Annotated in this window: 60 protein-coding genes, 1 pseudogene and 1 riboswitch (2 of these 62 only partly in view); of the genes and pseudogenes, 58 read left to right on the top strand and 3 right to left on the bottom strand. The window is 53.1% G+C overall.

Annotation, left to right across the window (positions count from 1 at the left end):
• From carB to EVJ21_RS02655, 7 genes are all read left to right on the top strand, one after another.
• Positions 1-682: the 3' portion of a carbamoyl-phosphate synthase large subunit gene (carB, locus tag EVJ21_RS02685; RefSeq protein ID WP_131489852.1), read on the top strand. The gene continues 2522 nt to the left of window position 1, outside the view; the window shows 682 of its 3204 coding nt (coding positions 2523-3204); the start codon falls outside the window, past its left edge; the stop codon is at positions 680-682.
• The gene (locus EVJ21_RS02680; protein WP_131489851.1) at positions 679-1398 is read left to right on the top strand and encodes a dihydroorotate dehydrogenase electron transfer subunit; all 720 of its coding nucleotides are present in this window, start codon (positions 679-681) and stop codon (positions 1396-1398) included. Before carB ends, EVJ21_RS02680 begins: the two co-directional genes overlap by 4 nt.
• The gene (locus tag EVJ21_RS02675; protein WP_131489850.1) at positions 1395-2321 is read left to right on the top strand and encodes a dihydroorotate dehydrogenase; all 927 of its coding nucleotides are present in this window, start codon (positions 1395-1397) and stop codon (positions 2319-2321) included. The genes EVJ21_RS02680 and EVJ21_RS02675 overlap by 4 nt, the downstream gene beginning before the upstream one ends.
• A complete protein-coding gene (gene pyrF, locus EVJ21_RS02670; RefSeq protein WP_131489849.1) occupies positions 2296-3000 on the top strand; it encodes an orotidine-5'-phosphate decarboxylase in 705 nt (234 codons plus the stop codon). The genes EVJ21_RS02675 and pyrF overlap by 26 nt, the downstream gene beginning before the upstream one ends.
• A complete protein-coding gene (pyrE, locus tag EVJ21_RS02665; RefSeq protein WP_131489848.1) occupies positions 2984-3610 on the top strand; it encodes an orotate phosphoribosyltransferase in 627 nt (208 codons plus the stop codon). The genes pyrF and pyrE overlap by 17 nt, the downstream gene beginning before the upstream one ends.
• A 104-nt stretch (positions 3611-3714) precedes the next feature.
• Complete coding sequence (locus EVJ21_RS02660) at positions 3715-4545, top strand: DUF4097 family beta strand repeat-containing protein (RefSeq protein ID WP_131489847.1); 831 nt, start codon at positions 3715-3717, stop codon at positions 4543-4545.
• A complete protein-coding gene (locus EVJ21_RS02655; protein ID WP_070327536.1) occupies positions 4542-5477 on the top strand; it encodes an FUSC family protein in 936 nt (311 codons plus the stop codon). The genes EVJ21_RS02660 and EVJ21_RS02655 overlap by 4 nt, the downstream gene beginning before the upstream one ends.
• Positions 5478-5509: 32 nt before the next feature.
• Here the strand turns inward: EVJ21_RS02655 and EVJ21_RS02650 are convergent, their stop codons facing one another.
• A complete protein-coding gene (locus EVJ21_RS02650) occupies positions 5510-7198 on the bottom strand; it encodes an Rqc2 family fibronectin-binding protein (protein WP_131465312.1) in 1689 nt (562 codons plus the stop codon).
• A 131-nt stretch (positions 7199-7329) separates the two neighbouring features.
• Between EVJ21_RS02650 and gmk the strand changes: the two genes are divergently transcribed.
• From gmk to EVJ21_RS02585, 14 genes and pseudogenes are all read left to right on the top strand, one after another.
• On the top strand, positions 7330-7977 hold the full coding sequence (gene gmk / locus EVJ21_RS02645; RefSeq protein WP_070327534.1) for a guanylate kinase: 648 nt from the start codon (positions 7330-7332) through the stop codon (positions 7975-7977).
• Entirely contained in the window at positions 7977-8186 is a 210-nt protein-coding gene (gene rpoZ / locus EVJ21_RS02640; protein WP_070327533.1) for a DNA-directed RNA polymerase subunit omega, read from the top strand. The genes gmk and rpoZ overlap by 1 nt, the downstream gene beginning before the upstream one ends.
• Positions 8187-8245: 59 nt before the next feature.
• Positions 8246-9436 carry a bifunctional phosphopantothenoylcysteine decarboxylase/phosphopantothenate--cysteine ligase CoaBC gene (coaBC, locus tag EVJ21_RS02635; RefSeq protein ID WP_131487818.1) on the top strand — a complete coding sequence of 397 codons (1191 nt, stop codon included), beginning with the start codon at positions 8246-8248 and terminating at the stop codon, positions 9434-9436.
• Positions 9433-11757, top strand: coding sequence for a primosomal protein N' (priA, locus tag EVJ21_RS02630; protein ID WP_131489846.1), 2325 nt, complete (start codon positions 9433-9435; stop codon positions 11755-11757). The genes coaBC and priA overlap by 4 nt, the downstream gene beginning before the upstream one ends.
• An 11-nt stretch (positions 11758-11768) precedes the next feature.
• Positions 11769-12197: pseudogene (gene def / locus EVJ21_RS15490) on the top strand (peptide deformylase); the annotation flags it as partial.
• Entirely contained in the window at positions 12183-13154 is a 972-nt protein-coding gene (gene fmt, locus EVJ21_RS02625) for a methionyl-tRNA formyltransferase (RefSeq protein ID WP_255417542.1), read from the top strand. The pseudogene def and the gene fmt, both read left to right, overlap by 15 nt.
• Before the next feature lies 1 nt (position 13155).
• The gene (gene rsmB / locus EVJ21_RS02620; protein ID WP_131489845.1) at positions 13156-14484 is read left to right on the top strand and encodes a 16S rRNA (cytosine(967)-C(5))-methyltransferase RsmB; all 1329 of its coding nucleotides are present in this window, start codon (positions 13156-13158) and stop codon (positions 14482-14484) included.
• A 2-nt stretch (positions 14485-14486) separates the two neighbouring features.
• Positions 14487-15572, top strand: coding sequence for a dual-specificity RNA methyltransferase RlmN (gene rlmN, locus EVJ21_RS02615; RefSeq protein WP_070327529.1), 1086 nt, complete (start codon positions 14487-14489; stop codon positions 15570-15572).
• A gap of 8 nt (positions 15573-15580) precedes the next feature.
• Positions 15581-16315 (top strand): Stp1/IreP family PP2C-type Ser/Thr phosphatase, encoded by a 735-nt coding sequence (locus EVJ21_RS02610; RefSeq protein ID WP_070327528.1) that lies wholly within the window; start codon positions 15581-15583, stop codon positions 16313-16315.
• Between the two features lie 5 nt (positions 16316-16320).
• Positions 16321-18258 carry a Stk1 family PASTA domain-containing Ser/Thr kinase gene (gene pknB / locus EVJ21_RS02605; protein WP_070327527.1) on the top strand — a complete coding sequence of 646 codons (1938 nt, stop codon included), beginning with the start codon at positions 16321-16323 and terminating at the stop codon, positions 18256-18258.
• A gap of 43 nt (positions 18259-18301) precedes the next feature.
• Positions 18302-19186, top strand: coding sequence for a ribosome small subunit-dependent GTPase A (gene rsgA, locus EVJ21_RS02600; protein WP_131489844.1), 885 nt, complete (start codon positions 18302-18304; stop codon positions 19184-19186).
• Between the two features lies 1 nt (position 19187).
• Positions 19188-19844, top strand: coding sequence for a ribulose-phosphate 3-epimerase (gene rpe, locus EVJ21_RS02595; protein WP_070327525.1), 657 nt, complete (start codon positions 19188-19190; stop codon positions 19842-19844).
• Between the two features lie 19 nt (positions 19845-19863).
• Positions 19864-19963: riboswitch (TPP riboswitch) on the top strand.
• A gap of 74 nt (positions 19964-20037) precedes the next feature.
• Positions 20038-20610 carry an energy-coupled thiamine transporter ThiT gene (gene thiT / locus EVJ21_RS02590; RefSeq protein WP_070327524.1) on the top strand — a complete coding sequence of 191 codons (573 nt, stop codon included), beginning with the start codon at positions 20038-20040 and terminating at the stop codon, positions 20608-20610.
• Positions 20610-21197 (top strand): thiamine diphosphokinase, encoded by a 588-nt coding sequence (locus tag EVJ21_RS02585; RefSeq protein WP_070327523.1) that lies wholly within the window; start codon positions 20610-20612, stop codon positions 21195-21197. Before thiT ends, EVJ21_RS02585 begins: the two co-directional genes overlap by 1 nt.
• 57 nt (positions 21198-21254) lie before the next feature.
• Here the strand turns inward: EVJ21_RS02585 and rpmB are convergent, their stop codons facing one another.
• Entirely contained in the window at positions 21255-21443 is a 189-nt protein-coding gene (gene rpmB / locus EVJ21_RS02580) for a 50S ribosomal protein L28 (RefSeq protein WP_015881349.1), read from the bottom strand.
• A 252-nt stretch (positions 21444-21695) separates the two neighbouring features.
• Here rpmB and EVJ21_RS02575 point away from each other — a divergent pair, with 252 nt between their 5' ends.
• The 11 genes from EVJ21_RS02575 (at position 21696) to rnc (ending at position 31847) form a co-directional block, all read left to right on the top strand.
• Positions 21696-22058 (top strand): Asp23/Gls24 family envelope stress response protein, encoded by a 363-nt coding sequence (locus tag EVJ21_RS02575; RefSeq protein ID WP_016509701.1) that lies wholly within the window; start codon positions 21696-21698, stop codon positions 22056-22058.
• A 22-nt stretch (positions 22059-22080) separates the two neighbouring features.
• Positions 22081-23757 carry a DAK2 domain-containing protein gene (locus tag EVJ21_RS02570; protein ID WP_201739973.1) on the top strand — a complete coding sequence of 559 codons (1677 nt, stop codon included), beginning with the start codon at positions 22081-22083 and terminating at the stop codon, positions 23755-23757.
• 63 nt (positions 23758-23820) lie between these two features.
• Positions 23821-24483: an L-serine ammonia-lyase, iron-sulfur-dependent subunit beta gene (gene sdaAB / locus EVJ21_RS02565; protein WP_035386362.1), complete on the top strand. Its 663-nt coding sequence runs from the start codon at positions 23821-23823 to the stop codon at positions 24481-24483.
• Positions 24484-24495: 12 nt separating this feature from the next.
• Positions 24496-25383 carry an L-serine ammonia-lyase, iron-sulfur-dependent, subunit alpha gene (gene sdaAA, locus EVJ21_RS02560; protein ID WP_070327520.1) on the top strand — a complete coding sequence of 296 codons (888 nt, stop codon included), beginning with the start codon at positions 24496-24498 and terminating at the stop codon, positions 25381-25383.
• Positions 25370-27400 (top strand): ATP-dependent DNA helicase RecG, encoded by a 2031-nt coding sequence (gene recG, locus EVJ21_RS02555; RefSeq protein ID WP_131489843.1) that lies wholly within the window; start codon positions 25370-25372, stop codon positions 27398-27400. Before sdaAA ends, recG begins: the two co-directional genes overlap by 14 nt.
• An 85-nt stretch (positions 27401-27485) precedes the next feature.
• Positions 27486-28055 carry a transcription factor FapR gene (gene fapR / locus EVJ21_RS02550; protein ID WP_016509712.1) on the top strand — a complete coding sequence of 190 codons (570 nt, stop codon included), beginning with the start codon at positions 27486-27488 and terminating at the stop codon, positions 28053-28055.
• On the top strand, positions 28052-29041 hold the full coding sequence (gene plsX, locus EVJ21_RS02545; protein WP_070327518.1) for a phosphate acyltransferase PlsX: 990 nt from the start codon (positions 28052-28054) through the stop codon (positions 29039-29041). The genes fapR and plsX overlap by 4 nt, the downstream gene beginning before the upstream one ends.
• An 18-nt stretch (positions 29042-29059) precedes the next feature.
• A complete protein-coding gene (fabD, locus tag EVJ21_RS02540) occupies positions 29060-29977 on the top strand; it encodes an ACP S-malonyltransferase (protein WP_070327517.1) in 918 nt (305 codons plus the stop codon).
• The gene (gene fabG, locus EVJ21_RS02535) at positions 29970-30710 is read left to right on the top strand and encodes a 3-oxoacyl-[acyl-carrier-protein] reductase (protein ID WP_070327516.1); all 741 of its coding nucleotides are present in this window, start codon (positions 29970-29972) and stop codon (positions 30708-30710) included. The genes fabD and fabG overlap by 8 nt, the downstream gene beginning before the upstream one ends.
• 59 nt (positions 30711-30769) lie before the next feature.
• Positions 30770-31009 carry an acyl carrier protein gene (acpP, locus tag EVJ21_RS02530; protein WP_016509693.1) on the top strand — a complete coding sequence of 80 codons (240 nt, stop codon included), beginning with the start codon at positions 30770-30772 and terminating at the stop codon, positions 31007-31009.
• A 121-nt stretch (positions 31010-31130) separates the two neighbouring features.
• Positions 31131-31847 carry a ribonuclease III gene (gene rnc, locus EVJ21_RS02525; RefSeq protein ID WP_070327951.1) on the top strand — a complete coding sequence of 239 codons (717 nt, stop codon included), beginning with the start codon at positions 31131-31133 and terminating at the stop codon, positions 31845-31847.
• A 37-nt stretch (positions 31848-31884) separates the two neighbouring features.
• On the opposite strand, the gene EVJ21_RS02520 is transcribed toward rnc, so the two are convergent.
• Positions 31885-32079: a DUF1128 family protein gene (locus tag EVJ21_RS02520; RefSeq protein WP_016509709.1), complete on the bottom strand. Its 195-nt coding sequence runs from the start codon at positions 32077-32079 to the stop codon at positions 31885-31887.
• Between the two features lie 115 nt (positions 32080-32194).
• On the opposite strand from EVJ21_RS02520, the gene smc reads away from it, so the two are divergent.
• From smc to fliF, 26 genes are all read left to right on the top strand, one after another.
• Entirely contained in the window at positions 32195-35752 is a 3558-nt protein-coding gene (gene smc, locus EVJ21_RS02515) for a chromosome segregation protein SMC (protein WP_236636549.1), read from the top strand.
• Complete coding sequence (ftsY, locus tag EVJ21_RS02510) at positions 35749-36750, top strand: signal recognition particle-docking protein FtsY (RefSeq protein WP_131465298.1); 1002 nt, start codon at positions 35749-35751, stop codon at positions 36748-36750. Before smc ends, ftsY begins: the two co-directional genes overlap by 4 nt.
• Positions 36751-36846: 96 nt before the next feature.
• A complete protein-coding gene (locus EVJ21_RS02505; RefSeq protein WP_070327513.1) occupies positions 36847-37170 on the top strand; it encodes a putative DNA-binding protein in 324 nt (107 codons plus the stop codon).
• Between the two features lie 11 nt (positions 37171-37181).
• On the top strand, positions 37182-38522 hold the full coding sequence (gene ffh, locus EVJ21_RS02500) for a signal recognition particle protein (protein WP_070327512.1): 1341 nt from the start codon (positions 37182-37184) through the stop codon (positions 38520-38522).
• 81 nt (positions 38523-38603) lie between these two features.
• Positions 38604-38879 carry a 30S ribosomal protein S16 gene (gene rpsP / locus EVJ21_RS02495; protein ID WP_021067098.1) on the top strand — a complete coding sequence of 92 codons (276 nt, stop codon included), beginning with the start codon at positions 38604-38606 and terminating at the stop codon, positions 38877-38879.
• A 53-nt stretch (positions 38880-38932) separates the two neighbouring features.
• Complete coding sequence (rimM, locus tag EVJ21_RS02490; protein ID WP_070327511.1) at positions 38933-39451, top strand: ribosome maturation factor RimM; 519 nt, start codon at positions 38933-38935, stop codon at positions 39449-39451.
• Positions 39441-40160, top strand: a complete 720-nt coding sequence (gene trmD, locus EVJ21_RS02485) for a tRNA (guanosine(37)-N1)-methyltransferase TrmD (RefSeq protein ID WP_131465296.1) — start codon at positions 39441-39443, stop codon at positions 40158-40160. Before rimM ends, trmD begins: the two co-directional genes overlap by 11 nt.
• Positions 40161-40270: 110 nt before the next feature.
• Complete coding sequence (rplS, locus tag EVJ21_RS02480) at positions 40271-40624, top strand: 50S ribosomal protein L19 (protein WP_070327950.1); 354 nt, start codon at positions 40271-40273, stop codon at positions 40622-40624.
• 80 nt (positions 40625-40704) lie between these two features.
• On the top strand, positions 40705-41247 hold the full coding sequence (gene lepB / locus EVJ21_RS02475) for a signal peptidase I (RefSeq protein ID WP_016508241.1): 543 nt from the start codon (positions 40705-40707) through the stop codon (positions 41245-41247).
• 12 nt (positions 41248-41259) lie between these two features.
• The gene (gene ylqF / locus EVJ21_RS02470; protein WP_131440287.1) at positions 41260-42120 is read left to right on the top strand and encodes a ribosome biogenesis GTPase YlqF; all 861 of its coding nucleotides are present in this window, start codon (positions 41260-41262) and stop codon (positions 42118-42120) included.
• A gap of 41 nt (positions 42121-42161) precedes the next feature.
• Positions 42162-42917, top strand: a complete 756-nt coding sequence (locus EVJ21_RS02465) for a ribonuclease HII (RefSeq protein WP_236633996.1) — start codon at positions 42162-42164, stop codon at positions 42915-42917.
• A 13-nt stretch (positions 42918-42930) separates the two neighbouring features.
• Positions 42931-43776: a hypothetical protein gene (locus EVJ21_RS02460; RefSeq protein WP_071399590.1), complete on the top strand. Its 846-nt coding sequence runs from the start codon at positions 42931-42933 to the stop codon at positions 43774-43776.
• Positions 43776-44042, top strand: a complete 267-nt coding sequence (locus EVJ21_RS02455; RefSeq protein WP_016508266.1) for an EscU/YscU/HrcU family type III secretion system export apparatus switch protein — start codon at positions 43776-43778, stop codon at positions 44040-44042. The genes EVJ21_RS02460 and EVJ21_RS02455 overlap by 1 nt, the downstream gene beginning before the upstream one ends.
• Before the next feature lie 111 nt (positions 44043-44153).
• Positions 44154-45314, top strand: a complete 1161-nt coding sequence (gene sucC / locus EVJ21_RS02450; protein WP_070327507.1) for an ADP-forming succinate--CoA ligase subunit beta — start codon at positions 44154-44156, stop codon at positions 45312-45314.
• Positions 45315-45326: 12 nt separating this feature from the next.
• Entirely contained in the window at positions 45327-46244 is a 918-nt protein-coding gene (gene sucD, locus EVJ21_RS02445) for a succinate--CoA ligase subunit alpha (protein ID WP_070327506.1), read from the top strand.
• Positions 46245-46298: 54 nt separating this feature from the next.
• Positions 46299-47093: a DNA-processing protein DprA gene (dprA, locus tag EVJ21_RS02440; RefSeq protein ID WP_236633395.1), complete on the top strand. Its 795-nt coding sequence runs from the start codon at positions 46299-46301 to the stop codon at positions 47091-47093.
• 65 nt (positions 47094-47158) lie between these two features.
• Entirely contained in the window at positions 47159-49255 is a 2097-nt protein-coding gene (gene topA, locus EVJ21_RS02435) for a type I DNA topoisomerase (protein WP_131469609.1), read from the top strand.
• Between the two features lie 2 nt (positions 49256-49257).
• Complete coding sequence (trmFO, locus tag EVJ21_RS02430; protein WP_370259112.1) at positions 49258-50565, top strand: FADH(2)-oxidizing methylenetetrahydrofolate--tRNA-(uracil(54)-C(5))-methyltransferase TrmFO; 1308 nt, start codon at positions 49258-49260, stop codon at positions 50563-50565.
• A 187-nt stretch (positions 50566-50752) separates the two neighbouring features.
• Positions 50753-51634, top strand: a complete 882-nt coding sequence (locus EVJ21_RS02425) for a tyrosine-type recombinase/integrase (RefSeq protein ID WP_070327502.1) — start codon at positions 50753-50755, stop codon at positions 51632-51634.
• An 11-nt stretch (positions 51635-51645) separates the two neighbouring features.
• Positions 51646-52194 (top strand): ATP-dependent protease subunit HslV, encoded by a 549-nt coding sequence (gene hslV / locus EVJ21_RS02420; RefSeq protein ID WP_071399595.1) that lies wholly within the window; start codon positions 51646-51648, stop codon positions 52192-52194.
• Positions 52191-53561, top strand: coding sequence for an ATP-dependent protease ATPase subunit HslU (gene hslU / locus EVJ21_RS02415; protein ID WP_070327500.1), 1371 nt, complete (start codon positions 52191-52193; stop codon positions 53559-53561). The genes hslV and hslU overlap by 4 nt, the downstream gene beginning before the upstream one ends.
• A gap of 38 nt (positions 53562-53599) precedes the next feature.
• Positions 53600-54379: a GTP-sensing pleiotropic transcriptional regulator CodY gene (gene codY / locus EVJ21_RS02410; RefSeq protein ID WP_016508279.1), complete on the top strand. Its 780-nt coding sequence runs from the start codon at positions 53600-53602 to the stop codon at positions 54377-54379.
• A 275-nt stretch (positions 54380-54654) separates the two neighbouring features.
• Positions 54655-55026, top strand: coding sequence for a flagellar basal body rod protein FlgB (gene flgB, locus EVJ21_RS02405; protein WP_131465289.1), 372 nt, complete (start codon positions 54655-54657; stop codon positions 55024-55026).
• A gap of 2 nt (positions 55027-55028) precedes the next feature.
• The gene (gene flgC, locus EVJ21_RS02400) at positions 55029-55457 is read left to right on the top strand and encodes a flagellar basal body rod protein FlgC (protein ID WP_070327498.1); all 429 of its coding nucleotides are present in this window, start codon (positions 55029-55031) and stop codon (positions 55455-55457) included.
• Between the two features lie 13 nt (positions 55458-55470).
• Positions 55471-55755 (top strand): flagellar hook-basal body complex protein FliE, encoded by a 285-nt coding sequence (gene fliE / locus EVJ21_RS02395; RefSeq protein ID WP_016508240.1) that lies wholly within the window; start codon positions 55471-55473, stop codon positions 55753-55755.
• A 21-nt stretch (positions 55756-55776) separates the two neighbouring features.
• A protein-coding gene (gene fliF / locus EVJ21_RS02390) for a flagellar basal-body MS-ring/collar protein FliF (protein ID WP_131465287.1) crosses the window boundary here: on the top strand, positions 55777-57324 show its 5' portion. 21 nt of this gene lie beyond the right edge of the window; the window shows 1548 of its 1569 coding nt (coding positions 1-1548); it begins with the start codon at positions 55777-55779; the stop codon falls past the right edge of the window.

Below are 57324 nucleotides of genomic sequence, written 5' to 3'. Positions count from 1 at the left end.
GTTCATCTCGAAAGTGACGGGACTGCCGGTCGCACGCATCGCGACGCAGACGATTCTCGGGACGACGTTGAAACAGCTCGGCCTCGGAACGGGCTTGCACCCAGAATCTGACGCCATCTCGGTCAAAGTGCCGGTGTTCAGTTTTGCGAAACTAAAAGAAGTCGACCCGTCACTCGGGCCAGAGATGAAATCGACGGGGGAAGTCATGGCGACGGACCGAACGCTTGAAAAAGCGCTCTATAAAGGACTCGTCGCTGCCGGGATGACGATCGCCTTGAAAGGAAACGTCTTGTTGACGGTCGCCGATCAAGACAAAGACGAAGCGCTCGACATCGCCCGTCGCTTCAACCGGCTCGGCTTCCGCCTGATGGCGACGTCAGGCACGGCGACGGCACTTACGGCAGCCGAGTTGCCGGTCCGACAAGTCGGGAAGATCCATGAAGCGGGTGAGACGATGCTGAGCGTCATCGAGCGGGGCGATGTCGACATCGTCTTGAATACGACGACACGCGACGCCTTAGCGACAAAAGACGGATTCATTATCCGCCGGGCCGCGGCCGAGCAAGGTGTGCTCTGCTTGACGTCGCTCGACACGGTGAAGGCGCTCTTGCAAGTCATCGAGAGCCTATCGTTCCAGACGACGAGCCTGCCGGCGTTCACCGAATTCGGGGTGACTGTATGAGACAACGGGCGACCATCTTATCGAACTTGGAGATCGCGAAAGCGACAATGGAAATGAAAGTGCGAATCGGTGATGGAACAATCGCACCGGGGACGTTTTTCCATGTGAAGACGTCCGAACTGTTGCGCCGGCCACTGTCGGTCGCAAACGTCGAAGCAGACGTCGTCACGTTTCTGTACAAAGTGGTCGGGACCGGGACGGCCGAACTCGCGACGAGACGAGCCGGGGACGAACTTGACGTCCTCGGTCCGCTCGGTAACGGGTTCCCGCTCGCAAAAGACGGCAAGCGCGTCGTACTCGTCGGCGGGGGAATCGGGGTGCCGCCGCTCTACTACACGCGCCGGATGCTCGCCGCACGCGGGATCGAAACGGTGGCGATTCTCGGGTTTGATTCAGAAGCGAGTGTGTTTTATGAAGACGAGTTCCGCGAACTCGGCGAGACGATCATCACGACGGTCGACGGTTCATATGGGGAGATGGGCTTCGTGACCGGACCGCTCGCTAGAATCGACGCCGACGTCTTGTTCAGCTGTGGTCCGGAGCCGATGTTAAAAGCGGTCGCCGCGTCGCATATTAATGAACGCTACATCTCGATCGAGAACCGGATGGGTTGCGGCATCGGGGCGTGCTTCGCCTGTGTGTGCAAAGCGCCGGACGGTTACGTGAAAGTGTGCAGTGACGGACCGGTATTTCGGGCAGAAGAGGTGACGTTATGAGATTACACATCGAACTACCCGGCTTATCGTTAAAAAATCCGATCATGCCGGCGTCCGGTTGTTTTGGATTCGGCGAAGAGTTCGCCAAGCTGTATGACTTGTCGATCCTCGGGGGCATCATGATCAAAGCGGCGACCGGGGAGGCGCGGTTCGGGAACGAGACACCGCGTGTCGCCGAGACGGCGCAAGGGATGTTGAATGCGATCGGACTACAAAATCCGGGTGTCGACGCGATTGTTGAAGCCAAGTTGGCATTCCTCGCCAAGTTTGACACTGAAATTATTGCCAACGTGGCGGGTTCGACCCCAGAAGAATACATCCACGTCGCGCGGAAAATGAGCGCCGACCCGTGCGTGAAAGCACTCGAACTGAACATCTCGTGTCCGAACGTGAAGTGTGGCGGCATGCAGTTCGGGACCGATCCTTTGATGGCGGCCGAACTGACGCGCCTCGTCAAGGCGGCGTCGACGAAACCGGTATACGTCAAACTATCCCCGAACGTCACGTCGATCACGGAGATGGCACGTGCGGTCGAAGCGGCCGGCGCCGACGGCATCACGATGATCAATACGCTCGTCGGCATGAGGATTGACATTGCGACCGGTCAACCGATCTTAGCGAACCGAATCGGCGGATTATCCGGTCCGGCCATCAAGCCGGTCGCCATCCGGATGGTGTACGAAGTCGCCCAAGCGGTCAATATCCCGATTATCGGCATGGGCGGTGTGCGGACGGTCGACGACGTGCTCGAATTTATCTATGCGGGTGCATCGGCGGTCGCGGTCGGGACTGCCAATTTTGAAAACCCATACGTATGCCAGGAAATCATCGAGGCGTTGCCAGGCCGGCTCGATGAACTCGGCATCGATCATATTTTAGACGTTAGGGGGAAGGCGTATGAACAGGTTGTATCTCGCGCTTGATGTCGAAACACGTGACGAAGCGTTTTCACTCTTAAAAAAAATTGACCAACGCCCGGCCGTCAAAGTCGGCATGGAACTGTTCTACCGTGAAGGTGGACGGTTCGTCGAAGAACTCGTCGCGAGCGGCTATCCTGTCTTTCTAGACGTCAAAGTTCATGACATCCCGGAGACGGCAAGGCGGACGCTCCGCCAAATCGGCCGGCTCGGCGTTGAAATGACGAACGTTCATACGCTCGGCGGTGAGACGATGATGCGCTACGCATTGGATGGGTTGCGTGATGTGAACGACACGACCACATTGATCGGGGTGACCCAACTGACATCGACCGACGAGCGGATGCTGTCAGAACAACTCGGAATTGACGGAAGTCTCGAGCAGGCCGTATTGCGACAAGCGGGACTTGCCAAACGGGCAGGACTCGATGGGGTCGTCGCGTCCGTTCACGAAGCCCGCGCGATTCGACAAGCGCTCGGTTCACAGTTTTTGACGGTGACGCCCGGCATCCGAATCAACGAAACGACAGACGATCAAGTCCGGGTCGCGACACCGCAAGCCGCTTTTGACGCCGGTGTATCAGCGATCGTCGTCGGGCGCCCGATCACCCGGGCAGCCGATCCGAACGCAGCTTACGAATACTTTATGAAGGAATGGAGCAAAACGTATGAGACAAATCGCTGAGGCATTATTATCGATTGAAGCCGTCACCTTATCACCGAATGAACCGTACACATGGTCGAGCGGGTTAAGAAGCCCGATTTATTGTGATAACCGACTGACGCTCAGTTATCCAGAAGTGCGTTCACAGATTATCGATGCACTTGTCGACGCCGTCCGTCCGCTCGACGCCGACGTCATCGCGGGAACGGCGACGGCCGGGATTCCCCATGCGACGCTCTTAGCCGACCGACTCGGTCTACCACTCATCTACGTCCGGTCGGGTGCGAAAAAACATGGGAAAGGCAACCAGATTGAAGGTCAATTCGACAAAGGAGCGCGTGTCGTCGTCATCGAAGACCTGCTCTCGACTGGAAAATCGAGCATGGAGGCGGCGCGAGCAATTCAAGCGGCGGGCGGAGAGGTCGTCAAGATTCAAGCAATTTTCTCTTATAACCTCCCAGTTCTGGCAATCAATTCACTCGAATATGAGCTGCACTATTCGGCGTTGACGACGATCAACGAGTTGATTAAAGTCGCTGTCAAAAAACGGATGATCACTAAACAAGAAGCTACTTCGTTGGAGGAATGGCGAACTAATCCGCATGGTTGGAGTGAGCAAGTTTCTTCATAAAATATTTTTTGAAGAATCCACCTCCGGGCGGATTCTTTTTCATTTGGCAACATGTGATACTGAACGTGTTAGAATAGGGAAAGCAGTCGAAAAAGGAGAGAACTATGGCGTATTCTAGAATTAAAGGACAGTCATTGAAAGCACGGTTTCAAAACATCCCTAAACATCGCAAAATCGCATTCGGTCTCGTCCTCACGGTGTTACCTTTATTATTTTTCGTGAATTTATTCGTATTCAGCCACATGTTGGCGCTAGGGGACAAGTATGAGGACCGTTATCAGATGAAAAAGCTTCGGCTTGAGACGGCGCATGGGAATGTTGAATTTATCCGGAGCACGAATGAAAAAGTTCAGATCGAAGTACTGCAGACGAATTCGAAAGAACGTCGCATTAAAGTGAAGTCGGTCGGGGACACGATTTCCGTCGTCGAACGGTATGGACCGATGAGCCAGTTCGGGAGTCGGGCAAGCGCGGAGCCGTCCCGTTATAAAATCCGGGTCGCGTTGCCAAGTTCGATGACATCGATCGAAGTGACGGCTGAGCAAGTGACCGGACAAGGCCTGGTCGCGAAAACCATCGTTCTCGATGCCAACGCGGTCAATCTGAAGAAACTTGAAAGCGACCGGCTTCGAGTCGAGACGAGAAGCGATGCCACGTTTGAGACGGTTCGTGTCGTCACGGGTGACATCCGGTCGTATCGGGACGCGACAATCCGTGACGTCGTCGTCAACCAAGCGCTGACCGTCCAGACAGAGGCCGGGGCGCTCATGTATGAGCCGCGAAACGCGACCGGACAAGTGACGGTCACGACAACAGGAAACATCGCGGCGGCTGAGCGCTTTAAAGAAATCAGCAACGGTGTGTACCATCTTTCGAACTCGAATCGTCCGAACGTGGAACTGATTTCTGAGACAGGGAAGGTCGAATTGAAATGATCAACAAACGCTACATTCCTAAAGTCGGACTGCGAACGTTTAAGACCGGGATCGCTGTCGCCATCACGATCGCCTTGTCATGGTACGTCTTCGGCATTTATTCGGGGATGGGTGCCATCGCCGCCGTCGTCGCGATGCAACCGACCGTCAAACGGTCGTCGAAAATCGTCTTTAGCCGTATATTCGGCACGATCGTCGGCCTCATGTGCGGCTTGTTGATCGTCTATGCGTTCGGAGTGAACCCGATTTCGATCGGTCTTGCCGTCATCGTCGCGCTCACGCTCAACACGACGTTCGATAAGACGCACATGTCGACGTATGCGGCGTTCGCGATTGTGCTCATGCTTGAAAACCCGACGACCGACTTTTTCCACTACGCGTGGACGCGTTCGCTATTGACAGCGGTCGGTGTGTTCGTCTCGCTCGGCGTCAACTATGCGTTCATGCCACCGCGTTATGAAGAGCGTCTGCTTGGCGAGATTCGGAAGACGTCGGCGTATATGTTCCATCATTGGCGCGAACTGATCGGCTCCCCGGCAGAACTGCTCGAGACGCGCGCCCGTATCCTCGGCCATCAAGAGCTCCATATGATGTTGCAAGAGGATATGCAAGTGACGAAGGTTAAGTTGAAGCATTTGACGATCAAGCAATATCGGTTATTGATTCATTTAGAGGATAAATTGGTCTTGCTGCTCGAGAGTCTCGCTGAGCACCGGGAAGCGTTACTCATGATGACCGAGGACGAACGCCACGCGTTCGAGTCCGAGTTTTTATTCCTGCTCGCCCACCATCACGACATTCTCTACACGTGTGACAAACCGTACTCGCTCTTCCAATTGAAGCATGAAGACTTATCTGTTTCTGAAATTTTACACGGACATCTGCTCGACTATCATGAACAGCTCGAGGCGTTCAAACATAATCCGAAATGAACAAAGGCCACGTCGCATGACGTGGCCTTTGTTCATTGTTTAAGCGATTTGACTAGCTGCTCGTCCGGAGTCACGTATACCGTCTGCTGATCGGTGTAGATGACGAATCCCGGCTTGGCGCCGCTCGGTTTTTTCACGTAACGGGCTTTCGTATAGTCGACCGGCACCCCGCTCGAGGCACGTGCCTTCGAGAAGTAGGCGGCGACGGTCGCTGCTTCGAGGAGCGTCGTCTCGTCCGGTTCGGTTGACCGGATGATGACGTGTGAACCGGGGATATCTTTCACGTGAAGCCAAACTTCGTCGCGACGCGCGAACTTGAACGTCAAGTAGTCGTTTTGCGTATTGTTTTTGCCGACGTAAAACTCGACACCGGTCGAAGATGTGTAGCCTTCGAGCGCGACTTTGGCCGTTTGTTTCTTCTTCTGACGTTTTTGTCGGATGTACCCGCCTTCGGCCAGCTCTTCGCGAATCTCGACGATATCGCGCGGCGCGGCGACGTCGAGTTGGGCAACGAGCGTCTCTAAATAGCTGATTTCGGTCTCGTTCAGTTCAATTTGCTTTTGAACCTCGATTTTGGCAACTTTTAGTTTGTTGTATTTCTTATAGTAACGTTGCGCATTCTCGTTCGGTGTTTTGAGCGGATCGAGCGGGATATCGATCATGGCGCCGTCCTCATCATAATAGTCGACGACGTGAGCGACTTTCATCCCTTTCTCAAGCTGGAACAAATACGTCGTCAACAGCTCACCGTATTTTTGGAGCTCGTCCGATCGTTCCGTCGCTTTCATATCCTCGAGCAGGCGTTTCCGTTTTAATTGGTTGCGCTCGAGCTCTGACTTGAGCAGACGCTCGACGTCATGGGCTTGCTGCTTGACCCGGTCACGGTTCGCCTTCTCATAGTAAAAGCGGTCGAGCACTTCCCGGCTCGAGTCGTAGCGTTCTTCAGAAACGATATCGCCTGACGTGAGCGCGATCGGACTGAACCGTTCCTTCCCGGAGGCGAGCTGTTGGAATACATAAGCGCCGTCAAGATCCGCCATCACGCTGTCAAACGCCGCCTCTAAGTTCGTACGGTTCGGCGTCTTGGCCCGATACATAATCTCTTGGGCGATCTGCGGGCTCATCCCGGAAAAGTGAGCGACGAGCTGCTTGTCGAGCATACCTGCGTTCCAATCGATTCGTTTCAATCCCGCTTCCCGTTCCGTCAACGGATCGGACTTTTGTTGCGCCGGCGGCAAGATGTACTCGCTGCCTGGCATGATCGTCCGATACGTGTTTTGAGACGGGGGAAGGTGTTTGATCGCGTCTAAAATCTTGCCGTCCTCGTTCGTCAAGACGACGTTCGAGTGACGTCCCATCAGTTCGACATAGACGCGTTTGTTTTCTTCATCACCGAGCTCGTTACGCGATCTGACCGAGAAGACGATGACGCGGTCGCGGCCGACTTGTTCGATCGCTGTGATAAAGCCGCCCTCGATATGCTTCCGCAGCATCATACAAAACATCGGAGGCTCTTGCGGGTTCTTGATCGGGGTGTCCGTCAATTGAAGTCGCGCATACATCGCGTTCGCTGAAACGAGCAACGAGACGCTTTGTCGGTTCGATCTGACTTGAATCATCAAGTCGAGCGCATACGGTTGATGCACTTTATTGATTCGACCGCCAACGAGCGGTTGTAGTTCTTTTACGACACGATATGTCATTAATCCATCATATGCCATTAGTCTCATCACCTTTGTCCTTTTTCTGTCTCTACGTTATCAGATTCACAGAAAATATGGTACGATGAAGTAGGAAATCCGAACTTCTTCTTGCCGTAACAATTAAAGGACTGCTATTATAATGTAATGTGATGTTAGAAGATGGAGGGCTTGCATTGAATTTTAAAGAACGAGGATTATTAATCGTCTTGTCTGGTCCAAGCGGTGTCGGCAAAGGTACTGTTTGCCGAGTGCTCCGTGAAGAGGCGGACAACAACCTTCAGTATTCGGTGTCGGCAACGACTCGAAAACCACGTGAAGGCGAAGTTGAGGGAGTGCATTACTTCTTTAAGACGAGAGAGCAATTTGAAGACATGATTGAACACGATCAACTGCTTGAGCATGCAGAATTCGTCGGCAACTATTATGGGACACCGGTCGAATGGGTGCGCGAGACGCTTGAAAGTGGCAAGGACGTCATTTTAGAGATTGAAGTCCAAGGAGCTTTCCAAGTAAAGGAACGCTTCCCAGAAGCCGTCTTTTTATTCCTCGCACCGCCGAGCCTGCAAGAACTTCGAAACCGTTTAGTCGGTCGAGGCACTGAATCGGAAGAAGTCATCAAGCAACGCTTGCTCGTCGCCCGTGAAGAAATCGAGTTGATGGATGCTTACGATTACGTCGTCACAAACGACGAAGTCGATAAAGCGATCGACCGGATCAAAGCGATCGTGACGGCCGAGCATTGTAAACGTGAACGTGTCGCGTCTCTCTATAAAAAAGCTATGATGGAGGTCATTTAATGTTATACCCTTCGATTGATGCCTTACAACGTATCATCCCGTCGAAATACACAATCGTGACGGTGGCCGCCAAGCGTGCCCGTCAGATCCAAGACGGAAAAGCACCAAAAATCGCTGCGCCAAAATCGTATAAACCGGTCGGTCAAGCGCTAGAAGAAATATTCTCGGGTGACACGACAATCATCGTGAACGAAAAGAACAACGGATGAAGTGTGACCCAAGTCGGATACGACTTGGGTCTCATTGTCTATAAAGGGGAGAAATGTGAATGGTGAACGACCGGAACATCTTGCTTTGTGTGAGCGGCGGTATCGCTGCATATAAGGCGTGCGCACTCACGTCAAAACTCGTTCAAGCAGGCGCGAACGTCCGCGTGGCGATGACAGCATCAGCTGAGCAGTTCGTCGGAAAGGCGACGTTTCAAGCACTCAGTCGCAATCCGATCTATTCGGACGTGTTCGAAGAGCACGACCCGACGAAGATCGCCCACATCGATGTCGTTGATACGAGTGATTTAATCGTCGTCGCCCCGGCGACGGCGAATATCATCGCTAAACTTGCTAACGGAATCGCCGACGACTTCATCACGACCTCGATCTTAGCAGCGAAATGTCCCGTCATCGTATCTCCGGCGATGAACGTCAATATGCTCGAACATCCGGCGACCCGCCGAAATATCGAGACGCTCAAATCATACGGCTATCAAATCATCGAGCCGGGTGTCGGCAATCTGGCCTGCGGCTGGATTGGCGGCGGACGTCTGCCCGAACCGGAAGATCTCGTCCGCATCATCGCGAGCCAGTTCGTCCCGAAACACTTGCTTGAAAAGCACGTCTTGATCACGGCTGGTCCGACGGTCGAACGTATCGACCCGGTCCGGTTTTTATCCAACGATTCATCCGGGAAGATGGGAGTCGCCCTTGCTGAGGCGGCGCGAGATATGGGCGCGAATGTGACACTCGTCCACGGCCCGCTCCAAGTCCCGGTCCCAGACGGGGTGACCGCGATCGCGGTCGAGTCGGGACAACAGATGCTCGAGACCGTGCTCGAGCGATTTGCGACGCAAGACATCGTCATCAAGTCGGCGGCGGTCGCTGACTATCGTCCGAAGACGGTCCACACCGAGAAACATAAAAAAGTCCACGGCCCGTTGACGATCGAGCTCGAGGAGACGACCGATATTTTAAAAGAGCTCGGAACGAAGAAGACGCATCAGCTCCTCGTCGGATTCGCTGCCGAGACAGAGCAGCTTGAAGACCATGCCCGGGCAAAACTCGAGCGTAAAAACGTCGACTTCTTGGTCGCGAATGACGTGTCGAAGCGAGACATCGGTTTCCGGTCTGACGACAACGAAGTCGTCTTATTCCGAGCGGATGGCTCATCTGTCCGTCTGCCGCGGCAGAGTAAACAACGTCTCGCCCACGAGTTGCTCGCCTACTTTAAGGAAGGTTTACGATGATTGCCCACGTCCACGTCGATGCTCCGGTCATCACGATCGACCGACCGTTTGACTATGAGGTACCGGTCCAGTTCGAGTCGTTGATCGAGCCAGGTATGCGCGTATCGGTACCGTTCGGATCGAGACGGTTACTCGGCATCGTGACAGGGGTATCGGACGGAACACGGGAAGGGTTAAAACCGCTCGAAGCACTTCTTGACGAAGAGTCGTCTTTGACCGAAGAGTTGCTCGAACTGTCGACGCACGTGAAACAGACGACGCTTTGCTTCCGCTCGTCGGCACTGCTCGCCATGTTGCCGGCGGCGCTGAAAGTCAGTTACGATAAAGCGATCAAAGGGGAGTCACTTCCTGAGGGTGTTCGGGCCGGCACACACTTGTCCGAGTACCCAAAAGAAGTTCAGTCGTTGATTTTGGCCATGGCCAAAAAAGGGGACTTGTCGCTTTCACCGGTGCTAAAAGAGAAACGAACGGTCAAAACCGACTTGTTGATCGAGTTGAAGGATGCGAGCGTCGTCCCGGCGCGTGCCAAAAAACAGCTCGAGGCGGTCCGTCTACTTGAAGACGTGCCTCGTATGTACTGGTCGTCGCTCCGTCAAATCGGATTGACGCGGCCCCAGCTGCAAAAGCTCGAGACGCTCGGTGCCGTCAAAGTGACCGAAGTCGAATTGAATCGAGACCCGTACGCTTCGATCGAACAAGTGATCGATGATGTCCAACTGAATGACAGTCAAACGGAAGCGGTGCGCGCGATTCGCGAGGCCGAAGCCGGTGAGACGTTGTTGCTCCACGGCGTGACCGGAAGCGGAAAGACCGAAGTGTATCTCGAGTCGATCGGCCAAGTCGTCGATGACGGGAAGCAAGCCGTCTTACTCGTCCCAGAGATCAGCTTGACACCGATGATGGTCAAACGGTTCAAACGTCGTTTTGGCGACCGCGTCGCCGTACTCCATAGCGCCTTGTCGCAAGGCGAGAAGTACGATGAGTGGCGGAAAATCAAGCGACGAGAAGTCGACGTCGTCGTCGGTGCCCGATCGGCCATCTTTGCTCCGCTCGAACACATCGGCCTGCTCATCCTAGACGAAGAGCATGAGACGACGTATAAACAAGAAGAGAACCCGCGCTATCATGCGCGCGACGTCGCAATTTGGCGCGCCCGTTATCACGGCTGTCCGGTCGTGCTCGGAAGCGCGACACCGTCGCTCGAGTCATTCGCCCGCGCCCAAAAAGGCGTCTATCGCTATTTGCATTTGAGTGAACGCTACGGTGGCAAGATGCCGCCCGTCCATATTGTCGATATGCGTCGCGAACTCGCGAAAGGGAACACGACGATGTTCTCGGAAGATTTATTTCTGGCCATCAATGACCGGATTGCGAAAAAAGAACAATGTGTCATCTTGCTCAATCGCCGCGGGTTCACAACGTTCGTCATGTGCCGTGATTGTGGGGAAGGGCTGACCTGCCCGCATTGCGCCGTCAACTTGACGTATCATCAGCACGGCGACCGGCTCAAATGCCACTATTGTGGCTATGAGATCGGAATGCCGCCGAAATGCCCGACGTGCGACAGTAAAAAAATCAAACAGTTCGGCACCGGCACGCAAAAGATCGAGACCGAGCTGTTGAACCGAATCCCGGAAGCACGGATCATCCGCATGGACCAGGATACGACGTCGCGTAAAGGGTCGCACGAACAGCTGTTGAAACGGTTTGAGGACGGCGAGGCCGACATTCTGCTCGGTACCCAGATGATTGCCAAAGGGCTCGATTTTCCGAACGTCACGCTCGTCGGGGTACTTGCGGCCGATGCGACGCTCGGCATGCCCGACTTTCGGGCGACCGAACGCACGTTCCAACTCGTCACCCAAGTCGCCGGACGAGCCGGACGTGGAAGTTTACCGGGTGAGGCGTACGTCCAGACGTACAATCCGGACCATTATGTCATCGAGACGGCGAGTGGGCATGATTATGAGTCGTTTTTCGAGCGCGAGATGAAACTCAGACAAGTCGGCAACCATCCGCCTTACTGGTACGTGACGCTCGTCACGTTCGCGGCTGAAAATCCGCTCGTCGCGCAAGCCGAGGCCGACCTGTTCGCCGCCGATTTCGCGGCAGCGCACGTCGAGCAGTCCCGGCTGAACGGACCGATGCCGGCACCGTTATCGAAACTTAAAAACTTGTATCGCTACCAGCTGTTTATCAAGACGAAACAACCGGAAGCGTTATATCCCGTTCTCGCCATGCTGCAACAAGCGCGGGCGAAAGCAATCAGCAAAAAAGAATATCAATTGAGTATAGATGTAAATCCATACGTCTTCATGTGAGGTGGAACGAAATGTATAAAGTAGTCGAAATTCCAAATGAGATTTTGCGGGTCAACTGTGACCCGGTGACAAAGTTTGACAAGAAGTTGCGCCAGACGGTCGACCGGCTGTTTGACACGATGTATGAGTATGATGGCGTCGGTGTGGCCGCGCCGCAAGTCAATTTGAACCAGCGCCTTGCCGTCGTCCATACTGACGACGAAACAGGTCCGCTCGTATTGATCAATCCAGAGATCATTTCGACTGCAGGCAAAGCCGTCGGATTAGAAGGTTGCTTGAGCATCCCGGGTGAGTTCGGATTCGTCGAACGACATGAGTCGATCGTCGTCAAGACGCAAGACATGAAAGGGCGCTTTCAAGAAGTGAAAGCAAGCGGCTTCTTCGCGCGTGCCATCCAACACGAGATCGACCATTTAGACGGCGTCCTGTTCACCGATAAACTCGCCGTTCCTAAGCCAGGAACCGACAAGCGCATCGTCTTCATGGGCACACCGGCGTTTGCCGTATCCGTACTTGAGCGCTTGCTCGAAGAAGGATACAATGTCGTAGGTGTTGTCTCGCAGCCGGACAAACCGGTCGGTCGCAAGCGCGAGCTCAAACCGACACCGGTCAAAGAGTGTGCGCTCCGTCATAACATCCCGGTATTGCAGCCGATCAAAGTCCGCACCGATTACGAGGATATTTTGGCGCTTGAACCGGATTTGATTGTGACGGCGGCTTACGGGCAAATCGTGCCGAGTGAACTGTTAGAGGCGCCGACATATGGCGCGATCAACGTGCACGCCTCGCTCCTTCCAAAATACCGGGGGGGCGCACCGATCCATCAAGCGATTTTGGACGGAGAGACAGAAACGGGCGTCACGATCATGTACATGGTCGATAAATTGGATGCAGGTGACATGATCGCGAACACGATCGTCCCGATCGAAGAGACAGACACGGTCGGTACGCTGTTCGACAAACTTGCCGTCGCAGGGTCTGATCTGTTGATCAAGACGTTGCCAGCCTTTTTAGAAGGCTGGATCGAAGCGGTACCGCAAGACGAACGTGACGTCACGTTCGCACCGAACATTAGCCGGGACCGCGAACAGCTGGACTGGTCGCAGCCGGGTGCATCGATCTTCAACCACATTCGTGGCATGAACCCGTTCCCGACGGCGTATACATTGATCGCAGGCGAGCGGGTGAAAGTGTTCGCGAGCGAGAAGACGAGCGGGAGCGGTGAGGCGGGCACAATCGTCCGGCTTGAAGAGGATGGGTTTGTGGTCGCGACTGGAAATGACGTCGCCATCAAAGTGACAGAGTTACAGCCGGCCGGAAAAAAACGGATGGACGGTGCCACGTTCATGCGCGGTGCCGGACAAAAGCTGCAAGTGGGCGACCAATTAGGAGGGTGACATGAACGTAAGACAAGCAGCGCTTGATACGCTGATCAAAATCGAACAAGGCGGAGCCTATTCGACGATTGCGGTCAACGATTTATTAAACCAAAAAAAGCTAGCTTCAAAAGACGTGGGACTTTACACAGAGCTCGTCTACGGAACGCTCGGGCGGAAGCGAACGCTTGATTATATATTGGAGAAGCGTGTCCAAAACCCGAAAAAACTAGACAGTTTCGTCTTACCGCTCCTGCGGATGAGCGTGTATCAACTGTTCTATTTAGACAAAGTGCCGGACCGGGCCGTCTTACACGAGGCGGTCGAGATCGCCAAAAAACGTGGGCACTCCGGCATCGGCAAGTTCGTCAACGGCGTGTTGCGCAACGTCACTCGTGACGGGTTCCCAGATTTGAGTGGGCTTCCTGACGCTGAACGGATCGCGATCGAGCACAGTCATCCCGACTGGCTCGTCGCGGATTGGATCAACACGTACGGGATTGAGGCGACCGAGGCGATGTGCAAGTTGAACAACGAGCCGGCCCCGGTGACAGTTCGCGTCAACCGCAAACAAATCACGGTCGAGGAGATGATCGAACGCCTCGCCGAGTCAGGCGTACAAGCGTCACGTTCTGAGCTATCGTCAGACGGTCTCGTCATCGAGTCCGGAAACGTTCATACGACGCCGTTTATCGACGCAGGACTTTTGTCGATTCAAGACGAGAGCTCGATGATCGTCGCCGACGCGCTCAGTGCCGAGAAGACCGAACGCGTGCTCGACGCGTGTGCCGCGCCAGGCGGTAAAGCGATGCACACCGCCGAACGGATGGACGGCGGGACGCTCGTGGCGCTCGACCTTCACCCTCATAAGGCAAAACTGATCGAACGACAAGTGAAGCGATTGCAAATCGATGGAGTGACCGCACTAGCCCTCGATGCAAGAGACGCCGGAGATGAGTTCGAACGTGAGAGCTTTGACCGCATCTTGCTCGATGTCCCGTGCTCGGGTCTAGGTGTCATTCGCCGCAAGCCAGATATTAAATGGACGAAGGACAAAGAATCCCTTTCTGGACTGCCGATCATCCAACGTGAAATTATTGACGCTGTCTTGCCACTACTGAAGCAAGGTGGTACGCTAGTGTACTCGACATGTACAATCGACCCGTCTGAAAATGAACGGCAGGCCGACTATATATTGTCGAACGGATTGACGTGGGATGAAACACTCCGAGATCGTCTTCCTGAAGTGTTACGCCCGATGGTGTCATCGGACCGCGCCGAACTCAAACTACTTCCGACGACGTTCGGAACTGACGGCTTCTACATCGCCGCATTTAAGAAAGAGGTATAAACATGAATCCAAAAGCAGTTGAAAAAACCCCATTAGTCGGCGCCAAGCCGTCTTTATATTCGCTCACATACCCTGAACTCGAACAATGGCTCATCGATGCAGGAGAAAAGGCGTTCCGCGCGAAACAGTTATATGACTGGATGTATGTCAAACGGGTGACGTCATTCGATGATATGACGAACTTGTCGAAACCGCTTCGTGAAAAACTCGATGCTTCGTTCCAGTTGACGACGTTAAAAGAACTCGTCCGCCAGGAATCACAAGACGGAACAATCAAGTTCTTGTTCGAGCTCCAAGACGGTTACTCGATCGAGACGGTACTCATGCGCCACGAATACGGCAACTCGGTCTGTGTCACGACACAAGTCGGCTGCCGCATCGGCTGTACGTTCTGTGCATCGACGCTCGGCGGGTTGAAACGTAACCTTGAAGCCGGAGAAATCACGGCTCAAGTATTAGATGTTCAACGGGCGCTCGACGTGAGCGGTGAACGTGTCGACTCGATCGTCGTCATGGGAATCGGCGAACCGTTTGACAACTATGACGAATTGATGCGTTTCTTGCGCACGGTCAACCACGATGACGGTTTGAACATCGGTTCACGCCACATCACCGTCTCAACGAGCGGGATCGTGCCGAAAATCTACAAGTTCGCCGACGAAGGGATGCGCATTAACTTTGCGATTTCACTTCATGCGGCGTCGACGGAAGTTCGGACACGTCTCATGCCGATCAACCGTGCCTACAACTTGGACAAGTTGATGGAAGCCGTCAACTATTACACGGAGAAGAGTGGACGTCGTATCACGTTTGAATACGGTTTGTTCGGTGGCGTCAATGATACAGAAGAAGATGCACACAAGCTTGCCGATTTGTTGAAAGGCGTCAAATGCCACGTCAACTTGATTCCAGTCAACCATGTGCTTGAGCGCGACTATGTGCGCACGCCACGTAATCAAATTTTTGCCTTTGAAAAAGTGCTCAAAGATCGAAAAGTGAACGTGACGATTCGTCGCGAACAAGGTTCGGATATCGATGCGGCTTGTGGGCAGCTTCGAGCGAAGGAGCGCGAACAAGAAACGAGGTAATCAGGAAGATGGAATTAGCATACCGAACCGACCGTGGGCAGGTGAGGGCTCAAAACGAAGATGCCGTCTTGATTTTAGGGGACGAGCATGCCGGGATCGCCCTCGTCGCCGACGGCATGGGGGGGCATGAGGCAGGAGAGGTCGCGAGCGGGCTCGTCATCGAGCAGTTTCGTCGCGCCTTTCCGACGCTTCCGGCCACACCGTTAGCGATGGAGACGTGGTTCCGTGATAACGTGGAGCTGGCAAATGAGCAAGTGCTTGAATTCGCGAAGCAGTCTAATCTCGTCATGATGGGGACGACCATCGCTGGCGTCTGTTGGCATGACGAAACGATTGTCATCGTGCACATCGGCGATAGCCGCGTCTACGCCCTTCGTGGCGGAACACTCCAACAATTGACGGAAGACCATTCTTACGTCAACGTGCTAAAACAACTTGGGGAATTGACGGAAGAAGAAATGCGGATCCACCCGAAACGAAATATTATCACCCGTGCGATCGGCTCAAAAGAGCACGTCGAACCTGATCTGCAAGTGTTTGCCGACCCCGAGTTCGACACGATTTTAATCTGTACGGATGGCTTGACGACTCACCTGACAGATGAAGCCATCAAACACGCCTTAACTCGTCCCATCTCTGCGGACGCTAAGGCGGACATGTTGATCGATCAAGCCAACCGATTGGGTGGGAGCGACAACATCACTGTGGCGCTCGTCCAATTTACAGATAGAAAGAGAGGATGAATCCGATGCGAAGTGGAGAACGAATCAACGATCGTTATCGGATCGAACAACAAATCGGTAGCGGCGGCATGGCAAATGTCTACCGGGCTCACGATGAGATTTTAAACCGAACCGTCGCCATTAAGGTGTTACGATCTGAATTCTCGCATAACGAACAATTTATACGCCGGTTCGAACGAGAAGCCCATGCGGCAACCAGTCTGAACCATCCAAACATCGTCGCCATTTATGACGTCGGAGATGAACAAGACATTTATTACATCGTCATGGAACATGTCGATGGTATGACGCTCAAACAATATTTACAGGAAGAGTACATATCAATCGAGGAAGCGTTACGGATCATGGGACAGATCTGTGATGCGATCGATCATGCCCATGCCCATCGCATCATTCATCGGGATATCAAACCGCAAAACATGATGATCGACCAAAACGGGAACGTCAAAGTGACCGATTTCGGGATTGCCGTGGCCATGTCGAACGCGACGCTGACCCATACGATGTCAGTCCTCGGGTCGGTCCACTACTTCTCTCCGGAACAAGCGCGTGGCAAGTTTGCCGATGAGAAGTCAGACATTTATTCGCTCGGTGCGGTGCTGTACGAACTTGTGACAGGACGAGTCCCGTTCATCGGTGAGACCCCGGTCGCGGTCGCGTTGCAACATTTGCAAGATGATCCGATCCGACCGCTCGACTTGAACCCTAAAATTCCACAAGCGCTTGAGAACTGTATTATGCAGGCGCTCGCCAAATCGCCGGGGGCACGACATGCCTCGGTCGCTGCTTTTAAAAAAGACTGCTTGACGTCGCTCAGCCCAGACCGAGCGGACGAACCGAAACGGATGCCGACAGAACAAGACGAGTTTGATCAGACGCTCGTCATGGCGCCTGTCGTCCCGGAAGAACCGAAAGAAGTCGTCAAGCAGCCGGCAGCTGCAGTCGAGCCGGAATCAGCGACGCCGAAGAAACAAAAGAAAAAGAAGTGGTGGCTCTGGCTATTGCTCGTGCTTCTATTGATTGGTGGCGGGGTTGCCGCGTATGTGGTTGCAGATGAAATGTCACGTGCCGTCGTGCCTGATGTCGTCGGTATGAGCGTCGGTGATGCGACGACTGAACTGGAAGCATCCGGATTCGTCGTTGAGACGACGGACCGAGTGAGTGACAACGTGTCTGAAGGCGACGTGATTTCGCAAAACCCGCAACCTGGACGGAAGCCGAAGCGTGGAACGGTCGTCACCATCGTCGTGTCTGCTGGGAAAGAGACGGTCGAGATGCCTGACGTCGAAGGGTTGTCTCAAACAGCAGCGGAACGAACGTTGAAAGATCTTGATTTCACAGATATTGAAATCCAATCCGAAGCGTCCGAAACGGTCGACAGCGGAGATGTGATTTCGCAGTCGATCACGCCAGGTGAAGAAGTTATCGCATCGGAAGAGACGGTCACGCTCGTCGTCTCGACCGGCAGCAATAAAATTGAGCTCGCCAATTTGACGGGCTATACGTTCGAAGAGGCGTCAACTTATGCCGAGCAAAACAACTTGAAAATCGTGAAACGCGATGAGTATTCGACGAGCATCCCAGCGAATCAAATCATTCGTCAACTTCCGACGTCAGGGACGGCGGTCGACCCGGGAACGGAACTGACGGTCATCGTCTCACAAGGGGTCGAGCCGACCGACATCTCGATCGAGCGAGAAGTGGACGTCGAAATCGAACCGCCGGCAGAAGGTGAAGAGGCGGAGCCGGTCGAAGTCGTCATCCGTACCGTCGATGCCCGTGGTGAGATCGAAGTGTTGCGTGATATGATCACAGAAACGACGACGTATTCCTATACGCTCGTCATTGCTCCGGACGAAGTCGGTACCGCGACGATTGAAGTCGAGGGAGAAGTCGTTCGGACCGATACGGTGACATACGCCCAAGCAAAAGATTCACAATGAAGAGGTGGCGTGCGCGTCACCTCTTTTCTAAGGAGGAAACAGGATGAAAGGAACGATTATTCGCTTGCAAGGTGGATTTTATGATGTCATGACCGAAACGAAAGTTGAAATCAGATGTCGCGCCCGGGGAAACTTCCGGAACCGAAACATTTCGCCCGTCGTCGGGGACGACGTCGATATTCAAGACCAAGGGGACGGGACCGGCTACATCATGGCTGTCGATGAGCGGTCGAACCATCTCGTCCGTCCGCCGATCGCCAACATCGATCAGGCGTTTCTGCTCTTTTCCGTGAAAGAGCCGGCGTTCTCGTTTCATTTGCTTGACCGCTTTCTCATTTTGATCGAATCGAAGCAAGTTCACCCAATCATCGTGTTGACGAAGATGGACTTGTTGCTAGAAGCTGAAAAAGAAAAAATTAGTGCGGCGGCAGCGCTATACCGTTCGATCGGCTATCAAGTCATTGAGACGTCGACCGAAGACGGAGCTGGAATCGAGCTCATCCGCAGCACGTTCAAAGACAAGACGAGCGTGTTCGCCGGACAGACCGGCGTCGGGAAGAGTTCGTTGCTGAACGCGGTCGCACCGGAGCTCGAACTCGCGACTGGTAAAATTTCGAAAGCGCTTGGCCGCGGGAAGCATACGACGCGTCACGTCACGCTCATCACACTCGCGGACGGGTTCGTCGCCGATACACCTGGATTCTCGAGTCTTGAGTTCCCGGAAGAACTTGAAGTCGAGGAGATGCGTTGGTGTTTCCCTGAATTCGTCTTGCGGCACGATGACTGTAAATTCCGTGGTTGCGCCCATTTGAACGAGCCAGGTTGTGCCGTCAAAGCGGCGGTCGAGGCCGGAGAAATCGCTTCCACCCGCTATGCGAACTATGTTACGTTTATGGAGGAATTAAAAGATAGACAACGGAGGTACTAACATGATTAAAATCGCACCATCGATCCTGTCGGCCGATTTTGCCAACCTTGAGGCAGAGGTCAAAGCGGTCCAAGAAGCAGGGGCCGATTACATTCATTTTGACGTCATGGACGGTCAGTTCGTGCCGAACATCTCGATTGGACTGCCGGTACTCAAAAGTTTGCGTGACAAGTCGGACATGGTATTAGACGTCCATTTGATGATCGACCAACCGGAACGGTTCGTCGAGGACTTCGTTCAAGCAGGCGCCGATATCGTCACGGTCCATGTCGAGGCGACAAACCATTTGCATCGCGTATTGCAACAAATCAAAGGAGCCGGCGCCAAGTGTGGTGTCGTCTTGAACCCACATACACCGTTGTCGTCAATCGAGCACGTGCTCGGGGATGTCGATATGGTGTTGCTCATGACCGTGAACCCTGGCTTTGGCGGCCAAGCGTTCATCGAAGCAGTCGTCCCGAAGATCGCGGCGCTCAGCGAGATGCGCCAAGCGCGTCGTCTCGACTTCGAGATCGAGATCGATGGCGGGGTAAATCCTGCGACGGCAAAACTTTGTATCGACGCAGGTGCCGACGTCCTCGTTGCCGGTTCAGCCATCTATAACGAACCGAGCTATAAAGACGCAATCGATAGCATTCGCAACGCGTCTCGTGTATAATCGTCTGTAGAACAACAAATATTGTCGCAAGGGGTGTCACATCTGTGGCTGAGAGGCATGAGCTAACCCTTTGAACCTGTTCCGTTCACACGGACGTAGGGATGTGGCGAAAATGCACGTTGCTACACGATAGCAGCATGGCGTTTACGTCATGCTGCTTTTTGTCGTTCACTCATATCAAGGAGGGAATAAGATGAAACAACGTTTAAAACTACAGGCGCTCATTGAAATCTCGCTGTTCGCCTCGCTCGGACTGATCTTTGACATGCTCATCCCATATCGGTTGCCGCAAGGCGGAGCAGTCAGCTTGGCGATGCTGCCGATTCTCGTGATGGCTTATCGGCATGGATTGAGAGGCGGACTCGCGACAGGCGCGCTCGTCGGGACGCTACAACTGTTATTTGGGGCCTATATCTTCACGCCGGTCCAGTTTTTACTCGACTACACGGTCGCCTACGGCCTCGTCGGAGTCGCCGGCATCTTCGCCGGGCAAGTCAAACAGTCGGCAAAAGACGGCGCCAAGAAAACGCTCACGTTCTATTTGATTCTCGGGGCGTTGATCGGCTCGGCGCTCCGCTACGTTGCGCACGTCGTCTCCGGCATCGTCTTCTTCGCCGAGTATGCGGAAGGACCGGTCGTCTTATACTCGCTCGGCTATAACTTGACGTATATGTTGCCGTCGTTCCTCGTCTCGGCGGTCGTGATCGTGCTCTTGTTCACGTCGGCGCCGCGTTTCGCGACGCTCGCGACACGGGACATCAGATAATGCGTGTCTTGATTGTGGCTGCGAGCCCGGAAGCGGTCCCTGAGCTTCCTCGGAACGCCGATTACGTCATCGGCGTCGACGGCGGCTATCATACGCTGCTCGACCGTGGGATGAAGCCGGACCTGCTCGTCGGTGACTTTGATTCGTTCACAGGCACCGTGCCGGAGGAAGCTGTCCGTTATCCGTCTGAAAAAGACGTGACCGACCTTGAGATCGCTCTCGAGGCGGCACGAGGGAAAGGGGCGGACGTGATCGACGTGTACGGTGCACTCGGGGGCAGACTCGATATGACGCTCAGCAACGTCGGTCTGCTCGAGGCGTACCCCGAGATGCGGTTGTTCGCAGACGGGCAAGAAGTGCGCCTCGTCGGAAAAGGGGACTATCGTCTCCCGCGTCGTCCTGACCATTACTTGTCGCTCGTACCTTGGAAACGGGCCTCGGTCTCGATTCGTGGCGTCAAGTACCCGCTCGAGAACCATGACGTCGTCAGCCATGAGGCGCTGACGATCTCAAACGAGTGGTCGGCGGAAGAGGCGGATTTGCTCGTTCATAGCGGCAACGTCTTGATTATGTATATAAAGAAATAAACAAAAAAAATCCCATCGGCGCATGCCGCTGGGATTTATTTCGTTCGTGTATGGTAATTATACGCGTTCAACGAGACCTGATTTAAGAGCGCGAGCTGAAACCCAAACTCGTTTAGGTTTACCGTCAACGAGAATGCGAACTTTTTGTACGTTTACACCCCAAGTACGTTTTGTCTTGTTGAGTGCGTGCGAACGGTTGTTACCTGACTTAGGTGACTTACCTGTTACGTAGCATTTACGTGCCATGCGTTTCCCCTCCTTTTTTATGTGGGTTCGTCCTAATAGACACTCGTTTATATTAGCATGGGTTTTTTCACGATGCAACTAGAAAATAACCGGATGACAAGAAAAAAACTTGACATTACGGATGAGGATTTTAATAATGAATGAGGGTTGCGGTTACAATTGACCGAGTTTAGGGGCATGTCCTTTTAATAACTAGGTACTTATTGTAGAATATACTGTAGGAATCATTCCGAATAAAGGAGGCTACTCCATATGGCAATTGAAATGAAGACAACATATGGCAATATTGATATCACGAACGACGTGGTCGCGACACTCGCGGGCGGTGCGGCGATGGAATGTTTCGGCGTCGTAGGAATGGCGTCACAAGCTCAACTGAAAGACGGGATCGCAGAACTGCTCAAACGTGAGAATTATGCGCGTGGCGTTGTCGTACGTCAAGATGGAGAAGACGTACATATCGATATGCACATCATCGTGAGCTACGGGACGAAAGTGTCGGAAGTCGCGTACAACGTGCAAAGTCGTGTAAAATACACGCTCGGTGAAACTTTAGGATTAAACGTTTCGTCGGTAAATATATTCGTACAAGGCGTTCGTCTGACGAATGACTGACGAGAACGAAGGAGGATTTGGTGTGGGGTTAAAACGTTTAGATGGATTGGTGTTTGCGCAAATGGTCGCAAACGGTGCAGCCAACTTGAGCCAAAATGCAGATTACGTGGATTCGCTTAACGTCTTCCCGGTCCCAGACGGCGACACGGGAACGAACATGAATTTGACGATGACTTCAGGTGCGAAGGAAGTGGCCGCACTCGACACAGCGAACATCGCTGACGTGTCATCGAAGTTTGCCCGCGGCCTACTTATGGGGGCCCGTGGGAATTCGGGTGTTATTTTGAGCCAATTATTCCGTGGTTTCGGTAAATCGATCGAAGGAAAGACAGAATTGTCGACACTCGACTTTGCCGAGGCACTCAAACGCGGCGTCGACACGGCATACAAGGCGGTTATGAAACCGGTTGAAGGAACGATTTTGACGGTTGCTCGTGAAGCGGCCGACGAAGCGCTCCGTGCCTCTGAGTCGACGAGCGACTTCAATGAGTTCATGGAGCAAGTGATCACGGAAGCGAAAGCGTCGCTCGAGCGGACACCTGATTTGTTACCGGTCTTAAAAGAAGTCGGTGTCGTCGACTCAGGCGGTCAAGGTCTCCTCGTCATCTATGAAGGGTTCCTCGCGAGCCTTGAAGGGAAAGAGCTCGAGAAGCCGCACGCACCAGTCATGGATGCCCTCGTTGAGGCAGAACACCATGCTGCGCAAGGTTTCATGTCGACGGAAGATATCGAATTTGGATATTGCACGGAGATCATGGTCCGTTTCCAAGACGAAAAGTTGAAACAGACTCCGTTCGATGAGGACGTGTTCCGTAACGAACTGTCTGAACTCGGAGACTCGCTCCTTGTCGTCGCCGACGAAGAGTTGCTCAAAGTCCACGTTCACGTCGAGACGCCGGGCGACGTCATCACGAAAGGACAACGTTTTGGTGAGCTTGTCGCGGTCAAGATCGAGAACATGCGTCAACAGCATTCGACGATTCTTGAAGAAGAGCACGGTGCCAACCAGCACGGCGTTCAAGCGACTGCCGTCAAAGCGAAAGTGCCTTACGCGATCGTCACCGTCGCCATGGGTGAAGGTGTCAGTGAACTGTTCCGTTCGCTCGGTGCCGCACATGTCATCGAAGGCGGGCAGACGATGAACCCGTCGACGGAAGACATCGTCAAAGCGATTGAAGCGGCGAACGCCGAGCACGTCTTCATCTTCCCGAACAACTCGAACATCATCATGGCCGCTGAGCAAGCGGCATCGGTCGCACCTTGCGGCGTCTCGGTCATTCCGACGAAGACGGTACCACAAGGACTAGCGGCTGCCATCGCGTTCAATCCTGAAGCGGATGTCGAGACGAACGAGTCGGTCATGAAGACGGCCGCAACTACGGTCAAGTCAGGACAAGTGACATACGCTGTCCGTGACACGAGTATCGACGGTGTCGAGATTCGTAAAGATGATCATATGGCGATTGCTGAGAAGAAAATCGTCGCATCATCAAAATCGAGTCTAGAAGCGGCAAAAGCGCTCGTAGATGCACTTGTGGACGCGGATGATGAGATTGTCACGATTTTGACGGGCGAAGGTTCGTCGGCGGAAGACGTCGCAGTACTCTCGGCTTACATCGAATCGAAGAACGATGAGATTGAAATCGAAGTTCACGACGGTAAACAACCGCTCTACTCCTACATTTTTAGTGTGGAATAAGCTGTATCTCAGCCCTGCCTTCTGTATAATGAAGGTAGGGTTTTTTTGAAAGGGGGAAATGCGATGAAATATCGCAGTGTGTTTGATATTATCGGACCGGTCATGGTCGGACCATCGAGTTCGCATACGGCCGGAGCCGCACGGATCGGTCTTATGGCCGGCAAACTGTTCGGCCGAACGCCGGACCTCGCGCGGATCACATTTTACGGGTCGTTCGCCGACACGTATCGAGGTCACGGGACAGACGTCGCCATCGTCGGAGGCATCATGGGGTTCGATACGTTCGATCTTCGCATCCCGCAAGCGCTCGACATCGCGAAAGAGCGGGGAATCGAAGTCGTCTTTGAGACGAGCGACGCGCTCACGGATCATCCGAACACGGCTCGGGTTCATCTCGAGGACGCGGAGGGGACGTTTGAGATCGTTGGGATCTCGATTGGCGGTGGCACGATTGAAATCACCGAATTGAACGGATTCCCGCTCAAGCTTTCCGGCGGTGGACCGGCACTCGTCGTCTTGCATCACGATCGCTTCGGGGCGATCGCGGCCGTGACGGGCATACTCGCCAAGCACGAACTGAACATCGGGCATATGGAAGTGAGCCGTCATGAAAAAGGCAAGCAAGCCTTGATGGCGATTGAAATGGATGAACCGATGCCAAAAGACGTATTAGCGGAACTGGAACGGTTACCTCAAATCGAACGGGTAGCCATCTTTGGGGAATAAGGAGAAACGACTATGTTTAAATCAGTAGAAGAATTAGTACGGACGGCAACGGAACGAAACATCCCGATCTCTGAAGTGATGATCGAGCAAGAAGTCCACGTCAGACGCTCGACACGAGAAGAGGTCATGGCGATGATGGAACGTAACCTTGAAGTGATGGAAGAAGCGGTCGAGCGGGCGATGCAAGGCGTGACGTCTGTGACGGGGCTGACTGGGAATGACGCCGTGCTCATGCAAGACTATGTCCGGTCGGGCAAATCACTTGCCGGTGACTTGATTTTAGATGCCGTCGCCAAAGCGATCGGCACGAACGAAGTGAATGCGGCGATGGGACGGATTTGCGCGACACCGACGGCGGGGAGCGCCGGGGTCGTACCGGGGACGCTATTTGCGGTCAAGGACCGTCTCGAGATGGACCGCGATGCGATGATTCGGTATTTGTTCACCTCGGGCGCGTTCGGATTCGTCGTCGCGAACAACGCCTCGATTTCGGGTGCGGCCGGAGGCTGTCAGGCCGAAGTCGGTTCCGCGACCGGTATGGCTGCAGCAGCCATCGTCGAAGCGGCCGGCGGGACACCGGAACAGTCGGCGACGGCGTTTGCGATCGCCTTGAAAAACATGCTCGGGCTCGTCTGCGATCCGGTAGCGGGTCTTGTCGAAGTACCTTGCGTCAAACGGAACGCCATGGGTGGGGCGAACGCGGTCGTCGCGGCTGATATGGCGCTCGCCGGCATCACGTCCCGCATCCCGTGCGATGAAGTCATCTCAGCGATGTACGAGATCGGTCAAATGATGCCGACCGCCTTGAAAGAGACGGCACGGGGCGGACTCGCCAACACACCGACAGCACGTCGGATCGAACGCAATATTTTTGGAGAGAAAGAAAATGCCAAACAGTGACGCGTTGACGACGCTCCGAGGGGTCGGGCCAGAGATGGCCAAAAAATTAGAGACGATGGGTCTCGAACGAATCGAGGACGTGCTAGAGCACGTCCCGTTTCGTTATGAAAATTATAACAGCGGTACCGTGACGACGGCAGTCCACGGGGACCTCGTCAAATGGAGTGGGACCGTTCAAGCGGAACCGCTCGTCCGCTATTATAGTAAAGGCAAAAATCGACTTCAGTTCCGGCTGTTGTTAGAAGAGCGCTACGTCGTCCATGTGACGATGTTCAACCGCGCTTTCTATAAAGACAAATTGGCGCTTGGTGCGACGGTTACGGTCAAAGGGAAATGGGATATGAACCGGATGACGATCAGTGCGACCGATCTCGAGTTCGGTGAGCTCGCGGACGGGTTACAGCCGATCTATTCGCTTCGGGCCGGATTGACGCAAAAGAATTTCAGTCGAATCGTCAAACTCGCCTTCGATCAGACGACGACGTTTGAGGACCGACTGCCGGAATCAATCCGCTTGCGTTACCGCTTGGAGGACCGGGCGTCGATGCTCAGAGGGATGCATTTCCCTGATTCGATCGAGATGTACAAACAAGCGCGCCGCAGTTATGTGTACGAAGAATGCCTGCTCTATCAATTAAAGCTTCAGGCGTTTCGAAAGATGGAGCGTTCCGGGAAAGGAAGGGCGCTCACGCTCGAAAAAACGCAACTGAACGAGTTCGTCAAGCGGCTCGCTTTCCCGTTGACGGGTGCACAGACGCGCGTCATTCGTGAAATCGTGAGTGATATCGAGAAGCCTGAACGCATGAATCGCCTGTTGCAAGGGGATGTCGGGAGCGGGAAGACAGTCGTTGCCGCGATCGCCTTGTATGCGACAGTGAACGCGGGTTATCAAGGCGCGCTCATGGTGCCGACCGAAATTTTGGCCGAGCAGCATGTCGCTTCGCTTGAACAACTGTTCGAGCCATACGGGATCCGTGTCGCCTTATTGACGAGTTCGGTCAAAGGGAAGGCGCGCGCTACGTTGCTCGAAGCGATCAAAGCCGGTGACGTCGACATCATCGTCGGCACGCACGCCTTGATTCAAGGGCCGGTTGAGTTTTCGCGTCTGCACTTGGCGATCACGGACGAGCAACACCGGTTCGGCGTCGAGCAGCGGAAAATGTTACGAGACAAGGCCGATCTTGCGGACGTCTTGTATATGACGGCGACGCCGATTCCGCGGACGCTCGCGATCAGCGCGTTCGGGGAGATGGATGTGTCGACGATCGATGAGATGCCGGCAGGCCGGAAGCCGATCGAGACGTATTGGGCGAAAACGGATCAAATCGACCGGGTGCATACGATGGTCGAGCGCGAACTGTCACTCGGACGTCAAGCGTACGTCATCGCGCCATTGATCGAGGAATCCGATACGCTCGAAGTCGAGAGCGCAACTGAGTTGTATCATTTACTCAATGAGCGATTCCCGAACTATGCGGTCGGACTCATGCACGGAAAACTGTCGAGTGCCGAGAAAGATGAAGTGATGAAGGCGTTCGCTGACAACTCACTGCAAATTCTCGTGTCGACGACGGTCGTCGAGGTCGGGGTAAACGTGCCGAACGCCTCGCTCATCGTGATCCACGATGCGGAACGGTTCGGTTTGGCCCAGCTCCATCAGTTACGGGGGCGCGTCGGTCGAGGCGCACATCAATCTTATTGTATATTAGTAGGAGACCCGAAGTCTGATGTCGGGAAGCTCCGCTTGAAGACGATGACGGAGACGAACGACGGATTCGTGTTAGCGGAAAAAGATTTAGAACTCCGCGGCGCCGGCGACTTCTTTGGGACAGCCCAAAGCGGGTTGCCGAGTTTCCGTGTCGCCGACCCGGTCCTCGACCTCAAAGTGATGGAAGTGGCGATGCAAGACGCCGTCCGCTTGCTCGGCAGCGAGACGTTTTGGCAGGAGTCCTCGTACAGGCCGCTGCGTCAATACTTGAAGCGACTCGACTTACTTGTCGGCGAAAGGTTAGAATAACACTTGAAAATTAAAACTAAAGAATATATACTGCTATTAGTACCAGGTATTAAGTTCTTTAGGGAAGAGTTTAGGAGGGAACTGAATGCGGGTACCTAAGAAGGAGCGGCAACGCTTACTGCAAGAAACGATTGAACATAACCCGTTCATTAAAGACGATGAACTGTCGAAGCAGTTCGCCGTCAGCATTCAAACGATCCGTCTTGATCGGATGGAGCTTAAAATTCCTGAAGTCCGGGAACGGATCAAGCATGTTGCTTCAGAGCACCTCGATGAAGTGAAGTCGCTCGCAATGAGCGAGGTCATCGGTGATATGATTGACTTGAAACTCGACGAATCGGCCATCTCGGTTCTCGACATGGAAAGAGAACACGTCTTTAGCCGCAATGAGATCGCCCGTGGACACGTCTTGTTCGCTCAGGCCAACTCGTTAGCGGTGGCGCTCATCGACGACGAACTGGCGTTGACCACTAAAGCGGAAATCCGGTTTAGTCGCCAAGTTCATCTCGGAGAGCGAGTCGTTGCCAAGGCTCGTGTTGTCAAACTGCGTCGAGACGGACGGACGGACGTCTCAGTGGATAGTTATGTCGGCGAAGAGTGTGTCTTTAGCGGAGACTTCACGATTTATCGTCGCGGTGAGGAGGAACAAGTATGAAGTTAGCAATTGATGCAATGGGTGGGGATCATGCCCCAAAAGCAATCGTGGACGGAGTAAAACAATTTGCTGAAAGTTTTCCGGACGAGCAGATGGAACTGTTTCTAGTCGGTGATGGAGTGAAGCTTGCGTCCTACGGGTTGACCGACCCGCGGATTACAATCGTTCCTGCGAGCGAAGTCATCACAGGCGAAGATGAACCGGTCCGGGCGGTTCGCCGGAAAAAAGACAGCTCGCTCGTCGTAGCGGCTCAGCTCGTCAAAGACGGGAAAGCAGATGGACTCGTATCGGCCGGGAACACCGGGGCGCTCATGGCGGTTTCGCTTTTTGTCATCGGTCGGATTCCTGGAATCGAACGTCCGGCACTGTCGCCAACGTTCCCTACATATACGGGTAGCGGTGTCGTCGTCTTAGATGTCGGGGCCAATCCGGACGCTAAGGCAGAACATTTGGTTGATTACGCGATCATGGGTTCGCTATACGCCGAGCACGTCCGCGGCATCAAGCGCCCACGTGTCGCGCTCCTAAACATTGGGACGGAGGCTGGGAAAGGAAACGCGCTGACGAAAGAAGCGTTCCCCCTCCTCGAACAGGCTCCGGTCCACTTCGTCGGAAACGTCGAGGCCCGCGAGGCGATGTCAGGTGACGTCGATGTCATCGTGACAGAAGGATTTGCCGGAAACATTTTATTGAAAGGTGTGGAGGGTGCTTCGTCAATGCTCATGAAAATGTTGAAAGAACAGTTCACGAGCGATATTGTCTCGAAGCTTGCCGCTCTCGTCTTAAAACCGAAACTGAAAAACTTGAAACAAACATTAGATTATCGTGAGCAAGGTGGTGCGGGCTTGTTCGGAATCAACGCCCCCGTCATCAAAGCGCACGGGTCGAGTGACGCACTAGCCATCATGAGTGCGCTCAAACAGGCGAAAATCATGGTTGACCATGATGTCGTCGCGAAGATCAAACAAGCGAAAGCAACAGACTAACGTAAAGAAGGTGAGTACATGAGAGAAGCGTGGATATTTCCCGGCCAAGGGTCACAAACAGTCGGTATGGGTCAAACGTTCTTAGACGATCCTGAACAGATGCAAGCGATCGATCGTCGACTCGGATTTGATTTGCTCGACGTCATGGCGGCCGGATCAAAAGAAGAGCTTCAACAAACGGAAGTCGCACAACCTGCCATCGTGGCGCACGCGGCGCTGCTCGCGCTCGCACACGGGAAGACCGGTGCCAAACCGGACGTCGTGATTGGCCATAGTGTCGGTGAGTATGCGGCACTCGTCGTCGCGGGCGTCATCGATCTCGAAGAAGCGTGTGTGCTCGTACGTGAGCGCGGTAAGCTCATGTCCGAGGTGAAGGATGGAACGATGGCAGCGGTCATCGGCATGACCGATGTCGCAGAAGCGTTCCACTTGACCGAGAAGATCAGTGCCAGCGGAAACCTTGTACAAATCGCCAATTACAACTGTCCGGGCCAGTTCGTCATTTCGGGTCACGTCGACGCGGTCAAACAAGCAGAGACAGACTTAAAACAGGCTGGGGCGAAACGCGTGTTGCCGCTAGACGTGTCAGGCGCGTTTCATAGCTCGTATATGATGCCTGCTGCGACACGGTTTAAAGATGTGCTCGCATCGTCACCGTTCAAAGATGCGACGATTGGGATCATTTCGAACGTCGACGCGGCGGTCCATACTGACGCCGAGAAACTAAAAGCTCTTCTCACCGAGCAACTGTACGCCTCGGTCCGGTTTGAGGACTGTGTCCGGAAAGCGATTGCTGAGGGGGTCGATACGTTCATCGAGTTCGGTTCGACGTCACCGTTGTCCGGGCTCATCAAACGAATCGATAAAAACGTGACACTTAAACAAGTGACGACGTTAGAAGAGGTTGCAGCGTTAGGGGGAGAAGTGCGTGCATGACCAAGTAGCAATCGTGACGGGTGCGTCCCGGGGTATCGGGGCCGCCATCGCGAAGCGTTTAGGGGAAGACGGCTTTCGAGTCGTCGTCAATTACTCGGGTAGTGTCGAGCAAGCAAAAGCAGTCGTTGCAGCCATTGAAGCGGCGGGCAGCGAGGCGATCGCCGTCAAAGCGGACGTCTCGAACGCTGACGATGTGAAAGCACTCGTCAAGACGGCAGTCGATACGTTCGGCCGTTTGGATTGCCTCGTCAACAACGCCGGGATCACACGAGACGGTCTGCTCATGCGCATGAAAGAGACCGACTTTGACGATGTGCTCGCGACGAACTTGAAAGGCGCGTTCTTGACGTCGCAAGCGGCGACGCGTCCGCTCCTCAAGTCGAAATCAGGGCGCATCATCAACATCGCCTCGGTCGTCGGAATCACGGGGAACGCCGGACAAGCGAACTATGCGGCAGCGAAAGCTGGACTCATCGGACTCACAAAATCGGTGGCGCGCGAGCTCGCGGCCCGTCACGTGACGGTGAACGCGGTCTGTCCAGGCTTTATCGAGACCGACATGACCGGTGCGTTGACAGACGCGCAGCGCGAAGCGACGCTCGGACAAATTCCGTTCAATCGCTTCGGCCAAGTCGAAGACGTGGCGAGCATCGTCTCGTTTCTCGCGTCAAGCGAGGCCGCTTACGTGACCGGGCAGACGATCGCCGTCGACGGCGGCATGACGATGGCGTAAAAACAGAACTTTACCAATTGTAGTACATTTAATATAATTTACTTTGGAGGGATTTTATCATGACAAAAGAACAAATCTTAGTAGACGTACAAGCAGCAGTAGCAGAGAAACTCGGGAAAGACGTTTCTGAAATCACAGCCGAAAAATCATTTAAAGACGACCTCGGTGCGGACTCGCTCGAAGTGATGGAAATGGTCATGGACCTTGAAGACAAGTTCGATATCACAATCGAAGACGAAGATGCCGAGAAGCTTGCAACTGTGGGCGACGTCGTGTCTTACATCGAAACAAAATTGTAATCAAGCCTCCCACCGCTCATAATGAGCGGTGGGCTTGTGCTTATACACGGAGGGACTTATGACAAAGGATAAGCGACGGTTCGACCGTCAAGGGTCGGCGCAAAGACGCCGACGAAATGAAGTGGAGCGAGCACGCATCGTGGAGAAGTTCACGTCACTCGAGGAACGACTTGGTGTGAAATTTACGAACCAAGAACTGTTAATGCAGGCGTTCACCCATTCATCATATGTCAATGAACAACGCGGTTTGAAAAAAGACAATGAACGGTTAGAGTTTTTAGGAGACGCGGTGCTCGAGTTGACAGTGTCCCGGTTTTTATATGAGACGTATCCGGAGCGCTCCGAGGGGGAATTAACGAAGTTACGGGCGGCCATCGTTTGTGAGCCGTCGCTCGTGAACTTTGCCGAAGCCTACGCTTTCTCTGATTTTATCTTGCTTGGAAAAGGGGAGGAGCTGACGGGCGGACGGAAACGTCCCGCGTTACTCGCCGATGTGTTCGAATCATACATCGCCGCCCTCTACCTTGACCAAGGGATCGAACCAGTAGAACAGTTCCTCGCCGAAGCGGTTTTTCCGAAAGTCTTAGCCGGTGTGTTTGAAGAGCAGACCGATTATAAGAGTCAACTTCAAGAGAGTGTACAGCGCGAAGGGCTCGGCCCGGTCACGTATACGATCATCGAAGAACGCGGTCCGGCCCACAGCCGTGAATTCGTCTCCCACGCTCGTCTCAGTGACGATATCGTCGGCGAAGGGATCGGTCGTTCGAAGAAAGAAGCCGAGCAGATCGCGGCTAAAGAAGCGTTGATCGAATTCAATCGGCGATACGCCGGCCTATAAAAAAAGGAGTGGACCCGCGCGGGTCCACTCCTTTTGGTTACGTCAATTGGCCAAGTTCCTCGACGAGACCGTCGACTTCAGAGATCGAGAGTGATGACCGGTTCATCACGTAGTCGTAAATCTCTTTCACGGCCGATGCATCGGCTTTGTTATATTCTTCCGCCTTGATCGCACCGCGGTTGATGATGTTCATTTTATCGAGGATTTCCTCGATCATTTGTTCATTCGTCATGTGTAGTACCCCTTTCTACAGTTCTTTTTAGAATAGCATGATTCTAGCATTTTGACGAACTAGCAACTGTGGTAAAATAAACGAATGAATGCTTACTTAGGATAGGATGGTCACGATGCACTTAAAACGAATCGAACTCGCTGGCTTTAAATCGTTTGCCAAGCGGATTGAACTAGATTTCCGTCCCGGCGTGACAGCCGTGGTTGGACCGAACGGGAGCGGGAAATCAAATATATCGGACGCTGTTCGCTGGGTACTCGGCGAACAGTCGGCCAAATCGCTCCGTGGGGCGAAAATGGAAGATGTCATCTTTGCCGGTAGCGAAGGCGAGAACCACCGCAACGTCGCCGAAGTGACGCTCGTTTTAGATAATAGCGATGCGCACTTGCGCCTGCCGTATGAAGAAGTGAGCGTGACGAGACGCGTGACGCGCAGTGGCGACAGCGACTATTTCATGAATAAAAAGCCGTGCCGCCTGAAAGACGTCATCGACTTGTTCATGGATACGGGTTTGTCCCGTGACGCGTTTGCGATCATCGGGCAAGGACGGGTCGAACAAGTCATCTCGGGTAAACCGGAAGATCGCCGCGCCGTCATTGAAGAAGCGGCCGGCGTGCTGAAGTACCGCCAACGCAAAAAACAAGCGGAACGAAAGTTGCAAGACACCGAGCTGAACTTGTCGCGCGTCGACGATATCTTATACGAACTTGCCGACCGGGTCGAACCGCTTCGTGAACAAGCGGCACTCGCTCGAGAGTTCCAAGTCGCCAAGGCGCGGCATGACGACCTCGAGACCGGGATTCTCGGTGCCGAGATCACTGAGCTCAAGGCGAAGATCACTTTCGCCACAACACAACAGACGGCAGCAGAAGAACAGTTACGCAACCAAGAAGCGGCGCTGAACGCGCTCGGCACCGAACGGGCCGCGCTCGAGGAAACATTGACCGAGCATCGGGCCGTCCTCGAGACGCTCCATCAGGATGAGCGTCTTCAAGCGACTGAGCTCGAACGGCTCTCAGGAGATATTAAACTCGCCAAAGCGCGAGAAGAACACGGGGCAGAGACGAAAGAACGACTCGAGCGCCAACGCGCGGAGTTGGTCGAAGAGACAGAGCAATTGCAGTCGCGATTGTCGGTCGCTCAAACGGACAAAGCCTTGAAGTCAGAAGCGTTGCAGACCGTTGAGGTGACACGTGACGAGCTCGCGCGGAAGCTTACGGCGGCGACTCGCGATTTCAACGCGGAGATCGAACAGCTTCAAAGTGAAGCGTTCGAACTAGCAACGACACGAGCCACGCTCAGCAACCAACAAAAACGGGAACGACGTGACATCGAACAGGCAGAGGAAGCGAAAGCACGTCTCCTGCGTGAGAACAAGGACCGGCTTGATGTTCGAACCGAACAGACCGCCTCGCTCGATGCAAACCGAGATCGTCTTGAAGCGGTACGTACGGCTTGGCAGGAACTGCTGGCCGAAGAAGAGGCATTGGTCGCTAAGGAAGTCGCGCTCCGAGAAAAGTTGTCGCGAGCCGAACAATCGTATCATGACCTCGACCGGCGCCGTCAAAAGACCGAAGACCGGATCGACATGTTAGAGCGGATGAAGCAATCATATGAAGGGTATTTCCATGCCGTCAAATTCGTATTGAAAGACCGTGCGAGCGGTGTGCTCGGAGCGGTTGCAGAGCTGATTCAAGTGCTCCCATCATATGAGGCCGCCATCGAGACGGCACTCGGTCAAACGCAACAACACGTCGTCGTTGAAGATGAAGCGGTCGGCCGCCGTGAGATCGACAAGTTGCGCCGGGCTAATGCCGGGCGGGCTACGTTCGTCCCGATGACGACGGTGAAAGAGCGCTTTATCCCGAGCGAGGTCGCCCATCGTCTCGAGGCGATGGATGGCTTCGTCGGCATCGCATCCGATCTCGTGACGACGGAACCTTTGTTTGACAAATTGAAACGGTCCTTGCTCGGGGCCGTCATCGTGGCCAAGACGCTCGAGGTCGCGAACCGGATCGCTCAGACGACGGGCTATCGCTACCGGATCGTCACGCTCGACGGCGATATCGTCAACGTCGGTGGTTCGATGACAGGGGGGAGCCGGAAACAAGGCGTCGCCCTGTTCACCCAGTCAAGAGAGCTCGATGATTTGAAACAAGGATTGACGCAAGGGTTGGCCATGCTGCACGAACAGCAGCTTCGTGTGACGGAGTATGAAGCGGAGACGAGTCGCCTCAAACAGTCGCTCCACACGCTCAGAACACGGAAACGGCAAGAGGAAGAGACGCTCCGGGCGTTAGAGACCTCGTTCCGGGAATTAGAGCGGACGACCCAGGACGCGAAAGCACAACTTGAACTGTTCGATCACGAGATGAATCGCTATACGCATACGATTGAAACATCTTCGGCAGAATTGACGCGCCTCGCAAGTGAACTCGAGGCGACAGAAGTGTTGCAGACGTCGCTGCGGACAGAGCTCGAGCAGTTGCGTGCGGAGCAGGCGAAAGGCGCGGAGACGACGGGGCAATTGCAAGAGGCAATCCGTCTAAACGAGCTCGACCTGCAACGTCATACGCTTGACCTGGATCGGGTGAATACGGAAGTCGAACGGCTCGTTGCCGAAGTCGACAAACAGACAACCCGACTCGATCAAATCAAACACGAACTCGAGCGGCTCGAAAGCGGACGGATCGTCTCATCCGCGGAACTTCGAATCGAGCATGACGAGGCGACGGAGCAGATGAAAGTGTTGAAAGGGCGAATTGAAGCGCAGTCGCAAACGCTGAAAACAGAGGAAGAGACACATCGTATCCTCAGACAGCGTGAACAGCAGGCGACGGACGTTCGCCGCCAATTCGAGGCCGACGTCCGTAAGCTTGAAACTGAGGCGAATGAACTCGAGTTGAAACAGCAGTGGAAACTAGACGCCCTCGAAGAACGTGGACTCGTCTATGACCTGCTCCCGGTATTATCGATCCCGCTCGACGAGGCGAAAGAAGAGTTCAAGTTGCTCGTCCGTCAAATCGAGGAGATCGGACCTGTCAACTTGAGTGCGATCGAAGAGTTTGAACTCGTCAATGAACGGTTCACGTTCTTGTCTGAACAGCGAGACGATCTCGTCAATGCGAAACAGGACCTGTACGACGTCATCTCCGAAATGGACCGAGAAGTGACACGGTTGTTCAACGAGACGTATGCGACCGTCCGCACGCATTTCAAACAGACGTTCAAAGAACTGTTCGGAGGCGGCGAGGCCGACCTTAAACTCGTCGATGCGACCGATTTATTAAACACAGGGATCGACATCGTCGCCAAACCGCCCGGCAAAAAGTTACAGACGTTAAGTCTGTTGTCTGGTGGCGAACGGGCACTGACCGCGATCGCGCTCCTATTTGCGATTTTAAAGACGCGCCCTGTCCCGTTCTGCGTGCTCGACGAGGTCGAAGCAGCGCTCGACGAGGCGAACGTCCACCGGTTCGGTGAATACGTCCGCACGTTGTCGATCGATACACAGTTCGTCATCATCACCCACCGTAAAGGGACGATGGAGGCGGCCGACACGCTCTATGGCGTGACGATGCAACAAAACGGTGTCTCGGAGGTACTTTCGGTCGAATTATCAGAAGCGAAACGTGTCGTCGAGACAGATGAAGAGATGGAGGAATTGACTTGAGTTTTTTTAAAAAATTAAAAGATAAATTGACGACCTCGACCCAAGAGGTGTCGCAAAAGTTTACAGACGGGTTGACGAAAACACGTGACGGGTTCGCGAGCGCCGTCAACGACCTCGTCTATCGGTTCCGTGAAGTCGATGAGGACTTCTTCGATGAACTTGAAGATTTGCTCATCCAGGCGGACGTCGGCGTCACGACGACGATGGACCTCGTCGAAGATTTAAAAGAAGAAGTGAAGCGTCGCAATTTGAAAGACCCGGCCGCCGTCCGCGACGCCCTCGTCGAAGTCGTGGCGAAACGTCTACAAGAAGACGAGTCAGACCGCGAGTTGAACATGCAGGACGGGTTGACCGTCATCTTGTTCGTCGGTGTGAACGGTGTCGGCAAGACGACGACAATCGGAAAACTCGCCCATCAGTTGAAAGCAGAAGGTCGTTCGGTCATGCTTGCGGCGGGAGATACGTTCCGGGCCGGCGCGATCGACCAGCTGCAAGTATGGGGTGAACGTGCCGGTGTCCCCGTCATTCGCCAAGCGGAAGGGTCAGATCCGGCCGCGGTCGTGTTTGATGCTGTCCAAGCCGCGAAGTCACGCGGTGTCGACGTCTTGATTTGCGATACGGCAGGACGACTCCAAAACAAGGTCAACTTGATGAAAGAGCTCGAGAAAGTGAAACGGGTCATCGAACGCGAAGTGCCAAACGGTCCGCACGAAGTCTTGCTCGCGTTAGACGCGACGACGGGACAGAACGCGATGCTTCAAGCGAAGGCGTTTCAGGAAGCGACGAACGTGAGCGGGATCGTGCTTACGAAGTTAGACGGGACGGCCAAAGGCGGCATCGTCCTCGCGATCAGAAACGAGCTCGATATTCCGGTCAAATACGTCGGTCTCGGTGAAAAAATTGATGATTTACAGGCGTTCGACCCAGAGCAGTTCGTCCTCGGACTATTCGGTGACGTATTTGAAGAAAAAAACCAGACAAACGATGACCTCGCCTAACTTTCACTGTTAAGAAAAAAACTTGACAAGACGTTAGGACGGCTGTACTATTGTTAGTTGTAAAGGGATTTCACTTAACATGTGGAGGTGAGAGGTATGTCGCTCGAAAAGACGAATCGAATGAACTACTTATTCGATTTTTATCAAGCGCTTCTCACGCCGAAACAGCGCAACTACATGTCTCTTTATTACCTAGATGACTACTCGCTCGGAGAGATTGCGGAAGAGTTTGAAGTCAGCCGTCAAGCGGTCTACGATAACATAAAGCGTACCGAAGCAATGCTTGAGCAGTATGAAGAAAAGCTGGAGCTGTTCGAGAAATTCGAGCAACGGCAACTGCTTCTCCAAACGCTCAGACGTCAAGTCGAGCAAATGCCCGACGTGACGGAGACGGTTTCGGCGCTTGAGAATTTAGAGTAGGGGGCTGAAGCATGGCATTTGAAGGATTATCAGAACGGTTGCAATCGACATTGGCGAAAATGCGGGGGAAAGGTAAGATTTCCGAAGCAGACGTCAAAGAGATGATGAGAGAAGTTCGTCTCGCGCTCCTTGAGGCCGACGTTAACTTCAAAGTGGTCAAACAGTTCGTCAACGACGTGAAAGAACGGTCAATCGGCCAAGACGTCATGAAATCGTTGACACCTGGACAACAAGTCGTCAAGATCGTTCATGAAGAATTAACGACCTTGATGGGAAGTGACGTCGTCCCGATCACCTTTAGTTCAAAACCACCGACAGTCGTCATGATGGTCGGATTACAAGGTGCGGGTAAGACGACGACGACCGGAAAGCTCGCGAACTTGATTCGCAAAAAGCATAACCGGAGTCCGCTTCTCGTCGCTGCTGATATTTATCGGCCGGCGGCCATCAAACAGCTCGAGACTCTCGGCAAGCAACTCGATTTACCGGTGTTCTCACTTGGCGATCAAGTGACGCCGGAAGAAATCGTCACAAAAGCGCTCGAGCACGCCAAAGTTAATCATCACGATTTCGTGTTGATAGATACGGCCGGTCGTCTTCATATCGACGAGACGCTCATGGGCGAACTCGAAAATGTGAAAACGATCGCCAAACCGAATGAAATCTTCCTCGTCGTCGATGCGATGACGGGTCAAGATGCGGTCAACGTGGCCGATCGCTTTAATGATTTGCTCGGAATTACCGGCGTCGTGTTGACAAAACTCGACGGTGATACACGTGGTGGGGCAGCCCTTTCAATCAAGGCAGTCACGGGAGCGCCGATTAAGTTCGTCGGTCTCGGTGAAAAGTTGGATGCCCTCGAACCTTTCTATCCGGAGCGCATGGCGTCACGGATCCTTGGAATGGGTGACGTGCTCACGCTCATCGAAAAAGCGGAGTCACAAATGGACCAAGATGCCGCGAAAGAGCTTGAAAGCAAAATTCGTGATGCATCGTTCACGTTCGATGATTTTATCGAGCAATTGGGTCAAGTGAAAAACATGGGCCCAATTGATGAATTACTCTCGATGTTACCTGGTGCAGGTAAGATGAAAGGGTTGAAGAACGTCCAAATCGACGAGAAGCAACTCGATCATGTCGAGGCAATCATCCGGTCGATGACGAAGCATGAGCGCACGAATCCTGAAGTGCTCAACGCCAGTCGTCGCAAGCGGATCGCAAAAGGGAGCGGTCGTTCCATCCAGGAAGTGAACCGTCTCATCAAACAGTTCGATGACATGAAGAAGCTCATGAAGCAGATGTCAGGACAAATGAAAGGGAAGAAAAAAGGTCTCGGCCTTCCATTCTTCTAAGAAAACTTTTGTCAGTCAGGCAAAAAAGCAGTATACTATTAAAGTTGTCAATTCTTAAACACATAATGGAGGTATATTACCATGGCAGTTAAAATTCGTCTCAAGCGCATGGGCGCAAATAAATCACCTTTTTACCGGATCGTTGTAGCAGATTCACGTTCACCACGTGATGGCCGTTTCATCGAACAACTCGGTCACTACAACCCGGTTGCAAAACCAGAAGCAGAAGTTCGCATCAACGAAGAACTCGCGCTCAAATGGTTGGCAGACGGCGCGAAGCCATCTGACACAGTCCGCAACTTGTTCTCTAAAGCAGGGATCATGGAGAAATTCCACAACGCGAAAAACGCGAAGTAACCCTGTGGCCGACCTTTTATGAGGTCGGCCTATTTTTTTGAGGAGGTTTTATGATGGATTGGTTAAACGTAGGCAAAATCGCCAACACGCACGGTTTAAAAGGGGAATTGAAGTTGCTCGCCGCGACTGATTTTCCAGAAGAACGCTTTAAAATTGGTGAGACGCTCTACCTTGACGTCGACGGGAAGAAGATGCCGCTCGAAGTGACGACGTATCGTCCGCACAAACAGTTCCATCTCGTCACGTTCAAAGGGCTAGACAACATCAATCTCGTCGAGAAGTACAAAGGGATGTCGCTCTACGTCCATGCCGGAAACGTCCACGAGCTTCCGGAGCATGAATTTTACTACCACGAGATCATCGGATGCGAGGCCGTCGTCGACGGAGAAGTGATCGGTGTCGTCGAGGACATCTTTGAGACCAATGGCGCGAACGACGTCTGGGTCATCAAGCGTCCCGGCAAGACGGATGCGCTCATCCCGTACATCGAGTCGGTCGTCAAAGACATCGACGTCGAGGCGAAACGTGTCATCATCACGCCGATCCCTGGAATGATCGACGATGAAAATTGATGTCTTGACCTTGTTCCCGGAAATGTTCGCCCCGCTTGATCATTCGATCGTCGGGCGTGCCCGGACACTCGGCCAAGTCGAAGTGCAGTTCACGAACTTCCGTGACTTCTCGACGAACAAACATCATAAAGTCGATGATGCTCCGTACGGAGGCGGCGCCGGGATGCTACTCACGCCGCAGCCGATGTTTGATGCGTTCGATTCGCTCGCAAAGTCGAAGCCACGCGTCATCGTGACGACGCCGACGGGGCGACCGTTCAATCAACGTGTCGCCGAAGAATGGGCGAACGAAGAGCATTTGATCTTCTTATGCGGACATTACGAAGGATTCGACCAACGGATCCACGACGAACTCGCGACAGACGAAGTGTCGATTGGAGACTTCGTGATGACCGGTGGTGAACTCGCGGCGATGGTCATGATCGACGCGACGGTTCGCCTCATCCCGGAAGTGCTCGGCGATCAAGCGAGCCACGAGGACGACTCGTTCTCGACCGGACTGCTCGAATATCCGCATTATACGAGACCGGCTGACTTCCGCGGCCTCAAAGTTCCGGACGTCCTGTTGTCGGGCAATCACGCCAAAATCGAGTCGTGGCGCCGCGAGCGTTCGCTCGAACGAACGTTCAGGCGTCGACCGGAACTGTTAGACCAAATTGATCTGTCGCCGGCCGATAAAAACTTCATCGAATCGTTGCGCGATTCATAAAATTATGCTATGTTTGAGCATGTGGGTTAGCCCCACCGATTACCGATGTTCCGCTATTGGATGCCGAGGCAAACGAAGATATGAACATTGAAGAAAAAGGAGATCAATTCATGAACGCACAAAAACTGTTCCGTGAAATCACAGAAGAACAATTCAAATCGGACGTCCCTGCTTTCCGTCCTGGTGACACAGTACGTGTCCACGTTAAAGTCGTAGAGGGAACGCGTGAGCGTATCCAGATCTTCGAAGGCGTAGTCATCAAGCGTAAAGGTGGCGGCATCAGCGAAACATTCACAGTCCGTAAGATTTCTTACGGCGTAGGTGTTGAGCGTGCATTCCCGCTTCACTCACCGCGTGTCGCGCAAATCGAAGTCGTTCGTTACGGTAAAGTTCGCCGTGCGAAACTTTACTACCTCCGCAACCTTCGCGGTAAAGCAGCACGTATTAAAGAAATCCGTCGTTAAGATGGGGAAAGCTTGTCGCTTGCGACAAGCTTCTTTTTTTCTAGTACAATAAGTTCAAACGGACAGAGGAGTGAGGCAATTTGAAAGAAGTGTTCAGTTGGCTTAAAGCAATCGTAGTGGCGCTCGTCATCGCGTTCGTGATCCGGACGTTCATCTTTGTACCTGTCATCGTCGAAGGTGAGTCGATGATGCCGACGCTCCAAAACGCCGATCGGATGATCGTCAGCAAAATCTCTAACTACGTCGGTGAACTCGACCGGGGCGATATTATCGTCTTTCATGCGACTGAATCAAAGGACTATATTAAACGCGTCATCGCCATTCCTGGAGATACGCTTGAATATCGGGACGATACGCTCTACTTGAACGGAGAAGCAGTCGAAGAACCGTATTTAGAGGATTTTCAAGCCCAAATGAACGGCTTTCCTCTAACCGAGAACTTTACGCTCGAACAAGTGACAGGTGAAGCGGTCGTACCGGAAGGCTCATACTTCGTTATGGGAGATAACCGACAAAACTCGAAAGACAGCCGTGAAATCGGCTTTGTCTCGAAAGAAAGCGTCGTCGGCAAAACGAACTTTGTGTTCTGGCCGATGGGTGACTTCGGGACGGTAGAAGAATAGGGTGGTGTTTTTTTGGCAATTCAATGGTTCCCTGGCCACATGGCCAAGGCGCGAAGACAAGTAACAGAGAAGTTAAAACTGATTGACGTCGTCATCGAACTCGTCGATGCACGTGTTCCGCAATCGAGCCGAAATCCGATGGTCGATGAAATCACGGCGGGTAAACCGCGGCTGATCGTGTTGAACAAGGCTGACATGGCCGATCAAGCCGTCACCGACGCCTGGATGCGCGCCCTGAAGCGTGACGACATCGAAGTCGTCGCCGTCGATGCGAAGCATAGCAAAGGCTTAAAGCAGCTCATGACGGGCGCAGAGAAGCTCATGCAAGACAAGCACGACCGCATGCGTGAGAAAGGCCGTAATCCTGGCCCGATCCGCGCCCTCATCATCGGCATCCCGAACGTCGGGAAGTCGACACTGATCAACCGGCTCGCCGGGCGCAACATCGCCATCACCGGGGACCGCCCTGGTGTGACGAAACGGCAGCAATGGATCAAGATGAAAGGCGGCGAGATGGAACTGCTCGACACGCCTGGTATTCTGTGGCCGAAGTTCGAGGACCAGATGGTCGGATATCGCTTAGCTGCTACGGGTGCGATCAAGGACGACATTTTAAACCTTGATGACATCGCGATGTATGCAGCGCGTGAACTGCGCGCCCGTTACCCGGAACAGTTGAAAGAGCGGTTTAAACTCGACGACTTGCCGGAAGACGCGGTCGAACTGCTCGAGTTGATCGGGAAAAAACGTGGCCTTCTCAGCGGCGGCTACGTCGATTTCGAAAAAGCGAGCGAACTATTATTGAACGAGCTTCGTCATGAGAAGATCGGACGAGTCTCGCTTGAGACGCCGGCAGATCATAATATGGCGTGAAGTCCTGTGAAAACAGGGCTTTTTTGGATAGGAGGCAGATCGTGACGATTCAAGAGATTAAACAACGGCTAAAAACCGTCCGATATGAAGAGTGGGACGATGTCCGGGCCGAACTGAAGGATGACCCGCGCGCGGGCGTCCAGGCGCTCCTGCAGCAACGTCAGAGACGGTTTGACGCAGAGCGGGACGAGCGGGACGACTATACACGCCGCCTGCAGTATGAGGCCGAGCTGAAACAGCAAGGCTTCAAGTTGGTCGCTGGCATCGACGAGGTCGGGCGGGGACCGCTCGCGGGTCCTGTCGTCGCGGCGGCCGTCGTCTTGCCGGACGATTTTTACAGCCCGGGACTGAACGATTCAAAGAAGATGACGAAAGCGGCGCGGGAACGAGCATATGCAACGATCCTCGACGAGGCATTCGTCGGGGTCGGAATCGTCGACGCAGAAGTGATCGATCAAATCAATATTTATGAAGCGACGAAGCTCGCGATGACCGAGGCGGTCCGACAGCTTGACGGGGCCGACGCGCTCTTGATTGACGCGATGACACTCGAACTTGATTTGCCGCAGACGTCGCTCATTAAAGGGGACGAGTTGAGCGTCTCGATCGCGGCGGCGAGCGTCGTCGCCAAAGTCGTCCGCGACAAGATGATGGAAGAGTTCGCCGCGACGTATCCGGGATACGGTTTCGAACGCAACGCCGGATACGGGACGGAACTTCATTTGAACGCGTTGAACGAGCGCGGCATCACACCGATTCATCGCAAGTCGTTCGCACCGATTAAACATATGATATGAAAGGGGGAGCCCGATGCGGATCGATCACCAAGGCGTCCTGCCGTTCAAAGTCACCGAACAGACGTCGCGTCAGCTGCTCGTCGGCAACACGGTCGTCGGCAGGGTACTCCAGCTCTTGCCCGGGAACGAAGCGGTCATGCAACTGCCGCAAGGACTGTTCCGGGTCGGGGTGAACGCAGACGTTAAAGAGAACGTCACGTACAAGATGGTCGTCACCGAGCTCGAGCCGAAACTCGTCCTGAAAGTGATGCCGCCTACGGCGGAACCGGCCCAGGCCGGGAAGACACCGGTGACGTTACTCTTAGAACAACTCGGCCGCTTCTCAAAAGAGGCCATCCAGACACCGGAATCCGTCAAAGCGATGGGACGGCAACTGCTCGAGAGCGGGGCCGGAAGTGACGTCAAACAGCTCGTCGGGGAACTGTTCAAGGCGAAAGGCGACCCGAAGTTTGAACAGTTCGTGCGGGCCCAAGAGACGTTCAACGCGGTCCAGACGCCGCCGTTCGTCGTCCAAGCATTTCACATACCGCAATTAGGACCGTTCGAACAAGTCAGGTTCCGGCTTGAGGCCCCGAAAAGCGAGATGATCGACGCAGACCATGCCCGTATCGTCTTATTTCTAGAAACGCCTCGCTTCGGCGAGACGGGCATCGACCTGCTCGTTCAAAAGCGGCACGTCACCGTGAAAGTATTCAACGAACAACACGACTTGTCCCCGTTCATCAAAGCGTACGAGCCGCTGCTCGGCAGTGCGCTCAAAGCGAACGGCTATGAACTGTCCCGATTCTCGTTCGAAGTGAGACAAGAATCGCTCCCCGAGACGTTCGCCCCGTTAGGAAAGGTGGATTTTCATGTATGATGGACCGTAAAAAAGCAATCGCCTTGTCTTACGAACAATCGATGGAATCTCCGCGCGTCGTCGCGAAGGGCGGCGGCCTCGTCGCCGAACGGATGCTCGCCCTCGCACAAGAGAACGGTATCCCGATCCATGAAGACCCGGCGCTGTTGTCACTCCTGTCGGCGTTACAGATCGAAGAGCATATTCCGGACGACTTGTATCAAGTGATCGCCGAGCTTTTTGTGTTTCTCTATCAGATGGAACAAGGTAAAATCGAAAATGTCTAGGGGTAGATGTGAAAAAAAGATGAAAACTTAAAGCAAGAACGATAGACAGCGCTTTCAGTTTTTCGTTACAATAGATATGCCGATATTAAAGGGGACTAAGGGGGAAACTAAATGAATATCCATGAGTATCAGGCGAAAGAATTGCTTAGAACGTTTGGAGTGGCCGTACCTACGGGCTATCCGGCTTTCACGGTAGAAGAAGCAGTTGCCGCCGCCGCCAAGCTAGACGGTGAATTGAAAGTAGTCAAAGCACAGATCCACGCAGGTGGCCGCGGGAAAGCCGGCGGCGTCAAACTTGCCAGAACGGATGAAGAAGTAAAACAGTACGCGACAGAGATTCTCGGTAAGACGCTCGTCACGCACCAGACTGGACCTGAAGGAAAAGTCGTGCAGCGCCTCTATATCGAAGAAGGTTCTGCCATCGATCAAGAATTTTACTTAGGACTTGTGCTTGACCGTTCGATCGGCCGAATTGTCATCATGGGTTCATCTGAAGGCGGTATGGACATCGAAGAAGTCGCTGAACATACTCCTGAAAAGATTCATAAAGAAATCGTCGACCCGGTCGTCGGACTCCGTCCGTTCCAGGCGCGCCGTCTTGCTTTCAAGATGGAAGTGCCGACTAAACTCGTCAACAAGTTTAGCGACATGGTCATGAAGCTTTATAAAGTGTACGTCGAGACGGACTGCACGATTGCGGAGATCAACCCGCTCGTCACGACGAAAGACGGTAACGTCGTCGCGCTCGATGCGAAATTGAACTTTGACAGCAACGCGCTTTATCGTCATACCGACATCGTCGATCTTCGTGACACGACGGAAGAAGATCCGCGTGAAGTCGAGGCGTCGAAACACGACCTTAGCTATATCGCCCTTGACGGCAATATCGGCTGTCTCGTAAACGGTGCCGGCCTCGCCATGGCGACGATGGATATCATCAAGCACTACGGCGCCGAACCCGCTAACTTCCTCGATGTAGGCGGCGGTGCGACAAAAGAAAAAGTCACAGAAGCGTTCAAATTGATTTTGTCGGATGACCAAGTCAAAGGAATCTTCGTCAACATCTTCGGTGGCATCATGAAGTGTGACATCATCGCCGAAGGAATCGTCGCGGCGACAAAAGAAATCGGACTCGACTTGCCACTCGTCGTCCGCTTAGAAGGAACAAACGTGGATGCGGGAAGACGCATTCTCGATGAATCTGGACTTGCGATCACTTCTGCGACCTCGATGGATGATGGGGCAGAAAAAATCGCGGCACTCGTTCGATAAGGGGGAAACGACATGAGTATTTGGGTGAATCAAGATACAAAAGTGATCATTCAAGGGATCACGGGGAAACAAGGTATGTTCCACGGCGAACAGATGCTAGCGTATAACACGAAACTGGTCGGCGGGGTCACACCTGGTAAAGGTGGTACGACCGTACTCGACAACGTACCTGTGTTTAACACTGTCTCTGACGCGGTCGAGGCGACCGGTGCGAACGCATCGATCATCTACGTGCCACCAGCTTTCGCGGCCGACTCGATCATGGAAGCGGCTGATAGCGGCATCGAACTCATCATCTGTATCACGGAAGGGATTCCTGTCATCGACATGATCCAAGTGAGCCGCTATCTCGAGGACAAACCGGCCCGTTTGATCGGACCGAACTGCCCAGGGATCATCACGCCGGGTGAGGCGAAACTTGGCATCATGCCAGGCTACATCCACACGAAAGGCCATGTCGGCATCGTCTCACGTTCAGGGACGCTCACGTATGAAGCGGTCCATCAGTTGACGACGGCCGGAATCGGCCAATCGACTGCGGTCGGGATCGGTGGGGACCCGGTCAACGGGACGAACTTCATCGACACGCTCCAAGCGTTCAACGAAGATGAAGACACGCTTGCGGTCATCATGATCGGCGAGATCGGTGGGACGGCTGAAGAAGAAGCCGCTGAATGGGTCAAGGCGAACATGACAAAACCGGTCATCGGTTTCATCGGTGGTCAGACGGCTCCTGAAGGCAAACGGATGGGCCACGCTGGAGCGATCATCTCAGGCGGAAAAGGAACGGCCGCTGAAAAAATCAAGACGTTAAACGCAAACGGGATCGAAGTCGCCGAGACACCTGCTGTCATCGGTGAGACACTCATCCGTGTGCTTAAAAATGAAGGTCTGTATGATGCTTGTGTCACGGGACAACCGACGACGTAAGACCAATCGGAATGAGGGGTGCGCGCATCCCTCATTTTTTTAAAGGAGATTGTGATGAATCAAACAATAGCTCGTTTTGCGGCAGAACGTTTGCCGGTCGAGTTCGTCCATCATTACTTATCAAATCCGGGTCTGACGGAACGGAATTCGTTCCATCCGAACGTATGGAAAAAAGCGAATCGGGCGTTCCGTTCAACGGTCACGTATGACCGTTTTTTGACGTGGGAGGACGAATTGTTCCCACGAATGCTATTACATATCCCCAACCCTCCGTACTGTTTGTTTTATCAGGGCGATTTAGAGGTACTACAAGAACAAACGACCGCTTTGGTCGGGAGTCGTGAATTGAATCGGATCAGTCGACCGCTCGTTGAATATTTACACCCTTTAATAGAAGAAACTGTATCGATTTCAGGCGGTGCGCTCGGTATTGACGGACTCGTTCATGAGTTGGCAGTCAGGCGGAACCGACCGACGATTGCGGTCCTCGGTTCCGGCTTTTCGCACATGTATCCACATGTTCATCACCAACTGTTCGACCAGATCTCGAAACAAGGATTGCTCCTCAGTGAATATACTCCGGAAACACCTGTCAAAAAATTTCAATTTTTAGAACGAAATCGAATTGTCAGTGGATTAGGCGACCGGCTCGTCGTCGTCCAAGCGAGACGAAAGAGCGGGACGATGAATACGGTGAGTCATGCGCTCGAGCAAGGCAAGACGGTGTTTGCGGTGCCGGGAAGTCCGCTCGATCCGTTAGCGGAAGGACCGAATAAATTGATTGAAGAAGGAGCGATTCCTTTGACGAATCCCGACCAAATTTTGAATGGTGCGATGATTGCACGTTGACAAACGGTCGGTAACATGAATATTATGGTAGGGATTTAAATGACCTCCAAAAGGGGAGCAGATGTATGGCAAAATATTTGGTGATCGTCGAATCACCTGCGAAAGCAAAGACAATTAAACGTTATTTAGGATCAAATTACACGGTAAAAGCGTCCATGGGTCACGTCATCGATTTACCGAAGAGTCAACTCGGTGTCGACGTTGAACATGACTTTGAACCGAAGTACATCACGATCCGTGGAAAAGGCCCAGTGTTAAAAGAACTGAAGACGGCCGCTAAAAAAGCGACGAAAATTTTTCTCGCGGCTGACCCGGATCGCGAAGGGGAAGCAATCGCCTGGCACTTAGCCCGTGCCCTCGGCGTCGATGAAACGACAGAATGTCGTGTCGTCTTCAACGAGATCACAAAAGATGCGATTAAAGAATCATTTAAACATCCACGCAAGATCAATCACGATCTCGTCGACGCCCAACAGGCGCGACGGATTCTCGACCGTCTTGTCGGATACGGGATGAGCCCGTTGTTATGGAAGAAAGTCAAAAAAGGTTTGTCAGCCGGTCGTGTTCAATCCGTCGCTGTCAAAATGATCATCGACCGCGAACGTGAAATCAACGCCTTTGACCCGGAAGAGTACTGGACGATTAAACTGATGCTCAACCATGAGGGTGAGACGTTTGAGACATCGTTCTACGGAAAAGACGGGAAAAAGATGGAGTTGAAGACGGAAGCGGATGCCGACGCCGTCCTCAAGACGATCGATGAGTCATTCAAAGTCATCGATGTCACGAAGAAAGAGCGGAAGCGTAACGCATCGCTACCGTTCACGACAAGTTCACTCCAACAAGATGCGGCCCGGAAACTGAACTTCCGCGCCAAGAAGACGATGATGCTCGCCCAACAGCTTTACGAAGGAATCGACCTTGGTAAGAAGGAAGGGACTGTCGGGTTGATCACGTATATGCGTACCGACTCGACACGAATTTCTGACTTGGCGAAAGACGAAGCGAAATCGTATATCGAATCGACGTTTGGTGCAGAGTACGTCGCCTCTCAAAAGCAGAAAGAGAAAAAAGCGGCGAACGCACAGGATGCCCACGAGGCGATCCGGCCGACGTCGGCGTTACGTGACCCGGCTTCGATGAAGGCGTACTTGTCACGGGATCAACTCCGATTGTATAAACTCATCTGGGAACGGTTGGTCGCGAGTCAAATGGCGCCAGCAATTCTTGATACGGTGAAAATCGACGTCGAATCGAACGGCATGATTTTCCGTGCCAACGGATCGACCGTCAAATTCCCAGGTTTCATGAAAGTGTATATCGAGTCAAAAGACGACGATATCGAAGACACGAACTTAGAGCGGGAAGGATTGCTTCCGCCGCTTGAAGTCGACGACCAGGTCGCATTCGAGACGGTCGAGCCGAAGCAACACTTCACCCAGCCACCACCGCGTTACAGTGAGGCGAGACTCGTCCGAGCGATGGAAGAGCTCGGCATCGGTCGTCCGTCGACTTACGCGCCGACACTCGACACGATCCAAAAGCGCGGTTACGTCGTGCTTGAAGAGAAAAAATTCATTCCGACCGAGCTCGGAGAACTTGTCATCGAGATGATCGATGAGTACTTTAACGACTTCATCACGGTACAGTTCACAGCCGACATGGAGACGCTTCTTGATTCGATCGCCAATGAAGAAGTCGAGTGGACGGAAGTCGTTGCCCCGATTTACCGGTCATTCGAGAAACGTTTGAAACGGGCCGAATCCGAAATTGAGAAGATCGAAGTGAAAGACGAGCCAGCCGGTATCGATTGTGAGATCTGCGGTTCGCCGATGGTCATCAAGATGGGACGGTACGGCAAGTTCATGGCTTGTTCTGGATTCCCGAACTGTACGAACACGAAGCCGGTTCAAGTCGAAATCGGCGTCCCGTGCCCGAACTGTAAAGACGGACAAGTCGTCGAGCGCCGCAGTAAGAAAGGTCGCCTGTTCTATGGCTGCTCGAACTATCCAGACTGTGAGTTCGTCTCATGGGACAAACCGGTCGCGAAACCGTGTCCTGAATGCGGTAAGTTGATGGTTGAGAAAAAGATTAAAGATGGCGTCAAATATCAATGCACGAACTGTACCCATACCGAGGTACATCAGTTAGAGGAGGATTAACCTTGCAGCAACGTGTAACTGTGATCGGAGCGGGCCTCGCCGGCTCCGAGGCGGCTTGGCAACTCGCAAAACGCGGGATTCAAGTCGATTTGTATGAAATGAGACCAGTCCGACAGACGCCGGCGCACCATACGGATCAGTTTGCTGAACTGGTCTGCTCGAACTCGCTTCGGGCGAACGGACTTCAAAATGCGGTTGGTGTGTTAAAAGAAGAGATGCGCACACTCGACTCGCTCATCTTGAAAGCGGCGGATACGGCAAGCGTTCCGGCCGGTGGCGCTCTCGCCGTCGACCGTCACGACTTCGCGGGCTTCGTCACCGACACGCTCAAGAATCATCCGCTCGTGACGGTACACAACGAAGAGATTAAACAGATTCCGGACGGGATCGTCATCATGGCGACGGGACCGCTCACGTCTCCTGACTTGTCTGCTTCATTGAAAGCTTTCACCGGTGAAGATTATTTATACTTCTACGATGCGGCCGCTCCGATATTAGACGGAGAGACGATCGACCGAGAGAAGGTCTACTTGAAGTCACGTTATGACAAAGGCGAGGCGGCTTATCTCAACTGTCCGATGACGGAAGAAGAGTTTAATCTGTTTTACGAAGAGCTCGTCAAAGCCGAAGTCGTACCGCTCAAAGAGTTTGAGAAAGAGATTTACTTCGAAGGCTGCATGCCGTTTGAAGTGATCGCTCAACGCGGGAAGAAGACGCTCTTGTTCGGACCGATGAAACCGGTCGGACTCGAAGATCCGAAAACAGGTAAACGTCCGTTTGCGGTCGTCCAACTCCGCCAAGACAATTCGGCCGGAACGCTCTATAACTTGGTCGGGTTCCAAACCCACCTCAAGTGGGGCGAGCAAAAACGGATCATTCAATTGATCCCAGGTCTCGAGAATGCGGAGATCGTCCGTTACGGTGTCATGCACCGGAACACGTTCATCAATTCACCGAGCCTGTTGAAACCGACGTATCAGGCCCGTACTCGCGATACGCTATTTTTCGCCGGTCAGATGACCGGTGTCGAAGGCTACGTCGAGTCAGCCGCGTCAGGACTACTCGCCGGAATCAACGCGGCGAAGCTGGTTGCCGGTGAAGAGCTGCTCGTCCTCCCGCGCGAGACGATGCTCGGTTCGATGGCGCATTACATCACGACGACAGACGGGAAGCACTTCCAACCGATGAATGCAAACTTCGGTCTCGTGCCGTCGCTCGAAGATGCGCCGAAGAAGATGAAAAAGCAAGAACGCTATGAGCGCTATGCGAATCGTGCCCTTGAGACGATTCAGCAATATAAAGAGATTTAAGGGAAAGGAGCCAATTTTTGGTTCCTTTTTTTGTGAATTTAAATTTCAATTGTGTAATTTGTGCAATACTTTGAAAATTTTCAGATTATTGAAGGGGTTTCTATTGTCACCTCTGATTCTGTATGCTATGCTAATTTCGATTTGACGGGAACATGCGTTTTTAAGCTGAAAGCAAGGGGGCGAGAGGATGGGATTCGCTGAGGATCAACAATCATTTTTACGCTATTGCCAAGTCGAACGAAGACTGTCGCCTCATACGAAACGCTCTTACGAACAAACACTCGAACAGTACGCCGCTTATTGCCAATCGACACATCAAGAGCCATTTGATGTGCAGTCGGCGCGGCGTTATTTATATGTCCTTTACGAGAATGAAGCGGCGACGACGACCGTTTCCCAAAAAATCTCCTGCCTCAAACAGTTCGGGAAATTTGTGGCTCGAGAAACCGGGAGTGAACCGCTGTTTCATGACTTGACGTCGCCGAAACGTCGCAAGACGCTGCCGACGTTTGCCGTACCGAGCGAGGTCGAACACCTGCTCATGACGGCAAACGGCCAAGACGACCCGTTCCTGCGGGCACGTGATGTCGCGCTTGTCGAAGTGTTGTACGGGACCGGGATGCGTGTCGCCGAACTTTGTGGCATGGACATATCGTCATATGATGCGGCGCTCTCATTCGTTCATGTCATCGGGAAAGGCAAGAAAGAACGTTACATCCCGCTCGGGCAATTTGCCGTCGAAGCGTTAGAGCATTACCTTGAGTTAAGGCAAAACTGCGCTGCGGCACACGAAACGGCATTATTCGTTAGTCAAAAAGGGAATCGAGTGACAACAGACCAAATTCGTTACGTGATGAAGCGACTCCGGAAACTCGGCGGACTTCAAAAACCGTTAACACCGCATTCGTTACGTCATAGTTTTGCGACCGACCTGCTCGAACGCGGGGCCGATTTACGTGCCGTCCAAGAGTTGCTCGGACATGAGTCACTATCGACGACCGGTCGTTACACACACGTATCGACTGAACGCCTGCGAGCGGTCTATCAAGCCACACATCCGAGAAAGTAGGGGGTCATTCTATGTTTCATGCAACAACTATTTTCGCAGTCCGGCACGATGGAAAATGTGCGATGAGCGGAGATGGGCAAGTCACGTTTGGCAACGCCGTCATCATGAAAAACAAGGCTAAAAAAGTGAGACGGTTATATGGCGGGAAAGTCGTGGCCGGTTTTGCCGGTAGCGTGGCCGATGCGTTCACGTTATTTGAAAAGTTTGAATCAAAACTCGAGATGTATAACGGGAACTTACCGCGAGCGGCAGTCGAACTCGCCAAAGAGTGGCGCGGCGACAAGATGCTTCGTCAGCTCGAGGCGCTTCTCATCGTCATGGATGCGGAACATCTCTTACTCGTGTCCGGGAGCGGCGAAGTGATCGAACCGGACGATGGCATCCTTGCGATCGGTTCAGGTGGGAATTATGCGCTAGCAGCGGGACGCGCTCTCGTACGTCACTCACCGGAGAAAACAGCCGAACAGATTGCTCGCGCCGCCCTAGAGATTGCCGGTGAATTATGCGTCTATACGAACGACCAAGTTATCGTAGAAACGATCGGAGGCGATATAGAATGAAACGTGAATTGACACCACGTCAAATCGTAGCTGAGCTAGACCGGTTCGTCATCGGGCAAAAAGATGCCAAACGTGCGGTCGCGATTGCACTGCGCAACCGTTACCGTCGCCAGAAGCTAAGTGCTGACTTACGCGACGAAGTCACCCCAAAGAACATTTTAATGATCGGTCCGACCGGTGTCGGGAAGACGGAGATCGCGAGACGTCTTGCCAAGCTCGTCGGTGCCCCGTTCGTGAAAGTCGAAGCGACAAAATTCACTGAAGTCGGATACGTCGGACGGGACGTCGAATCGATGGTCCGAGACCTTGTTGAAGACTCGGTGCGCCTCGTGAAGGAAGAAAAGAAAGAAGACGTGAAGGAACCAGCGGAAGCCGCTGCGACCGAACGTATTCTCGATGCACTGCAAGGTAAGGCTAAAGTTGAGCCGACAGCCGCAAACCCGTTCGAAGCGCTGTTTGGCGGTCAAGGACAGAAGACGCAAGAACCGACGGACGATCAATCGACTGATCGGTCTCAATTACGTAAGTTGCTTGAACTCGGCGAACTCGAAGAGCGATTGATCGAAGTCAACCTTGAAGAGAAACAGACAGTTGATTTGTTTCAAGGACAAGGGATGGAAGGCTTATCGAATCTTCAAGACATGCTCGGCCAAATCGTCCCGAAAAAGCGGAAGAAGCGGAAGCTCCCGGTTCGAGAGGCTCGCCCGCTCATCGTTGCCGAAGAGGCGGAAAGTTTGCTCGACATGAATGAAGTACATGACGAGGCGGTACGACGCAGCGAACAGATGGGCATCATCTTCGTCGATGAGATCGATAAAATCGCGACGAAGTCACAAGACCATGCTGGCGTCTCTCGTGAAGGTGTGCAGCGAGACATCTTGCCGATTGTCGAAGGCTCGACCGTCGTCACAAAATATGGTCCCGTCAAAACGGATCACGTGTTATTCATCGCGGCAGGTGCTTTCCATATGGCGAAGCCGTCAGATCTGATTCCTGAACTGCAAGGTCGTTTCCCGATCCGTGTCGAGTTGAGTAGCCTGACCGAGGAAGATTTCGTCAAAATTCTGACGGAGCCGTCACAAGCGCTCATCAAGCAGTACAAGGCCCTTCTCGAGTCAGAGGAGATCAGCGTCGAATTTACCCACTCGGCCATCGAAGAGATCGCGAAGATCGCAACGCACGTCAACCGAGAAACTGATGATATCGGAGCGCGCCGTCTCTATACGATCATGGAGCGCGTGCTCGAGGACTTATCGTTTGAGGCGGCCGACATGCCACAAACACACGTCGAGATCACACCGGCGTATGTGAAAGAAAAAGTCGGCTCGATCGCGGAAGATCGAGACCTTAGTCAATTTATTTTATAAGAATTCTGTATGCACATACAGGGAGGAAAATTAGAATTATGAACTTACTAGATAAAACACGTCAATTGAACACGATGCTTCAGCAAGAGGCGAGCGCGCACGTCGACTTTAAAGAGATGGCAGATAAGATGCGTGAAGTACTCGAAGCGAACACGTTCATCGTGAGCCGTCGCGGTCGCTTGCTCGGTTTCGCCATTAAACAACAGATTGAGAACGAGCGGATGAAGGCGTTCCTAGTCGATCGTCAGTTCCCTGAACCGTACGCATCGAACTTGTTCAACGTGAAAGAGACGACGGAAAATATCGGCATCGATAGCGAGTATACGGCGTTCCCGGTCGAGAACCGTGAGCTGTTCCTTGATTCAATGACGACGATCGTCCCGATCATCGGTGGCGGGGAACGACTCGGTACACTCGTTCTCGGCAGACTGAACAACGAGTTCACTGAAGACGACCTCGTCCTCGCAGAATATAGCGCGACAGTCGTCGGAATGGAGATCCTCCGTGAGAAAGCAGCGGAAGCAGAGGCGTCGGCGCGCAAGAAAGCCGTTGTCCAAATGGCGATCAATTCGTTGTCTTATTCAGAGCTTGAAGCGATCGAGCATATATTTGAAGAACTTGGGGGTAATGAAGGCCTGTTAGTTGCTTCCAAAATTGCCGATAGAGTGGGAATTACTCGCTCTGTGATCGTCAACGCGTTGCGCAAGCTTGAAAGCGCTGGCGTCATCGAGTCACGTTCGCTCGGAATGAAAGGAACGTATATCAAGATATTAAATGATAACTTCTTGTTTGAATTGCAGAAGCTGAAATCAAATTAAAATCGAGCGAATATCCGTTAGATTATAGCTAAAAGTCCTATCAATTAGGACTTTAGTTGCAAAAAGGCGTCCCTTTGTGAAAAAGGGCGTCTTTTTTTAGTGCAAAAGTAATTATTTTCAGAATATGTCGTGAATTCGACAAAAACAGACGATACCATTTACCTGTTTTAATAAAAATATCTTTCAGAACTGTTACAGATTTGTTTCAATGAAGTAGTAGAATTTCCAAATAAGGTATATACATGCATTCTTTTAAGTGAAAGTGAGTGAGACGCATGAATTGGATCGGCACAGATTATCAATTAATGAAGCAAGCGATCAATCATTCGGTCATGAATCAAAAAGTGATCAGTCATAACTTGTCGAACATCGATACGCCGAACTTTAAAGCGAAACAGGCTGTGTTCGAACAGACGTTAAGCAACGAGATGCGCCTAAAGTTAGCCGGTGGCCGTCCGAGTGACCGCGGTGGTGCAACGAAAATCGTTGACCGGGCCGGAGGGGCGATGCGAAGTGACGGGAACAGTGTCGATCTCGATTATGAGATGAGTGAACTGGCCCGTAACCAACTGCAGTATGAGGCGATGATGGAACAATTGAACCGTCGACTCGGTGGACTTAAAACCGTTATTAGAGGAGGACGTTAATTATGGGTATGTTCGATAGTTTTCACATATCCGCTTCGGCACTCATGTCTCAGCGCCTTCGGATGGATACGGTGTCGGCGAACATCGCGAACGCCCAGACAACTCGCGGCAAACTTGTCGATGGGGAATGGCAGCCGTATACACGGAAAATGACGGTGCTCCAAGAAGCGCCGTTTCGTCAACAGCTGTCGGCGGTGAGCGGAGGCGTCAAAGTTTCAGGCATCGTCGAAGACGAAAGTCCTTACAAACTCACATATGACCCGAGTCACCCGGATGCGGATGAACGGGGATACGTTCAGATGCCAAACGTCGACCTGTTAAAAGAAATGGTTGATTTGACAGGTGCGACAAGATCATATGAAGCGAACATTGCAGCGATGAATGCGTCAAAAGCGATGCTCGTTAAAGCGCTCGAAATCGGTAAAGGATAAGGAGTGACAGACTATGCAAATTAACCCGATTCAATTAATCGGTAACCAGACCGCGGCTCTGCCGACAGTGAAAGAGACACCGTCTCAGTTTGGGTCATATTTGAATGAAGCGATGCAGTCGCTCAATGAAGTTCAACAGGCAACGAGTACGGCACGGAAAGACCTCGCCGTCGGTAAAGCCGATCTTCACCAAGTCATGATCCAAAGCGAAGAGTCGTCGATTGCGATGCAACTCGCCATTGAGGTGCGAAATAAAGCGGTTGAGGCCTATCAAGAAATGATGCGAATGCAAGTTTAATGAAGAGGATGACGAGTTGCGATGAATGATAAGTTAAAAGAACAATTCAGCTCACTGGCCGGCCCACTGAAGGCGATGCAAACAAAACGTAAAATCATTTGGGGCATCGTCATCGTCGGCATACTTGTCGTCGCGGTGCTCTTGACGGTTTGGCTCTCGCGCCCGAACATGGCTCCTCTCTACACGAACCTCTCGGCCCAAGAGGCTGGAGAAGTGACAGAAAAGCTGACGGCTGATGGGGTGAAGTCAGAAATCAAAGCGACATCGAACGGTGTCAGCGTCTACGTGCCGAGCGAGCAAGTCGACCAATTGAAAGTTAACTTGGCAGCCGCCGGGATTCCAAAGTCAGGCGCGATCGATTACAGCTTCTTCAGTGAGAACGCCGGATTTGGAACGACGGATCGAGAAATGGCAGTCATCGAACGAAGCGCGATGCAAACCGAACTCGAACGTTTGATTACACAAATCGAAGGAATCAACCAAGCAAAAGTTATTATCTCGCTTCCGGAGAAATCGGTGTTCTTGGCCGAAGACCAAGGGGAGCCGACGGCTTCGATCGTCCTAAATTTAGGAGCAGGTACGAATCTTGAGCCGGCGACGGTCAAAGGACTTTATCATTTGATCAGTAAGAGTGTTCCGAACTTAAAACCGGAGAACATCTCGGTCATGGACCAATATTTCACGTATTACGATTTGGATCAATCGACGATGGCCGGTGGGACTTCGACCGACCCGTTAGCACTGAAACGCCAAGTCGAGAAAGACGTACGTCAACAGATTCAACAAATGCTCTCGGTCTTACTCGGAGAACGTAGCGTGCTCGTCTCGGTCACGGCCGACATCGACACGACCCAATCGGCAGAAGAGCAAAACCTGGTAACCCCGGTCAACGAGGATACGATGGAAGGGATTGTGACGTCTGCTGAACGGATCGCTGAAGCGTATACGGGGGGTACCGGTGCGGCAGCAGCGGCAGGGACCGGCGAGAACGATACCGTCAACTTCCCGGCTGCCACTGGAACCGGGGAAGAAGAAAGCGAAAAAAACCATGAAATCATCAACTATGAGGTCAATCGCATCACGAAACAAATTCAGAACGCCCCCTACACGATCCGTGACCTCGGTGTTCAATTGATCGTCGAGCCGCCAGACGGCGCTCAAGCAATCGACCCGCAACTTGAGGGCGACCTTGAGACGATGATGTATTCAATCATCCGGACGTCGCTCGCTAAAACGGGCGAGGCGTTGACAGAAGCGGAACTCGAACAGAAAGTCGTCGTCGTGTCACGACCGTTCGCTGAAACGGAAGAAACGGCAGTGGCAGAACAGCCGACAGCGTGGTGGATGTATGCAGCCGCAGCTGGTGCCGTCGTCTTGCTCGCACTTCTATTCTTCGCCATGCGAAGACGGAATCAGCAACCGGTTTCGGAAACGAATGAATGGGAAGTACCGTATGAAGACGAAGTACCCGATCTCGACTTGGAAGAGCGAGGCGAAGGTGCCGTCAAGAAGAAACAGTTGGAGAAATTGGCAGAGAGTAATCCAGAAGAGTTCGCCAAGCTTCTTCGT

The organism is Exiguobacterium sp. SH0S2, from assembly GCF_004337185.1.
GTDB lineage: Bacteria > Bacillota > Bacilli > Exiguobacteriales > Exiguobacteriaceae > Exiguobacterium > Exiguobacterium aurantiacum_A.
The sequence above is the reverse complement of the archived record's forward strand: the minus strand, read 5'-3'. Positions and strand labels throughout refer to the sequence as shown.

What these genes read in the sequence shown, in the direction of transcription:
- EVJ21_RS02680 (WP_131489851.1), top strand. Translation starts at nt 679, where the DNA reads ATGAGACAACGGGCGACCATCTTATCGAACTTGGAGATCGCGAAAGCG.
- EVJ21_RS02675 (WP_131489850.1), top strand. Translation starts at nt 1,395, where the DNA reads ATGAGATTACACATCGAACTACCCGGCTTATCGTTAAAAAATCCGATC.
- pyrF (WP_131489849.1), top strand. Translation starts at nt 2,296, where the DNA reads ATGAACAGGTTGTATCTCGCGCTTGATGTCGAAACACGTGACGAAGCG.
- pyrE (WP_131489848.1), top strand. Translation starts at nt 2,984, where the DNA reads ATGAGACAAATCGCTGAGGCATTATTATCGATTGAAGCCGTCACCTTA.
- EVJ21_RS02660 (WP_131489847.1), top strand. Translation starts at nt 3,715, where the DNA reads ATGGCGTATTCTAGAATTAAAGGACAGTCATTGAAAGCACGGTTTCAA.
- EVJ21_RS02655 (WP_070327536.1), top strand. Translation starts at nt 4,542, where the DNA reads ATGATCAACAAACGCTACATTCCTAAAGTCGGACTGCGAACGTTTAAG.
- EVJ21_RS02650 (WP_131465312.1), bottom strand. Translation starts at nt 7,198, where the DNA reads ATGGCATATGATGGATTAATGACATATCGTGTCGTAAAAGAACTACAA.
- gmk (WP_070327534.1), top strand. Translation starts at nt 7,330, where the DNA reads ATGTTAGAAGATGGAGGGCTTGCATTGAATTTTAAAGAACGAGGATTA.
- rpoZ (WP_070327533.1), top strand. Translation starts at nt 7,977, where the DNA reads ATGTTATACCCTTCGATTGATGCCTTACAACGTATCATCCCGTCGAAA.
- coaBC (WP_131487818.1), top strand. Translation starts at nt 8,246, where the DNA reads ATGGTGAACGACCGGAACATCTTGCTTTGTGTGAGCGGCGGTATCGCT.
- priA (WP_131489846.1), top strand. Translation starts at nt 9,433, where the DNA reads ATGATTGCCCACGTCCACGTCGATGCTCCGGTCATCACGATCGACCGA.
- rsmB (WP_131489845.1), top strand. Translation starts at nt 13,156, where the DNA reads ATGAACGTAAGACAAGCAGCGCTTGATACGCTGATCAAAATCGAACAA.
- rlmN (WP_070327529.1), top strand. Translation starts at nt 14,487, where the DNA reads ATGAATCCAAAAGCAGTTGAAAAAACCCCATTAGTCGGCGCCAAGCCG.
- EVJ21_RS02610 (WP_070327528.1), top strand. Translation starts at nt 15,581, where the DNA reads ATGGAATTAGCATACCGAACCGACCGTGGGCAGGTGAGGGCTCAAAAC.
- pknB (WP_070327527.1), top strand. Translation starts at nt 16,321, where the DNA reads ATGCGAAGTGGAGAACGAATCAACGATCGTTATCGGATCGAACAACAA.
- rsgA (WP_131489844.1), top strand. Translation starts at nt 18,302, where the DNA reads ATGAAAGGAACGATTATTCGCTTGCAAGGTGGATTTTATGATGTCATG.
- rpe (WP_070327525.1), top strand. Translation starts at nt 19,188, where the DNA reads ATGATTAAAATCGCACCATCGATCCTGTCGGCCGATTTTGCCAACCTT.
- thiT (WP_070327524.1), top strand. Translation starts at nt 20,038, where the DNA reads ATGAAACAACGTTTAAAACTACAGGCGCTCATTGAAATCTCGCTGTTC.
- EVJ21_RS02585 (WP_070327523.1), top strand. Translation starts at nt 20,610, where the DNA reads ATGCGTGTCTTGATTGTGGCTGCGAGCCCGGAAGCGGTCCCTGAGCTT.
- rpmB (WP_015881349.1), bottom strand. Translation starts at nt 21,443, where the DNA reads ATGGCACGTAAATGCTACGTAACAGGTAAGTCACCTAAGTCAGGTAAC.
- EVJ21_RS02575 (WP_016509701.1), top strand. Translation starts at nt 21,696, where the DNA reads ATGGCAATTGAAATGAAGACAACATATGGCAATATTGATATCACGAAC.
- sdaAB (WP_035386362.1), top strand. Translation starts at nt 23,821, where the DNA reads ATGAAATATCGCAGTGTGTTTGATATTATCGGACCGGTCATGGTCGGA.
- sdaAA (WP_070327520.1), top strand. Translation starts at nt 24,496, where the DNA reads ATGTTTAAATCAGTAGAAGAATTAGTACGGACGGCAACGGAACGAAAC.
- recG (WP_131489843.1), top strand. Translation starts at nt 25,370, where the DNA reads ATGCCAAACAGTGACGCGTTGACGACGCTCCGAGGGGTCGGGCCAGAG.
- fapR (WP_016509712.1), top strand. Translation starts at nt 27,486, where the DNA reads ATGCGGGTACCTAAGAAGGAGCGGCAACGCTTACTGCAAGAAACGATT.
- plsX (WP_070327518.1), top strand. Translation starts at nt 28,052, where the DNA reads ATGAAGTTAGCAATTGATGCAATGGGTGGGGATCATGCCCCAAAAGCA.
- fabD (WP_070327517.1), top strand. Translation starts at nt 29,060, where the DNA reads ATGAGAGAAGCGTGGATATTTCCCGGCCAAGGGTCACAAACAGTCGGT.
- acpP (WP_016509693.1), top strand. Translation starts at nt 30,770, where the DNA reads ATGACAAAAGAACAAATCTTAGTAGACGTACAAGCAGCAGTAGCAGAG.
- EVJ21_RS02520 (WP_016509709.1), bottom strand. Translation starts at nt 32,079, where the DNA reads ATGACGAATGAACAAATGATCGAGGAAATCCTCGATAAAATGAACATC.
- smc (WP_236636549.1), top strand. Translation starts at nt 32,195, where the DNA reads ATGCACTTAAAACGAATCGAACTCGCTGGCTTTAAATCGTTTGCCAAG.
- EVJ21_RS02505 (WP_070327513.1), top strand. Translation starts at nt 36,847, where the DNA reads ATGTCGCTCGAAAAGACGAATCGAATGAACTACTTATTCGATTTTTAT.
- ffh (WP_070327512.1), top strand. Translation starts at nt 37,182, where the DNA reads ATGGCATTTGAAGGATTATCAGAACGGTTGCAATCGACATTGGCGAAA.
- rpsP (WP_021067098.1), top strand. Translation starts at nt 38,604, where the DNA reads ATGGCAGTTAAAATTCGTCTCAAGCGCATGGGCGCAAATAAATCACCT.
- rimM (WP_070327511.1), top strand. Translation starts at nt 38,933, where the DNA reads ATGGATTGGTTAAACGTAGGCAAAATCGCCAACACGCACGGTTTAAAA.
- trmD (WP_131465296.1), top strand. Translation starts at nt 39,441, where the DNA reads ATGAAAATTGATGTCTTGACCTTGTTCCCGGAAATGTTCGCCCCGCTT.
- rplS (WP_070327950.1), top strand. Translation starts at nt 40,271, where the DNA reads ATGAACGCACAAAAACTGTTCCGTGAAATCACAGAAGAACAATTCAAA.
- EVJ21_RS02460 (WP_071399590.1), top strand. Translation starts at nt 42,931, where the DNA reads ATGCGGATCGATCACCAAGGCGTCCTGCCGTTCAAAGTCACCGAACAG.
- EVJ21_RS02455 (WP_016508266.1), top strand. Translation starts at nt 43,776, where the DNA reads ATGGACCGTAAAAAAGCAATCGCCTTGTCTTACGAACAATCGATGGAA.
- sucC (WP_070327507.1), top strand. Translation starts at nt 44,154, where the DNA reads ATGAATATCCATGAGTATCAGGCGAAAGAATTGCTTAGAACGTTTGGA.
- sucD (WP_070327506.1), top strand. Translation starts at nt 45,327, where the DNA reads ATGAGTATTTGGGTGAATCAAGATACAAAAGTGATCATTCAAGGGATC.
- dprA (WP_236633395.1), top strand. Translation starts at nt 46,299, where the DNA reads ATGAATCAAACAATAGCTCGTTTTGCGGCAGAACGTTTGCCGGTCGAG.
- topA (WP_131469609.1), top strand. Translation starts at nt 47,159, where the DNA reads ATGGCAAAATATTTGGTGATCGTCGAATCACCTGCGAAAGCAAAGACA.
- EVJ21_RS02425 (WP_070327502.1), top strand. Translation starts at nt 50,753, where the DNA reads ATGGGATTCGCTGAGGATCAACAATCATTTTTACGCTATTGCCAAGTC.
- hslV (WP_071399595.1), top strand. Translation starts at nt 51,646, where the DNA reads ATGTTTCATGCAACAACTATTTTCGCAGTCCGGCACGATGGAAAATGT.
- hslU (WP_070327500.1), top strand. Translation starts at nt 52,191, where the DNA reads ATGAAACGTGAATTGACACCACGTCAAATCGTAGCTGAGCTAGACCGG.
- codY (WP_016508279.1), top strand. Translation starts at nt 53,600, where the DNA reads ATGAACTTACTAGATAAAACACGTCAATTGAACACGATGCTTCAGCAA.
- flgB (WP_131465289.1), top strand. Translation starts at nt 54,655, where the DNA reads ATGAATTGGATCGGCACAGATTATCAATTAATGAAGCAAGCGATCAAT.
- flgC (WP_070327498.1), top strand. Translation starts at nt 55,029, where the DNA reads ATGGGTATGTTCGATAGTTTTCACATATCCGCTTCGGCACTCATGTCT.
- fliE (WP_016508240.1), top strand. Translation starts at nt 55,471, where the DNA reads ATGCAAATTAACCCGATTCAATTAATCGGTAACCAGACCGCGGCTCTG.